The organism is Pseudomonas sp. Leaf127, from assembly GCF_001423155.1.
GTDB lineage: Bacteria > Pseudomonadota > Gammaproteobacteria > Pseudomonadales > Pseudomonadaceae > Aquipseudomonas > Aquipseudomonas ovata.
Genome location: NZ_LMOA01000007.1, coordinates 57,672 through 108,350 on the forward strand (window position 1 = coordinate 57,672; position 50,679 = coordinate 108,350).

34 protein-coding genes and 5 pseudogenes (1 of these 39 cut by a window edge) are annotated in these 50,679 nt (G+C 62.3%); 13 read left to right on the forward strand and 26 right to left on the reverse strand.

The window, feature by feature from the left end:
- On the forward strand, positions 1 to 471 hold the 3' portion of the coding sequence (locus ASF84_RS06885; protein WP_056836585.1) for an ABC transporter ATP-binding protein. The gene continues 216 nt to the left of window position 1, outside the view; the window shows 471 of its 687 coding nt (coding positions 217-687); its start codon lies beyond the left edge, outside the window; it ends in the stop codon at positions 469 to 471.
- A 186-nt stretch (positions 472 to 657) separates the two neighbouring features.
- Here the strand turns inward: ASF84_RS06885 and ASF84_RS06890 are convergent, their stop codons facing one another.
- From ASF84_RS06890 to ASF84_RS06905, 4 genes are all read right to left on the reverse strand, one after another.
- Positions 658 to 2,001, reverse strand: a complete 1,344-nt coding sequence (locus tag ASF84_RS06890) for a putative bifunctional diguanylate cyclase/phosphodiesterase (protein ID WP_056836587.1) — start codon at positions 1,999 to 2,001, stop codon at positions 658 to 660.
- Between the two features lie 152 nt (positions 2,002 to 2,153).
- Positions 2,154 to 3,101, reverse strand: coding sequence for a SphA family protein (locus tag ASF84_RS06895; RefSeq protein WP_056836589.1), 948 nt, complete (start codon positions 3,099 to 3,101; stop codon positions 2,154 to 2,156).
- Positions 3,102 to 3,224: 123 nt separating this feature from the next.
- The gene (locus tag ASF84_RS06900) at positions 3,225 to 3,992 is read right to left on the reverse strand and encodes a coniferyl-alcohol dehydrogenase (protein ID WP_056836592.1); all 768 of its coding nucleotides are present in this window, start codon (positions 3,990 to 3,992) and stop codon (positions 3,225 to 3,227) included.
- 39 nt (positions 3,993 to 4,031) lie between these two features.
- On the reverse strand, positions 4,032 to 5,507 hold the full coding sequence (locus ASF84_RS06905; protein ID WP_056836594.1) for a benzaldehyde dehydrogenase: 1,476 nt from the start codon (positions 5,505 to 5,507) through the stop codon (positions 4,032 to 4,034).
- Positions 5,508 to 5,786: 279 nt separating this feature from the next.
- On the opposite strand from ASF84_RS06905, the gene ASF84_RS06910 reads away from it, so the two are divergent.
- The 5 genes from ASF84_RS06910 to ASF84_RS06930 all read left to right on the forward strand — a co-directional run bounded on the left by ASF84_RS06910 (position 5,787) and on the right by ASF84_RS06930 (position 12,656).
- Positions 5,787 to 7,577 carry a sigma-54-dependent Fis family transcriptional regulator gene (locus ASF84_RS06910; RefSeq protein WP_056836597.1) on the forward strand — a complete coding sequence of 597 codons (1,791 nt, stop codon included), beginning with the start codon at positions 5,787 to 5,789 and terminating at the stop codon, positions 7,575 to 7,577.
- Positions 7,578 to 8,174: 597 nt separating this feature from the next.
- Entirely contained in the window at positions 8,175 to 8,507 is a 333-nt protein-coding gene (locus ASF84_RS06915; protein ID WP_056836599.1) for a hypothetical protein, read from the forward strand.
- Between the two features lie 201 nt (positions 8,508 to 8,708).
- Positions 8,709 to 9,239: a sigma-70 family RNA polymerase sigma factor gene (locus ASF84_RS06920; RefSeq protein WP_056836602.1), complete on the forward strand. Its 531-nt coding sequence runs from the start codon at positions 8,709 to 8,711 to the stop codon at positions 9,237 to 9,239.
- The gene (locus ASF84_RS06925) at positions 9,236 to 10,180 is read left to right on the forward strand and encodes a FecR family protein (protein WP_056836604.1); all 945 of its coding nucleotides are present in this window, start codon (positions 9,236 to 9,238) and stop codon (positions 10,178 to 10,180) included. Before ASF84_RS06920 ends, ASF84_RS06925 begins: the two co-directional genes overlap by 4 nt.
- Before the next feature lie 76 nt (positions 10,181 to 10,256).
- On the forward strand, positions 10,257 to 12,656 hold the full coding sequence (locus tag ASF84_RS06930) for a TonB-dependent siderophore receptor (protein WP_056836687.1): 2,400 nt from the start codon (positions 10,257 to 10,259) through the stop codon (positions 12,654 to 12,656).
- 249 nt (positions 12,657 to 12,905) lie between these two features.
- Here the strand turns inward: ASF84_RS06930 and ASF84_RS30140 are convergent, their stop codons facing one another.
- The 6 genes and pseudogenes from ASF84_RS30140 to ASF84_RS06955 all read right to left on the reverse strand — a co-directional run bounded on the left by ASF84_RS30140 (position 12,906) and on the right by ASF84_RS06955 (position 19,883).
- Positions 12,906 to 13,727: a methyl-accepting chemotaxis protein gene (locus ASF84_RS30140; protein WP_442963030.1), complete on the reverse strand. Its 822-nt coding sequence runs from the start codon at positions 13,725 to 13,727 to the stop codon at positions 12,906 to 12,908.
- Between the two features lie 36 nt (positions 13,728 to 13,763).
- A pseudogene (locus ASF84_RS30145) lies at positions 13,764 to 14,489 on the reverse strand (cache domain-containing protein); the annotation flags it as partial.
- Between the two features lie 169 nt (positions 14,490 to 14,658).
- Positions 14,659 to 15,912 carry an OprD family porin gene (locus ASF84_RS06940; RefSeq protein ID WP_056836608.1) on the reverse strand — a complete coding sequence of 418 codons (1,254 nt, stop codon included), beginning with the start codon at positions 15,910 to 15,912 and terminating at the stop codon, positions 14,659 to 14,661.
- A gap of 95 nt (positions 15,913 to 16,007) precedes the next feature.
- Entirely contained in the window at positions 16,008 to 17,312 is a 1,305-nt protein-coding gene (locus tag ASF84_RS06945) for a CitMHS family transporter (RefSeq protein WP_056836610.1), read from the reverse strand.
- A gap of 126 nt (positions 17,313 to 17,438) precedes the next feature.
- Positions 17,439 to 18,749 carry a C4-dicarboxylate transporter DctA gene (gene dctA, locus ASF84_RS06950; RefSeq protein ID WP_056836612.1) on the reverse strand — a complete coding sequence of 437 codons (1,311 nt, stop codon included), beginning with the start codon at positions 18,747 to 18,749 and terminating at the stop codon, positions 17,439 to 17,441.
- 51 nt (positions 18,750 to 18,800) lie between these two features.
- Positions 18,801 to 19,883: a 4-oxalomesaconate tautomerase gene (locus tag ASF84_RS06955; protein ID WP_056836614.1), complete on the reverse strand. Its 1,083-nt coding sequence runs from the start codon at positions 19,881 to 19,883 to the stop codon at positions 18,801 to 18,803.
- A 169-nt stretch (positions 19,884 to 20,052) separates the two neighbouring features.
- Here ASF84_RS06955 and ASF84_RS06960 point away from each other — a divergent pair, with 169 nt between their 5' ends.
- Positions 20,053 to 20,943 (forward strand): LysR family transcriptional regulator, encoded by an 891-nt coding sequence (locus ASF84_RS06960; protein ID WP_056836616.1) that lies wholly within the window; start codon positions 20,053 to 20,055, stop codon positions 20,941 to 20,943.
- 345 nt (positions 20,944 to 21,288) lie between these two features.
- A complete protein-coding gene (locus ASF84_RS06965) occupies positions 21,289 to 21,672 on the forward strand; it encodes a nuclear transport factor 2 family protein (protein WP_056836618.1) in 384 nt (127 codons plus the stop codon).
- Between the two features lie 69 nt (positions 21,673 to 21,741).
- On the opposite strand, the gene ASF84_RS06970 is transcribed toward ASF84_RS06965, so the two are convergent.
- Together ASF84_RS06970 and ASF84_RS06975 are read right to left on the reverse strand one after the other, a co-directional pair.
- Entirely contained in the window at positions 21,742 to 22,845 is a 1,104-nt protein-coding gene (locus ASF84_RS06970; RefSeq protein WP_056836620.1) for an alkene reductase, read from the reverse strand.
- 189 nt (positions 22,846 to 23,034) lie between these two features.
- On the reverse strand, positions 23,035 to 23,616 hold the full coding sequence (locus tag ASF84_RS06975; protein ID WP_056836622.1) for a TetR/AcrR family transcriptional regulator: 582 nt from the start codon (positions 23,614 to 23,616) through the stop codon (positions 23,035 to 23,037).
- 139 nt (positions 23,617 to 23,755) lie between these two features.
- Here ASF84_RS06975 and ASF84_RS06980 point away from each other — a divergent pair, with 139 nt between their 5' ends.
- Entirely contained in the window at positions 23,756 to 24,394 is a 639-nt protein-coding gene (locus tag ASF84_RS06980; protein WP_056836624.1) for a TetR/AcrR family transcriptional regulator, read from the forward strand.
- A gap of 8 nt (positions 24,395 to 24,402) precedes the next feature.
- On the opposite strand, the gene ASF84_RS06985 is transcribed toward ASF84_RS06980, so the two are convergent.
- Positions 24,403 to 25,662 (reverse strand): cation:dicarboxylate symporter family transporter, encoded by a 1,260-nt coding sequence (locus tag ASF84_RS06985; RefSeq protein WP_056836626.1) that lies wholly within the window; start codon positions 25,660 to 25,662, stop codon positions 24,403 to 24,405.
- A 102-nt stretch (positions 25,663 to 25,764) separates the two neighbouring features.
- Positions 25,765 to 26,190 carry a VOC family protein gene (locus tag ASF84_RS06990; RefSeq protein ID WP_056836628.1) on the reverse strand — a complete coding sequence of 142 codons (426 nt, stop codon included), beginning with the start codon at positions 26,188 to 26,190 and terminating at the stop codon, positions 25,765 to 25,767.
- Between the two features lie 149 nt (positions 26,191 to 26,339).
- Between ASF84_RS06990 and ASF84_RS06995 the strand changes: the two genes are divergently transcribed.
- Both ASF84_RS06995 and ASF84_RS07000 read left to right on the forward strand, forming a co-directional pair.
- Positions 26,340 to 27,212, forward strand: coding sequence for a LysR substrate-binding domain-containing protein (locus tag ASF84_RS06995; RefSeq protein WP_056836630.1), 873 nt, complete (start codon positions 26,340 to 26,342; stop codon positions 27,210 to 27,212).
- A gap of 143 nt (positions 27,213 to 27,355) precedes the next feature.
- The gene (locus ASF84_RS07000) at positions 27,356 to 27,784 is read left to right on the forward strand and encodes a nuclear transport factor 2 family protein (protein ID WP_056836633.1); all 429 of its coding nucleotides are present in this window, start codon (positions 27,356 to 27,358) and stop codon (positions 27,782 to 27,784) included.
- An 83-nt stretch (positions 27,785 to 27,867) separates the two neighbouring features.
- Here ASF84_RS07000 and ASF84_RS07005 read toward each other — a convergent pair whose 3' ends face one another.
- The 4 genes from ASF84_RS07005 to ASF84_RS07020 all read right to left on the reverse strand — a co-directional run bounded on the left by ASF84_RS07005 (position 27,868) and on the right by ASF84_RS07020 (position 32,022).
- Entirely contained in the window at positions 27,868 to 28,716 is an 849-nt protein-coding gene (locus ASF84_RS07005) for an ureidoglycolate lyase (protein WP_056836636.1), read from the reverse strand.
- A 35-nt stretch (positions 28,717 to 28,751) separates the two neighbouring features.
- Complete coding sequence (locus ASF84_RS07010) at positions 28,752 to 29,492, reverse strand: SDR family oxidoreductase (RefSeq protein ID WP_056836637.1); 741 nt, start codon at positions 29,490 to 29,492, stop codon at positions 28,752 to 28,754.
- Entirely contained in the window at positions 29,489 to 30,868 is a 1,380-nt protein-coding gene (locus ASF84_RS07015) for an MFS transporter (protein WP_056836639.1), read from the reverse strand. Before ASF84_RS07015 ends, ASF84_RS07010 begins: the two co-directional genes overlap by 4 nt.
- Positions 30,869 to 31,071: 203 nt before the next feature.
- Positions 31,072 to 32,022, reverse strand: a complete 951-nt coding sequence (locus ASF84_RS07020; protein ID WP_056836641.1) for a LysR family transcriptional regulator — start codon at positions 32,020 to 32,022, stop codon at positions 31,072 to 31,074.
- 113 nt (positions 32,023 to 32,135) lie between these two features.
- Between ASF84_RS07020 and ASF84_RS07025 the strand changes: the two genes are divergently transcribed.
- Positions 32,136 to 33,326, forward strand: coding sequence for a fumarylacetoacetate hydrolase family protein (locus ASF84_RS07025; RefSeq protein WP_056836643.1), 1,191 nt, complete (start codon positions 32,136 to 32,138; stop codon positions 33,324 to 33,326).
- 65 nt (positions 33,327 to 33,391) lie between these two features.
- Complete coding sequence (locus ASF84_RS07030; protein WP_056836644.1) at positions 33,392 to 35,176, forward strand: IlvD/Edd family dehydratase; 1,785 nt, start codon at positions 33,392 to 33,394, stop codon at positions 35,174 to 35,176.
- A gap of 517 nt (positions 35,177 to 35,693) precedes the next feature.
- Here ASF84_RS07030 and dld read toward each other — a convergent pair.
- The 8 genes and pseudogenes from dld to ASF84_RS07095 form a co-directional block, all read right to left on the reverse strand.
- The gene (gene dld, locus ASF84_RS07035) at positions 35,694 to 37,385 is read right to left on the reverse strand and encodes a D-lactate dehydrogenase (RefSeq protein WP_056836648.1); all 1,692 of its coding nucleotides are present in this window, start codon (positions 37,383 to 37,385) and stop codon (positions 35,694 to 35,696) included.
- 106 nt (positions 37,386 to 37,491) lie between these two features.
- Positions 37,492 to 38,112 (reverse strand): DMP19 family protein, encoded by a 621-nt coding sequence (locus ASF84_RS07040; protein WP_056836650.1) that lies wholly within the window; start codon positions 38,110 to 38,112, stop codon positions 37,492 to 37,494.
- Positions 38,113 to 38,133: 21 nt separating this feature from the next.
- On the reverse strand, positions 38,134 to 38,892 hold the full coding sequence (locus ASF84_RS07045; RefSeq protein WP_056836652.1) for a hypothetical protein: 759 nt from the start codon (positions 38,890 to 38,892) through the stop codon (positions 38,134 to 38,136).
- Between the two features lie 205 nt (positions 38,893 to 39,097).
- A pseudogene (locus tag ASF84_RS29620) lies at positions 39,098 to 46,081 on the reverse strand (Ig-like domain-containing protein); the annotation flags it as partial.
- 1 nt (position 46,082) lies between these two features.
- A pseudogene (locus tag ASF84_RS29625) lies at positions 46,083 to 46,762 on the reverse strand (DUF4347 domain-containing protein); the annotation flags it as partial.
- 1 nt (position 46,763) lies between these two features.
- Positions 46,764 to 47,166: pseudogene (locus ASF84_RS30150) on the reverse strand (DUF4347 domain-containing protein); the annotation flags it as partial.
- Between the two features lie 46 nt (positions 47,167 to 47,212).
- Positions 47,213 to 48,049: a sulfotransferase gene (locus ASF84_RS07085; protein WP_056836667.1), complete on the reverse strand. Its 837-nt coding sequence runs from the start codon at positions 48,047 to 48,049 to the stop codon at positions 47,213 to 47,215.
- Positions 48,050 to 48,439: 390 nt separating this feature from the next.
- Positions 48,440 to 50,679, reverse strand: a pseudogene (locus ASF84_RS07095) (Ig-like domain-containing protein); the annotation flags it as partial.

Consider the following 50,679-nt stretch of genomic DNA (forward strand, 5'->3'; position numbering starts at 1 on the left):
ATCGCCCAGGCCGGCCTGGGCCTGGTGCCGGAAGGCCGGCGCGGCTTCGGCAGCCTGAGCGTGCGCGAAAACCTGCTGGCCACCGCCACCAGGGGCAAATGGGACCTGCCGCGCATCTATCAGTTGTTTCCGCGTTTGCAGGAACGTCAGGACCAGTTGTCCAAGACCCTGTCCGGGGGCGAGCAGCAGATGATGGTGATCGCCCGCGCCCTGCTGACCAACCCGCAGCTGCTGATTCTCGACGAAGCCACCGAAGGCCTGGCGCCAATCATCCGTGAAACCATCTGGAGCTGCCTGGCGAGCCTGAAAAGCGAGGGGGAAACGATCCTGGTGATCGACAAGAACCTCAAGGAAATGGCCCGGGTCGTCGATTGCCACCACATCGTTGAAAAAGGCCGCCAGGTCTGGCACGGCACGCCTGCACAACTGGCCGAAACCCCCGAACTGTCACAACGTTACCTGGGGGTCTGACGCCAACCGCGCAGGAACGACCACCGGTCGCGAATGCTGCGGTACAGGCGCGGCAGGGTGCCGGCTTGACGGCCTCCTTCGCGACCGTTGGTCGCTCCTACGGTTTGTGTAGCGCCCGGACTCAAGGCATGACGCACATTCGGTAGGAGCGGCTTCAGCCGCGATGGCCATACTGCGGCCCATCGGCTACGTTTGTTGAGCCTGGATAAATTCACTCACCGGTACAGGGCGACCAAACAGGTAGCCCTGAAAGGCCACGCAGCCCATTTCGGCCAGGCAATCACGCTGCGCCGGGGTTTCCACACCTTCGGCAATAGTGGCCACGCCGAGCACACCCGCCATTTCAATGATCTTTCTCACCAGTTCGCGTTTGCTGGCGTCGTTTTCCAGGTTGCTCACGAACGACTGGTCAATCTTGAGCTCATCCAGCGGTAGCGCCTGCAGCAAGGACAGCGATGAGAAGCCGGTGCCGAAATCGTCCAGCGACCAGGAAATACCCTCCTGGCGCAAGGCTTTCATTTTCGAGGCGATCAATTGCAGATCACTGGCCAGGGTGGACTCGGTCATTTCCAGGCGCAGGCGGTTTGATGGGGCACCGACCCTGGTCAGAATCGCACGCACATCCTCGACAAAACCGGGAGAGGCCAGTTGCAAGGGGCTGACATTGACCGACAGCATCAGGTGATCGGCACCGGGTAACTGTGACCAGGCCTTGAGGTGCCGACAGGCCAGTTCCAGCACCATCAGGCCGATTTCATGAATCAGCCCGGTCTCTTCGGCCAGCGGGATGAACTCGGCCGGTGACTGCACGCCATGACCAGGTCGGTCCCAGCGCAGCAACACTTCGGCGCCAATAATCCGGCCTTGCGCCGAGACCTGCGGTTGCATGAAGGCACACAGTTCATGCTGGGCCAAGGCCCTGGCCAGCGCGGCGTATTGCTCGACCTTGCTGCTCAGGTCCTCGCGAAAGATCGCCAGCACACCAATCGTCAGCACCATGGCCGTGAGGCAATTCAAGGCATGACCGAGTTCATGAATCTCGGCCGGCAACAGTTCAAGCGGGGCACCGAAACTCACCGGATGGATGGCCAGCAGCACCAGCATGGCAAAACACAGGCTCGGGAACACCCAACGCAGGTAGACACCCTCGCTGCGAAACAGCAAGAACGTCGCCGCGCCAATGGGAATGAAGAACAGATGCGTCGAGCGGGAAATCGCCGCCGTCGGTGTGTCGGCGATGCTGGCAAACAACGTCATGAGCACCAGTACATGGGCAATGGTGCCCAGCGAGAAGCGCTCCAGTTTTCTGGACAGGTACAGGCAGGCCGACCCTAGCAGCATCAGCGCAAACAACAGTAACGCCAGCACATCCATGCCGTGGCTGGCGTAATAGATGCCCCAGCCCAGGCCATGCAACACACAGGCGCCACCGCCAAAGCGCAGCAGGCGCTGTATGCGCGGCCATTGGGATTTATCGGGAAATTTGCGTGCGACCCACTCCCTGCTCCACTGCGAGCGTATTTCTTTCACACCAGGCCCTTTTATGCGGTCAAGTCACGGCTGCCTGACCCTTCGCAAGGCGGCATTTGCATGAAATCCTGGCGCCCTCTGTCAAAGGGCGGCCAGGGCGCATTATGGATGCAATTCATGCAGCACGCGCTATTGAATGACCCGCGACAGACCTAGAATTTATGCAACCAATTGAGCACCATCTTGTTGCCTTGGGTGCGGTTTTCCGCTTCCTGCTCGAAGTAGGCATTGACCGACAGCACGTTCTCCTTGTTGAACGCATACACCAGCCCCGGGCCGATGGCCCAGACCTTTTCCCGGCGCCCGCTGACGGCGTGGCCGTCGACCTCGGTGTCGGTGATCTGCTTCAACCAATAGCCATTGAGCCCCAGGCTCAGCGACTGGTCGATGGCGTACTGCAACGTCAGGTTGGCGTGCAGCGCCTGACCGGCCTGGGTGTCGGAGACTTCGCCGAAAGCGACTTGAGGGTCATCGTTCTTGCCGTTCCACAGGTACATGAAGCGCCCGCTGGCCGACCACTTGGGATTGAACCAGTAGGTGGCGGCGTAGTACGGATTGAACGACCAGAAGTTGCTGCCGGGGTTGATCGAACGCCGGCGATCGTAGCGGCCCACCGGAATCGCCACGTCGACCTCGACCCGCTGGGTCAGCAAGGGACTGCCATCGGCGCGGGTCAGGGTCGGCAGTTGCAGGAAAGGGCCGACGATGACATCACCAAAACCTGCGCGGGAACTGAGCGCCGCATTGTTCAGGCCATCGTCGACATCGACATGTGCCAGCGAAGTATTGATGACGGTAATGCCCGGCATGGCGCCGTTGGCCAGCGGCTGGCCCACATAGATGATCTGCGTGGTCGGCGCCACCACTTCCAGGTCCTGCCGGGGCAATGGCAGTTTGTTGCCATTGGCGTCGTTGAAACGGCTGGCCCGGGAATACGTCAGGTACTCCTCCAGGTACCAGCCAGGGCCGGCCGGCGCCGGTGAGCCGTCATAGAAGCTGGTGCTGCCCAGATTGAGGCCGGGCAAGTCATAGGCCTGGGTGGCTGACGACAATGCACACAATGTCATGGGCGCAACGATCCGCAAGAATGGCTTGAGCATCTTGTAAGTCCTGTATTTTTGTTGTTGTTCAAGACCCCACAGTCCTGTGGGAGGCAGCTCTGCTGGCGACAGCGGTGCAACAGGCGCCGCAGAGGTGCGGGTTGTCAAACGCTGTCGACGCCCCTAGACATAGGTCGCGGCCAGCCCTCCGTCCACCGGCAGGTTGACGCCATTGACCCAGCGCGACGCGTCCGAGCACAGAAAGGCAATCACCGCCGCCACCTCGTCAGCCAGCGCCGGGCGCGTCATGCGCGTGCTGTCCTGCGCCACCCGCTCAGGCCCGAGCATGCTGACAAAATCCCCCAGGATGGGCGTGAACACCGGCCCCGGCGCCACGCAGTTCAGGCGCACGCCGTGGTCGCGAAACCAGGCCTGCGATTGCGCAAAGCTCCAGACGATCAGCGCTTCCTTGAAGTACTGATAGCAACCGTCCTGCGCCACCGGGTTGGCCGCCAGCCACTGACAGGCCTCGGCGTGGTCGCGGGTGGCCGCCAGGGCCTTGTGCCGCTCAAGCCGTTGCGGCCATTGTGCGCCCAACACCGAGGCCACATTGACGATGCTGCTGCCGGCAGGCAGACGCGGTAGCAGCTTTTGGGAGAGGTGACGCACGCCCAGGTAATTGACCGTGGCCACGGCCTCGACCGGCGCCGTGCCGGGCACCCCCGCAATGTTGCACAGCGCATCGACCCGCTCGGGCAGGCGTGCCACCAGCGCCTCGATGCTGGCTGCATCACCGAGGTCGGCCTGGAAGAAACCGTCCAGGGTCAGTTGCGGCTCATGGCGATCCACGCCGATCACGCGGGCGCCTTGAAAGCGCGCCAGCCGGGCCACCTCGGCACCAATGCCAGATGCCACGCCAGTCACCACCAGGGTTTTATTGTGCAGGTTCATGTTCAGCCCTCTTGTTTATTGTTGTAAGGCAAAGGGGAATCAGAAGGGATAGGCAGGCGGCACATTCTTGACCGTGACCCACTGCCACTGGCTGTATTCGTCCCAGTCGGCCGGCCCGCCCACGCTGCCGCCATTGCCGGAGGCGCCACGTCCGCCAAAGGGGTTGCTGCATTCGTCGGCCACGGTCTGGTCGTTGATGTGCAGCAGGCCGCAGTCAAGCTGCTCGCCGATGGCCATGGCGCGCCCCACCGAAGGCGAGATCACCGCCGCCGCCAGGCCGTATTCGGTACGGTTGGCCAGTTCGATGGCCTCTTCGTCGCTGGCAAAACTGACCACCACCGCCACCGGGCCGAAGATCTCGTGCTTGAACGCCCGCATGCCCGGACGCACCCCGCTGAGCACGGTGGGCTGGTAGAACAGCCGGTCGTAGTCGCCCCCCGTTTCCAGCCGGGCACCGGCCTGCACACTGTCATTGACGATGTCGTGCACGCGCTGCAACTGCCGCGCGTTGATCAACGGCCCCAGCGCCGCTTCGCCACGGGCGGCATTGCCCACGGTCAGCGCCCGGGCCTTGGCCACCAGCTTGCGGATGAATGCCTCGGCGATGGACTCATGCACCAGGATCAGACCGGTGGCCATGCAGATCTGCCCTTGATGCAGCCAGGCGCCCCAGGCCGCATTATTGGCGGCCTGGTCCAGGTCGGCGTCTTCGAGAATGATCAGCGGGTTCTTGCCGCCCAGTTCCAGCGCCACTTTTTTCAGGCTCTGCCCGGCCACGGCGGCCACCTTGCGCCCGGCGTCGGTCGAGCCGGTAAAGGCGATCATGCGCACATGCGGGTCACGGCACAGCGCCTCACCCACCGGGGCATCGCCTGGCAACACCTGTAACAGTCCCTTGGGCAGGCCGGCCGCCTCGAACAGCCGGGCGATGAGAAAACCGCCGCTGACCGGTGTCTGCGGGTCGGGCTTGAGCACTACCGCATTGCCGGCGGCCAGCGCCGGTGCCACCGAGCGCAACGACAGGATCAGCGGGAAATTGAACGGCGAGATCACCCCGACCACCCCGTGCGGCAGGCGCTTGGCGTATGACAACCGCCCTGCGGCGCTGGGCAGCACCAGCCCGTGCGGTTGCGACAACAACCCTGCCGCCTGGTGCAGCAGCACGATGGCCTCGCGCACTTCATGTTCGCCCTTGAACAAGGCGCCGCCGGTTTCCCGGGCCACATACAGTGCCAGCTCGGCAAAGGCCTGCTGCGCCACGGCAGCCGCCTTGCGAAAAATCTCGGCGCGTTCACGCGGGCCCAGCGCGGCCCAGGCCGGCTGGGCCTTCGCGGCCTGCTCGCAGGCTTGGGCCATGTCGTCGGGCGTGGCCATGGCGCAGCGCATCAAGGGCTCGCCGTTGGCGGGTTCGATCACCGGCAGCACGGTTCCCGAGCCGGGAATCCAGTCGCCGTTGAACAGGCATTCGCACGTAAGCGCACGGTGCAAAAAAGGGGTGGTTTCAGTCACTGACATGGCAACTCCGGTTCTTATCATTGTCATCGCTTGCACCGGTCTTGAACGGTACAAACGCCGCAACAAGCCTTGAGCAAGGGCTGTGCCGTCGGGCAGCCGGCCTTCGAAAATAAAAGGTCGATGCGTCTGCCCGGCGGCTTTGCACGGCTCGCACCCCGGCCTGCTGCTCAGGCCCGGTAAAAACCTGCAACCAGACGCTTGTTCATTTGAGAAGGTTATGTTTAATAACTATCTCGCCGGTTGTTCATATCGTTAACCCAGCGTTACAGGGGCCGAACCATGACTCACCCTCACGATGCCCAGCCTGACCCTGCCGACTACCACCCGCGCGGCGACAGCCGGCAATTGAGCGACAGCAGCTCGCCCACCCCGGCCGAGCTGACCGACTGCCTGTTCTTTTCTCCCGAAGACGGGCGTATCTGGCTCAATGACCAGCGCATGCTGCTGTTGCACAGCTCTTCGTTCGGCGCCTTGCGCCGCGAGATCATCGAACGCCTGGGGCTGGAGCAGGCGCGTGGCCTGTTCACCCGCACCGGTTACGGCTGCGGCGCCCGCGACGCACGGCTGATCCGCGAGCGCTGGCCGCATGCCGATGCCGCCGCGGTGTTTCGCGCCGGCACCCACCTGCACACCCTCGAAGGCATGGCCAAGGTGCAACCGCTGCACTTCAAGTTCGACGCTGATTCGGGCTTCTATGAAGGCGAGTTTCTCTGGCACCACTCCTGCGAGGCCGATGAGCATCTGGCCGCCTACGGCATTGGCCAGGACCCGGTGTGCTGGACCGAAATCGGCTACGCCATCGGTTTTGTCAGTGGCCTGTTCGGGCAGATGGTGATTTTTCGCGAGGTGCAGTGCCGCGGCATGGGCCACGACTGTTGCCGGGTCATCGGCAAGACTGCCGAACAGTGGGGCGATGTCGGGCAGGACCTGGGCTACCTGAATGCCTCGCAGGCCGTGCCCCGCCCCGACGTCGCGCTCCAACCCGGCACACCGCCAGCCAAAGCCGCAACGGGCAGCGCGCCACCGACCCTGATCGGCGCCAGCGCCGCCTTCAATGCCGCCAGCCAGGCGCTGCAGCGGGTCGCCCTGACCCCGGCCACCGTGCTGATCAGCGGCGAGTCCGGGGTGGGCAAGGAAATGTTTGCCCGCCAGCTGCACCAGCTTAGCCGACGGCGTGACAGCCCCTTCGTGGCCCTCAATTGTGCGGCGATTCCGGACAACCTGATCGAAGCCGAGTTGTTCGGGGTCGAGCGCGGGGCCTACACCGGCGCTACGCATTCAAGGCCCGGGCGCTTCGAGCGCGCCCAGGGCGGGACGCTGTTTCTCGACGAAATCACCTGCCTGAGCCTGCCGGGGCAAAGCAAGTTGCTGCGTGCCTTGCAGGAACGGGAAATCGAACGCATCGGCGGGGTGCGCGAGATCAAGGTGGATGTGCGTGTGGTGGCGGCCACCAATATCGACCTGCGCCAGGCGGTGGCGGATGGCTCCTTTCGCGAAGACCTGTTCTACCGCCTCAATGTCTACCCCATCGCCCTGCCACCGCTGCGCGAACGCCGCGATGACATTCCGTTGCTGATCGACGCGTTTCTCAAGCGCTTTTGCCAGGACTATGCGCGCACCCCGGCCGGTCTGACCATGCGGGCGCTCAAGGTACTGCTGCGCTACCCCTTTCCGGGCAACGTGCGCGAGCTGCAGAACCTGATCGAGCGCGGCCTGATTGCCAGCGATGACGGCCAGCCCATTGATCTGGTGCACCTGTTTCGCAATGAACCGATGCCATCGGACCCTTACGAAGTCGACGGCCACGGCAGCCTGTCGACCGCCGCCCTGCGCCAGGCCGCCTCGGCTGCCACCGCAGCGCCAGCGTTACTGGAAACATTGGGGCAGCAGGACCCGGGCTTCTCTATCGAAGGGCTGGAGGCGCGGCTGGTCACCGAGGCCTTGCAGCACAGTGCCGGCAACCTGGCCGCCGCCGCCCGCTTGCTGGGCCTCAGCCGTGCGCAATTTGCCTATCGCCTGAAGAAACACCAGCGGCGGGGCCAGAATCCATCGGTCTCATCAACTGCGTAGGAGCGACCAACGGTCGCGAAGAAGCCAGCCCAGCCAGCCCCCTGCTGCGCCTGTGCCGCAGCTTTTCTTGCTGGGCCTGAATTTGCCTATCGCCTGAAGAAGCACCAGCGGCGGGTCCAGAATCCATCGGTCTCATCAATTGCGTAGGAGCGACCAACGATCGCGAAGAAGCCAGCCCCCTGCYGCGCCTGTGSYGYAGCTTTCGCGACCGGTCGCTCCTACGGGATCGTGCCGTTCTTGCTGGGCCTGAATTTGCCTATCGCCTGAAGAARCACCAGCGGCGGGCCTAGAATCCATCGGTCTCATCAACTGCGTAGGAGCGACCAACGGTCGCGAAGAAGCCAGCCCAGCCAGCCCCCTGCTGCGCCTGTGCCGCAGCTTTCGCGACCGGTGGTCGCTCCTACGGGATCACCTGCAAAGGTCATGAAATCACCTTGGCTGATAGGCATTGGCCACTAGTACACGTGTGCTAATGACCGGGGCACGGGGCATCGTTATAGTTTTTCTCACCCATTCAACGCAGCGCACGCACGGCAAATCGCCCATGCGAGGCCTCGTTGCGCGTCGAAAAAACCGATAGCCCAAGGAAGAAGTCCGATGAAACTGCATGCCCCTGCTACCCGTCTTGCCCTGCTGAGCGCCCTGTTCATCGCTGTTGCCGGGTGCAGCAATATGAAGCCCACCGAGGATCACCTCAAGACCCTGGCCGAAACCAACACCGGCGAGTCGGTCTCACGCGTGTCCAATGTGCGCAGCGACTCCATGCAGACCTACTTCACCGCCAGGACTTCGGCCGGCGACTACAACTGCTCGGTGCCCAGCGGTACCACTGGCGGGATGATGGCGGTGTCCACCTTCGGGCTGGTCAAGCCCACCGCCGTGTGCCAGCTCAAGGGCACGCGTGGCAATGCGTTGCAGCCATTTCAGTGAGCCGCATACGCCAGCCTGCACACCTGATGCAGGCTGGCATGCGCTGAGCGATCATCACCTTTACTTGAGCCTGCACAGTCGAGCCTCCCCTCACTCACCTGTTGATCCAGACCCTGCAGTACAACGGCTGAAGACACACCTGTTGCATCGCCGGTGGCTTACCGGCATCATTTGATAACAATTTTCATTACCTTTTAAGCCATGACGCCACTCGCTTCCACTGCCACGCCTCTCAGTGCCCGCAACCGTGTGCTGCATCAGTTATTTGGCGATCATCATAACTGGCTGCTGGGGCGGTTGCGGGCGCGGCTGGGCTGCCGGGAAGAAGCCGCCGACATGGCGGCGGAAACCTTTGCCCAAGTGGTGGCTGCACCTGACCTGCAGGCCATCCGCGAGCCGCGCGCGTTGCTGACGACCATCGCCAAGCGCCTGGTGTTTGCTTCCTGGCGCCGCCGTGACCTGGAACGCGCCTACCTTGAAACCCTGGCGCAGCAGCCTTTTACCTATGCACCTTCGGCCGAAGAACAGGCCCAGGCCCTGCAAGCCTTGTGCGCGCTGGACAGTTTGCTGGAGGGCTTGTCACCCATGGGCCGCAGTGCGTTCCTGTACAGCCAGCTAGATGGCCTGACCTACGCTGAAATCGGTCAGCGCCTGGGTATTTCCGCGCCTCGTGTGCATGCCTATGTGGTCAAGGCGCTGGGCCTGTGCTACTTGGCGCTGGAACCGGCATGAGCGCAGGCCACTTGCCGCCGGCAGTGGCCGAAGCCATCGAATGGCTGGCACTGCAACGCTCAGGGCACATGAGCGCCGTCGAGCAGCAGCACTTCGAGCAGTGGTTGCACGCCAGTGACGACAACCGCCAGGCCTGGCAGCGACTGGAGCAACGCCTGGGCCAGGCGTTCAGCCAGGCGCCCGAGCAGTCACGCGAGCTGTTGCTGCGGGCCGGGGCCGGGCGTCGGCATCTGTTGCGCGGGGCGCTGGGCATCGCCGGGCTCGGACTGGGCGCGGGGTGGTTGCACGGCCAGGGACTATGGCCGCACCTGGCCGCCGATCTGCAAACCGGGGTGGCGCAGCGCCGGCCGTTCACCCTTGTCGATGGCAGCCGGGTACTGCTCAATGCCGGCAGCCGGGTCGACCTGGACTTCAAGGCGCAGCAACGCACGCTGATCCTGCATGAGGGCGCCTTGAATATCGAGGTGGCCGCCGACCCGGCGCGGCCGCTGGTGGTGCGCACCCGCTTTGGTGAAGCCCGGGCGCTGGGCACGCAGTTCAGCGTCGCCCTGGCCAAGCACGGGGCGCAGGTGTGGGTGCAGTCCTCAAGGGTGCAGGTCTCGGTGGCCCATGCAGCGCCACTTGAACTGCGCGCCGGCCAGGGGGCCTGGCTCGATGGCCACAGCGTGCGTCGGCTGGACCCAAGCCAGGCCCGCGCTGCCGCCTGGGAAGATGGCCTGCTGGAAGTGCACGACCAGCCGCTGGACACGGTCATCCAGGCCTTGCGCCCTTACCGCCACGGCTGGATGCGGATCACGCCCGAGGCCGGCGCCTTGCGCGTTTCCGGGGTGTTCCGGCTCGACGACAGCGAACAGACCCTGCGCACCTTGCAGGAGGTGCTGCCCATCAGCGTCCGGCAACCCCTGGGTTGGTGGACGCACATCGACCTGCGCGCGCAATAATTTTTGCAGCCCCGTTAATAAACACCCCGCTCGCGCCACAAGGCTGGTATCGACTGACCTCATGAAGACCGCCGCCATGCTTGTGCCCCTGCGCTTGACCCTTTCTCCCCTGGCCCTGGCCTTGAGCCTGACCGCACTCGACAGCGTGGCCGAACCGGCGCCGGCACCCGCCATGCGCCAGCAACTGCTCGATTTTGACCTGCCGCCTGCCGCGCTGGACGCGACCCTGACCGCCATTGCCCGGCAAGGCGGCCGGGGCATCGCCTTCAGTGCGGGGCTGACCCGTGGCCTGAAGGCTTCGGCATTGCGTGGTCGCTACAGCGCCGAGCAGGCCGTGCAACAAGTGCTGCAGGGTTTGCCGTTGCAGTTGAGCCTTACCCCCGGCGGCACCTTGAGCGTCGAGCCGCGACGTGAAGCCAGCGTGCAACTGGCGCCCATCGATATCCAGGGCTCAAGCCCTGCACAAGACGCCTGGGGTCCGGCCTACAGCCGCGTAGCCACCCGCAGTGCCAGCGCCACCAAAACCGATACGCCGCTGATGGAAACCCCGCAGTCGATCTCGGTGATCACCCGTGAAGCGCTGATCGAGCGCCAGCACAGCAGCCTGGCCGACGTGCTCAACTACACCCCCGGCGTAGTCGCCCAGCCCAATGGCTACAGCCGCGTGGCCGACGACTACCGCCTGCGCGGCTTCGACATCGGCCCGCGCACCGGTGGCGTGTTGCGCGACGGCATGAAAATGCAGAGCACCCAGTTCGAAGGCGGCCAGGAGCCCTATGGCCTGGAGCGGGTCGAGGTGCTCAAGGGTGCTTCCTCGGTGCTGTACGGCCAGTTGGCGCCCGGCGGCCTGGTCAATACCGTCAGCAAGCGCCCAACCCTCGGCCCGCTGCATGAAATCAACCTGGAATACGGCAATCACCAGCGCCGCCAGGTGTCCACCGACCACAGCGGCGCGCTGGACGACGAAGGCCGTTTCAGCTATCGCCTGACAGCGCTACAGCGTGACAGCGGCACCGCCTTTGATGCCATTGACGACGACAAAACCTATATTGCTCCGGCACTGGCCTGGCAAATCGCCGACGACACGCGCCTGACCCTGTTGGCCACCGCGCAACGCACCCGCACCACCCTGACCCCGCCGATGCGCTATGACCTGACGGTGTACAGTCCCGGCCCGGGCTACAAGGTGCCGTACGACCTGTTTGCCGGCGAGCCGGATTACGACGACTACGACGGCACCGTGCACACCGCCGGCTACCTGTTCGAGCACCGCTTCAATGAGCACTTGCAACTGCGCCAGGCAGTGCGTTACTTCGAGTCACGCGTCGACTACGACTACATCACCCTCAACACCAGCCGCATCAGCGGGCCGAACCTGTCGCAACTGTCGCGCAGCTATAACAGCCGCGAAGACCTGGCCACCGGCTGGACCAGCGACAACAGCCTGCAACTGGACCTGGACGCCGGCCGTTGGCAACACACCGTCCTGGCGGGCCTGGACTACTACCGCAAGACCTACGACAGCCACCGCTACAGCGGCAATGCCCCGGCGCTGGACCTTGCCAACCCGGTGTACGGCAACCTGCCGCAGGTTGATCGCAGCATTGATCGCGGTTCGGACCTGCATGCGCGGCAACTGGGCCTGTACCTGCAGGAGCAGGCAAAATTCGACCAGCACTGGGTGGGTTTGCTGGGCCTGCGCCAGGACTGGGCCGACAGCACCACGCGCACCTACCGCGACGGCGCCCGGACCACCACGGACGACAGCCAGCTCACCGGCAGAGTGGGCCTGGTGTACCTGACCGACAACGGCGTGGCGGCCTATGTGAGTTACAGCCAGTCGTTCCTGCCGGCCAGTGGCAGTGGCAGCGATGGCAAGGCCTTCAAGCCCACCGAGGGCGAGCAGTACGAGATCGGCCTGCGTTACCAGCCGGCCGACCGCGAGCTGCTGATCAGTGCGGCGCTGTACCAGTTGACGCAAAGCAATGTCACCAGTTCGATTCCAGGCTCGGACTTCGACGAGCAGACCGGCAAGGAGCGCAGCACAGGCCTTGAAATCGAGGCCAAGGGGCAACTGAGCGAAAACCTGGGGTTCAGCGCCGGCTACGCCTACACCGACGCCCATGTCATCGCCGACAACGACGCGCATCTGGAGGGCTCACGCATCGAAGGCACGCCTTACCACAGCGCGTCGTTGTGGCTGGACTACCGCCTGGCAGCGCTGGGCCTGCGCGACGTCAGCGTCGGCGCCGGCGCACGCTACAACGGCACCACCCACACCCTGCCCAGCATCAGCGACCGCAAGATTGCCGCCTACACCCTGTTCGATGCGCGCATCAGCTACGCACTGGACGCGCACTGGCAACTCAGCGCCCGCGCGCAGAACCTGACCAACGAACGCTATATGTATTGTGCCAACTCCTGTCGCTATGGCGACGAGCGCAGCCTGGTGGGCGCCGTCAGCTATAACTGGTAGCACTCACGGGCACGCTGCCAACGCGGGGCTGGCTGTAGGAGCGCGCTTGCCCGCGACCGGCTGCGTTAGCAGTCGTAAATTTGTGGCGTTTCCAAGATTTTGCGGTCATTCGCTGTAGATTTTCAGCGTTGCGAAAATTTTGCGAGCGCTTCGCACTCGGTCGCGGGCAAGCGCGCTCCTACCTGGCCCCATGTCTGCTGCACGACAGCGCGGTGTCAGCGACACAGGATACCCAATAAAGGCATTAAGTCAGATCCTGAACTGCCCCAATAGCTGCTGCAGGCGATGGCCGATGGTGTGCAGCGCCTCACTGGTCTGGACACCGGTACGGGTCTGTTCGGCGACGCTGTCGATGGCGTCGGCAATCTGATGCACGCTGTGGTTGATCTCGTGGGCCACCGCGGTCTGCTCCTGGGCCGCGCCGGCAATGTGTGCGTTCATTTCGTTGATAGTGCCGATCAGCCCGACGATGGTGCCCAACGCCTGGCCGGCCTGGGCCGCCTGGGTGCTGGCGCCCTGCCCGGCGTCGCTGGACTGCTGCATCGAGCCCACCACGCTGGCGGTGGTCCGCTCCAGGGTTTCGAGGGTGGCCTGGATTTGCTGGGTGCTGCGCTGGGTGTGGCTGGCCAGTGCACGCACTTCATCGGCCACCACGGCAAAGCCGCGCCCCGCGTCCCCGGCCCGGGCGGCCTCGATGGCGGCATTGAGCGCCAGCAGGTTGGTCTGGTCGGCAATCGAGCGGATCACATCCAGCACGGTGACGATGGCCGCCACATCGTTCTGCAAACTGTGCAGCGAGCCGCCGGCCTCGGACAGGCTGGCGGTCAGCGCCTGAATGCGGGTATGGCTGTCGTCTACCACCTGGCGGGCGTAGCGCGATTGCTGGTCGGTTTCCAGGGCCGCACCCGAGGCACTGCGCGCACTGGCCGCCACTTGCAAGGCGGCAGTCGACATCTGGTTGATCGCAGCGGCCACCTGCTCGGCTTCCTGACGCTGCACGGTCATGGCCTGGTCCATCCGCGCGCTCTGCCCGGCCACCTCGCCCACCGCCTGGTCCAGTTGCCCGGCCATGTCGACGATCTGGCTGACCAGACCGTGAATCTTGTCGACAAAGGCATTGAACGACACCGCCAGTTGCCCCAGCTCATCACGGCCGGTGACTGGCAGACGGCGGGTCAGGTCGCCTTCGCCGGCAGCGATTTCATCCAGGTGCGCACGCATGCGCATCAAGGGCCGCAAGCTGTTGTTGGTCAGCCAGAGCGCCAAGGTCGCAATGACCAGCAGCAACACCAGCGCGGCAAGCGCCACCCCGGTCACCAGGCTGCGCACCCGCTCGGCAACGTGTTCGCGGACTTCGGCGACCTGGCTTTCGATACGGTCCAGGTTCACCGCCGTGACCACCACCATGTCCCATTTGGCCAGGTAGAAACTGTAGGCGAGCTTGGGCACCACCTGATCGGTGCTGACCAGGGCCCCGGCATAATTGACGTAATGTTGCTGGTTCTTGGCCGCCGCAACCATGTCGCGGTTGAGGTACACGCCGTTGCGGTCCTTGCGCTCGCTCATGTTGACGCCAACACCCTCGCGGCTGTCGCCGCGAAACAGGCGCACCACCTGGCTGTCGTAGCCAATGAAGTAGCCGTCGTCGCCGTACTTGATCTTTGACAGCCGGGCAATGGCCTGCGCCCGGCTGGCCCGGTCACCCTCGGCGGCCGGTTCGTACAGGTCGGCCACGGCGGTGCGGGCGATGCTGGCGTAGTCCTTGAGCTGCGCCCGGCTTTGCTCAAGCAGCCGCTCACGGGTTTCAAGCACATCCTGTTCGGCGCGCTCCATCAGCGTGGAACGGATGGCGACACCGATCAGCAGGGCAAAAAACAGCACCGGCAATACGGTCAGCAGCAGTATTTTCGATTTGAATGACACCGTTTGCGCTCTCTGTCCAGGCGGATGAATACTTGCTCCCTGCCGGGCACGCACCGCGGTGCATGCCCTGGACTGCGCTCTACCAGAGGGCAATGTCGTAGGTCAGGTAAAGCCGGTTGCTGTCGCGTCCGCGCGAGAAGTCGGAGCGGTAGACGTAGTTGCGCAACTTCACGCCCAGCCCCTTGAAGCTGCCGGACGGCACGACGTAGGCCAGCTCGGCATCGCGCTCCCATTCCTTGACGGTGGTGTTGGACTTGCCGTCATTGCCGCTCAGGTAACGGGTCGAGAAGGTCAGGCCCGGCACGCCCAGTTGCTTGAAGTCGTAGGCATAGCCGAGCATCCAGGTTTTCTCGTCTTCCTCGATGAACTTGCCGATGCCGACGTTGCTGAAAGAGTACACCGTGGCGCCGCTGATATACGGCAGGCCGGCATCGCCACTCAGGGCCTGGTAACCGGCGTTGAAGGTGTGGCCGAGCAAGGCGTACGACAACTGGCCGCTGAGCATGTGGTTGTCGACCTTGCCATCGTAGGCCGCGCCGGTGTCATTGCTCTGGAAATAGCGCAGGTCGCTGGTCAGCACCCCGGCGCCCAACGGCAGGTCATGCTGGATGCCCGCAAAGTGCTGCCGGTAGAAGTTTTCCAGCTCGCCGAAGAAATAACTCAGGCGCACGGTCTTGCCCAGCTTGTACTCGGCGCCGGCATAGCTGAAGTCACCCGTATGGGCACCGCTGTAGCCATCGGGCCTCAGGCCCACACTGTCACTGGAGTCACGCAGCTTGAAGCGATCAAGATGGCCGCCCGACAGGGTCAGGTTCTCGATGTCGGTGCTGCTGACGCTGGCGCCCTGGTAGGTTTGCGGCAACAGGCGTGCGTCGTTGTAGATCAGCACCGGTGTGCGCGGCAGCAAGGTGCCGTACTTGACCGTGGTTTTGGCAAATCGGGCCTTGGCGGTCATGCCGGCACTGGAAAACTCATCGGCCGCACGGCCATCGGCGTGCACCGGCAACAGCCCGGTGCCGCTGCGGCCACGGCCGGAGTCGAGCTTGACGCCCAGCAAGCCGATTGCATCAAGGCCAAACCCCACGGTGCCCTGGGTGAAGCCGGACTGGTAGTCGAGCAGAAAGCCCTGGGCCCATTCGGTACGTTCGCTCTTGGCGGTGCGTGCCGCGTTGGCACTCAGGCCGTGTTCATCACGAAAGTTCTCGTTGAAATACACGTTGCGCAATTGCAGCTTGAGCTTGCTGTCATCGATAAAGCCTTCGGCGCCGGCGGTGGCCACCGGCAACAGCGCCAACAGGGGATACACGGCACCACGGGTGAGCAAAGTGTTCATGGCAAACGACTCATTGTTGTTATTGAGGACGCAGCCCACCGCACGCCTTCTATATAAAGAAGGCGTTTTACGGAGGGATCAAAAAGGCAGGAGACTCAGACGAACAGGCTGATGGCGCCGGTCAGCAGGGCCAGGGCGGTAATCACCAGGGAGGTGAGCACCGCCCACTTGACCGTGGCCCGCTGGAAATCACCGATGTCGCGGTCGACCATGCCGACCAGCAACAACGTCGAGGCCACCAGCGGGCTCATCAGGTGCACTGGCTGGCCGAGGATTGAGGCGCGGGCGATTTCCAGCGGCGAAATACCGTAGGCCGCGGCGGCATTGGCCAGGATCGGCACCACGCCAAAGTAGTAGGCATCGTTGGACAGCACGAAGGTCAGCGGCATGCTGGTGATCGCCACCACCAGCGGGAACAGGTGGCCCCACGACGGCGGAATCCATTCGACCAGGGTTTGCGCCATGGCATCGACCATCTTGGTGCCCGAGAAGATGCCGGCGAAGATACCGGCGGCAAACACCAGCAGCACCACGGTCATGGCATTGCCCGAATGCGCCAGGATGCGCTCTTTCTGGATGTCCAGTTGCGGGTAGTTGATCATCAGGGCGATGACGAAGCCGATCAGGAACAGGACGGCCGAGTGCATGACGCCCATCACCAGCGCGATCATGACCGCGATGACCAGCGCCAGGTTGACGTAGGCCAGCTTCGGACGCTTGTGCGGGGTGTCGCCGAGGATCTCGTTGATGTAGCAGTTGCCGCCGCCGCTTTGCAGCTCGATATTGCCAATGCGCTTGCGCTCGGCACGGCCCAGCAGGAAGGCGGTGAACACCACCCACATCGCGCCGCCGATCATGGTCGGCAACAACGGCACGAAGTATTCGCCGGCATCCAGCCCCAGCGCTGCGATGGCCCGTGTCGCCGGCCCGCCCCACGGGGTCATGCCGCTCATGATGCTCAGCGACAGCATGGCGATAGTGGCCAGGATCATCGGGTTCATGCCGATGCGCTTGTACAGCGGCAGCATGGCCGCACAGGTGATCATGTAGGTGGTAGTGCCGTCGCCGTCCAGGGCGACTACCAGCGACAGCAAGGCGGTGCCGATAGCGATTTTCATCGGGTCGCCGTTGACGCGCTTGAGGATCTTGCGGATCAGCGGGTCGAACAGGCCGGCATCAATCATCAGGCCGAAGAAAAGGATGGCAAACAGCAGCAGCGCCGCCGAGGGCGCCACCATTTTCAGGCCGTCGAGCATCATTTTTCCGGTGGTCGGGGCAAAGCCGCCGATCAGCGCGAACACGATGGGCACCAGGGTCAGGGCGACGATGGGCGAGAGGCGTTTACTCATGATCAGGTAGGTGAACACCACGACCATGGCCAGGCCGAGCAGAGCGAGCATAGGAAATTCTCTTTTTGTTATTGGCTGCTTGGCCGATGCGCAGGCGCACGGCCTCCCGAGCGCCAGGCTTCCCGATGATGGGAGCCCGGCGCCTGTGTTTTCAAGGCGTTATTGGGGGTAAGGCGGTTAGCTGTGTCGGGCGGACGCCTGGGTGTCCCAGGACTCAGCAGTGGCGTTGACCGGTTCAGTGATCTTGCCGTCGAGCGTGTCCTGCAGCACCTGGCGGTCGCAGCCCTTTTCCGACAGCGCGATGACCACGGTGGCCACGGCATTGCTGGCCAGGCTGGTCAGGGCCCGGGCTTCGGACATGAAGCGGTCGATACCGATCAGCAAGGCCAGGCCTGCCAGAGGAATGTCGTGGATCACAGTCAGGGTCGAGGCCAGTGCCACGAAGCCGCTGCCGGTCACCCCGGCGGCGCCCTTGGACGAGAGCAGCATGATTGCCAGCATGGTGATCACCTGCCCGGCGCTCAGGTCGATGTTGCAGGCCTGGGCAATGAAGATGGCCGCCAGCGACAGATAGATGGCCGTGCCGTCGAGGTTGAACGAGTAGCCGGTGGGCAACACCAGGCCGACGATGCTTTTCTTGCAGCCCAGGGCCTGAAGTTTTTCCAGCATGCGCGGCATCACCGGCTCCGTCGAAGAGGTGCCCAGGACCACCAGGAACTCTTCACGGAAATAACGCAGCAACTTCCACAGGCTGAACCCGTGGGCCCGGCAAATGCTGCCCAGCACCACAAAGACGAAGAAACCGCAGGCGACGTACAGGGTCATGATCAGCTTGGCCAGCGACCCCAGTGAGGTGATGCCGTACTGGCCCACGGTAAAGGCCAGGGCGCCGAATGCGCCGATCGGGGCGAAACGCATCAGGTAGGCGAAGATCTTGAACACCATGTGCGAGGCCGATTCAAGCACCGTCAGCACCGGCTTGCCACGCTCGCCCAGCGATGACAGGGCAAAGCCGCTGAGCACGGCAATGAACAGCACCGGCAACACTTCACCCTTGTTGAACGCACCGATGAAGGTGTCGGGGATGATGTGCATGAAGAACTCCACCACGCTCAACTTCGCCGCCGAGTCGGTGTACTGCGACAAGCCCTGAGTGCTCAGGCGGCTGGGGTCGATGTTCATGCCCGCGCCTGGCTGGAACAGGTACACCGCGCCCAGGCCGATGAACAGGCTGATCACCGTCAGCCCCAGAAACAGCAGCAGGGTCTTGCTCAGCAGGCGGCCCAGCGAACGCTTGTCGCTCATGCCGGCAATGCCGGTGACGATGGTGCAGAACACCACCGGCGCGATCATCATCTTGATCAGCTTGATGAACGCATCACCCAGCGGCTTCAGGGCCACGGCCTGCTGCGCCCAGAAGTGCCCGACCAGCACCCCCAGAATCACGGCGCAGACAATCTGGAAGTAGAGCGATTTGACAACTTTCATGGCATCACCCGTTTTTTAGAATTGTGCTGATGCAAAACCGTACTGGCAGCCTCAGCCGGCCAGGCGTTGCGAAGCAGGTGCATAGACGAAACCGGAGAACAACCGGCGTGCCGTGCGCACCACAGAGGCGCGAATGGTATCGGCGTTTTCACCCGTGTACGACAAAACAACATCGATGCCGCCACTGGGGTGTTCGATGCGCACCTGTTGCAGGCGCGGTTCATCCGCCAGGTCCAGCATGGCGGCCACGACACTGCCGGGCGTCACGCAGGCGGTGGCAAGACCGATGGAACCGGTAATGGCCAGTGCCCGATGGCAGTTGTGCGGCATGAAATAGCGCACCGACAAGGTGCCGTCAGCGAACGGCCGTGACACCAGTACCGGCTTTGGAATCACTTTCTGGCTGACATCGCCCAGGCCCATGGCCAGGCCCGCTTGCAGGCGCAGGCTTTCCAGACGCTTGAGAAATTCGCTGTCGGCGTCCAGCTGTGCCGGTGTTTCATTCCCACGCTTGCCCAGATGAGCGGCTTCGATCAGCATCATCGGCATGGCCATGTCGATGCAGGTTACCGGCACACCGTCGATGACATCCTGGGTGTTGCCGGTCGGGAACAGTTTGCCGGTCTTGCTGCCGGCGGCATCGAGAAAGGTCAGTTTTACCGGCGCTGCGGTGCCAGGCACGCCATCAATGGCGGTGTCGCCTTCATAGCTGACCAGCCCACTGGGGGTGTGAACCTCGGAATTGACGAAGGTGCCGGTGTTGAGGTTGCGGATGCGCACCAGGGTCGAATCGCCCGTGGCCTTGACCAGGCCCTGCTCGACGGCAAAAGGCCCGACAGCGCACAGCATGTTGCCGCAATTGGGCGCGGTGTCGACACGACGCTCGGCGACCATCACTTGCACGAACAGGTAATCGACATCGGCGTCGGCATGCAACGACGGGCTGACAATCGCCACCTTGCTGGTCTGCGGGCTGCCACCGCCAATGCCGTCGATCTCCAGTTCATGACCGGAGCCCATCAGGTTGAGCAGCAGCTCGTCGCGTTCTTCGACGGCAACCGGCAAGTCCCAGGCCAGGAACACAGGCCCTTTGGAGGTGCCGCCACGCATCAGTACACAAGGAATTCGTTGCATGACTACTGACTCTTGCTAATCAATCGAGGTTTTTGATGTTCTTTGAGCAAGAATGTCAGGGAAATTAGCGTCATTCAAATGCAAAGATCGGAGTGATTATTGCGATCCATGCATGATTGCTTTAGTGTGGACATTGTCTGCCTGCCCGCTTCGACCTTGAGGTCAAACCATGGAATATGAGCTTCAGGACATCCGATCTTTCGTGAAAATCGCCGAACTTGGCAGTTTCCACGAGGCGGCCGATGCCCTTCACTTGTCACAACCAGCGTTGAGCCGACGGATCAAAAAGCTTGAAGAGGGTCTCGGTACGACCCTGCTTGACCGCACGACACGCAAGGTCAGCCTGACCAGCGTCGGGCGGGATTTCCTGCCCAAGGCGCGGCGTCTGCTGGACGATTTCGACGACTCGATCCTGAATATCCGCGAGCTGGCCGAGCGTCAGGTCGGTCAGGTCACCCTCGCCTGCATTCCCACGGCGGCGTTCTATTTCCTGCCCTCGGTGATTCGCCTGTACAACGAGCGCTACCCGAAGATCCGCATTCGCCTGCTCGACCTCAGCGCCAACGAAGGCCTGGAAGCGGTGTTACGCGGCGAGGCGGATTTTGGCATCAACATGATGAGTGGCCAGCACCCGGACATCGAGTTCGTGCCACTGGTCAACGAACCTTTTGTCCTGGCCTGCCGGCGCGACCATGAACTGGCCAGCCGCACGTCCATCACCTGGTCGGAGCTCAGTGATTACCGGCTGATCGGGGTGGGTCGCCTGAGCGGCAACCGCATGCTGCTGGACCACGCGTTGTCCGCCCTGAGCTGGCGCCCGCAGTGGTTTTATGAAGTTCAGCACCTGTCGACTTCGCTGGGCATGGTCGAGGCCGGGCTTGGGGTGTCGGCCATGCCCAGCCTGGCCATGCCGGCCGCCGATCACCCGACCCTGGTGAGCATTCCGCTGAGCGACCCGGTGGTCAACCGCACACTGGGCCTGGTGTACCGGCGCGGCGCCTCGCTGTCACCGGCGGCGGAAAAGTTCGTGTCGATTCTGCTGGAACAATGGCCGCAGTGAGGTACAAGGCCGCCTTGTAGGAGCGCGCTTGCCGGAATGCCGGACCACCGCGACCGGCTGCGTAGCAGTCGTAAAATTGTGGCGTTTCCGAGATTTTGCGAGCGCTTCGCACTCGGTCGCGGGCAAGCGCGCTCCTACAAGCGTTGAGTCTAATATTCAATAAAATCAATGATTCATTTTTAAGCTGATAAGGAAGAACAGCACGGTCAAGTGCTGACTGTAACCCTTGGAAACGGCGGGAATCATGTGGGCCTGAATAAACCCCGATACTATTTGTAGTAATCACTATAGAATTCGATGGCAGCTTATCGATCACTACAGATATACCCATTCAGGAGCCCTACCATGACCCACCCCACCTACGTGCAGGAATACAACGCCATCGTTACCGTGCTCAACCAGTACAACGAAGGCGGCAAACAGGCACAGAGCAGCCTCATGAAACCGGCATTCAGTGAGCAGGCCACTCTCTTCGGTGTCGATGCCGAACAAAAACTCACAGGCGGCCCCATCCAGGGCTTGTTTGACATCATCGACAGTGCCTTTCGCCCTTCTCCCGAAGCACAGAGTGCCATCGTTAATATCGATATCGTCGGCACCGCTGCCAGCGCGCGTATCGACACCAATGACATTTCCGGCTTCTGCTTTACCGATTTCTTCAATTTGCTGAAAGTCGAAGGCCGCTGGACGGTAGTCAGCAAGATCTACCACACCCACGTCGCGCCCTGATCCCAAGCCTGCGACAGACCACTGCCCGGAGAAGCCGGGCAGTGGTTCGGGCTCAGCAAGCTGGCATCATCAATAGTTGCCCGGCGGCCAGTCGGTGTAGCCCTTGGCACCGCCGCCGTAGTAGCTCTCATGCGGGGCAATGGCCAACCCGGCACCCTGGCGCAGACGCTCGACCAGGTCCGGGTTGGAAATGAACAGGCGTCCGAAGGCGACAGCGTCGATCCGGCCTTGCGCCCGGCGCTGGATGGCCATCTCCAGGTCGTAGTTGTTATTGCCAATGAACGGCCCGTTGAACTGCCCGCTCAACGCGTCCAGGTCCACACCGGCCGGTACTTCGCGCGAGGTGGCTGTGGCGCCTTCGACAACGTGCAGATACGCCAGATCGAACGCATTGAGCTGCCGGATCAGATAGCCGTACATTGCCATGACATTGCTGTCCGGCGGCGTGTTACCGGCATCCGGTGTCACCGGCGACAGGCGAATCCCCACCCGCTCATGGCCCCAGACCTTCACGACGGCGTCGGTCACTTCCAGCGTCAGCCGGGCGCGGTTCTCGATCGAGCCACCGTATTGATCAGTACGCCGGTTGGTGGAGTCGCGCAGGAACTGGTCGAGCAGGTAGCTGTTGGCCGAGTGCACCTCGACGCCATCGAAACCTGCGCGCCTGGCGTTTTCGGCGGCATGCCGGTACTGGTCGATGATGCCGGGGATTTCATCCGTTTCCAGGGCACGGGGCGTCGACACCGGGACAAAACCCTCGGTGGTGTAGGTATTGCCTTCGGCCTTGATGGCCGATGGTGCTACCGGCGCCGCACCATCGGGTTGCAACTGCACACTGGAAAACCGGCCTACGTGCCAGAGCTGGCAGACGATTTTACCGCCGGCGGCGTGTACCGCCTCGGTCACCTTCTGCCAGCCAGCCACCTGTGCATCGTTCCAGATACCCGGTGTGGCGGCATAGCCACGGCCTTGCGCAGAAATATTGGTCGCCTCGGCGATGATCAGCCCGGCGCTGGCGCGCTGGGCGTAATACAGCGCATGCAGCTCACCCGGCACACCGTCCTCGGCATAGCGGCTACGGGTTACCGGTGCCATGACGATGCGGTTGGCCAGCGTAAGGGCACCCAGGCTGACGGGGTTGAACAGATCGGTGCGCCATGCGTTATCGGTCATGTCTGAACTCATATGAATAGACCAGTCGTCTACTTTATTGCCAAAAAAAACGGCGCAGGGCCTTGGCCACCTCGCCATTTACAGAAGACCGTCATGCTAACTATGAATAGACCAGTCGTCTACAGAAAAAACCACAGGTGCTTTCATCAAGATCCGACAACAAGGGCATAGGGCAAATGGTCTGAAACGCTATGACAGCAGCCGCTGGCTCATCTGCATCGCCGCTTCGAACGGCTGTGCCGAATGCTGCAACTTGACCATCAACGAAGCGCCCAGCCACAACTGATAAAGCGAGTCAGCCAGCAGCGCTGCCTCCAGACCAGAGTTGATCGAGCCGTCGGCCTGACCCCGCTCGACGCCTTGGCGGATACGCTGGATGATCATGGCCGTACCTTTTTCCAGAACACCCCGCATGTCTTCGGACAGGTCGCAGACTTCGGCACCTAGCTTGACCACCAGGCACTTCTGATCGGTGTGGTCGAGCACTTGGGTCTCGGCCCAGTAGCGCAGATAGCCCAGCAAGCGCTCGGCCCCTGTGCCCGTGGCGTTCAGCAGCGCGTCTACGCGACCGATGTAGTCCTGGAAATACGCTTCGAGCAAGGCCTGCCCGAAGACTTCCTTGGATGCAAAATAATGGTAGAACGAGCCCTTGGGAACGCCGGCCGCCCCGAGCAGTTCGGTCAGGCCGACAGCGGTATAGCCTTTATGGGTCATGAGCGTGCGAGCGACATCGAGGATGTGCTGACGCATATCGGGTTGGTTTTTTTTCATGGTGGCCCGGATGCTATCAAAAAACCCCCGCACCGTCAGTAACGGCTCGATAACCGACCACACAGGGCGCACCGTGCAGCCCGTTCGCAGAAGCGGTTTTGTGTATGATCAACGCCTGTGTTTCAAGGCCATCAGATCCATGACCGATACCCCCCTGCCCTCTGCGCCTCGCAGCAAGGGCCGCCCCCGTGCCTTTGACCGTGACCAGGCTTTGTTACAGGCCTTGGAGGTGTTCTGGAAGCGCGGCTATGAGCCGGCGTCGATCGCCGAGCTGTGCACCGCCATGCACATCAACCCGCCCAGCCTCTATGCCGCTTTCGGCAACAAGTCCAGGCTGTTCCTGGAGGCGGTCGAGCACTATGAAGCCACGTTCTGGGACGCGACCTGGATGCGCATGGACAGCGAACCGGACGTGGTGCGTGCCATGGGCGATTTTTTCCACTCATCAGCTTCGATCCTGACCGAGCCCCTGGCACCCTGCGGGTGCATGGTGGTGCTGGCGGCGGTCAACGTCTCGGACGATGCCGCCTCGGTCAGCGCCGCCCTCAAGGCTCTGCGCCAGGAGGGCCGCGACTGCCTGCAGCAGCGTCTGGACCGTGCCATCGCCGACGGGCAACTGCATGCGCAGACAGACACCCGCCTGCTGGCCGCCGCGCTTAACACGCTGTTGGAAGGCATGTCGCTGCAGGCCCACGACGGCGTCAGTCGTGAAGACCTGCAGAGCATCGGTGCAACGGCCGTGGCCATGCTTGCCCCCCATCGAGTGACGGCTCGCTGAAGCAATGCTCAGCCCGGCTGCCCGGTTTTTTCGGGGACATTGCGAACCAGCTCGACCTTTTCCCAGCGGGCGATCACCAACGGTGCAATGGCGTTGCCCAGCACGTTCAGGGTCGTGGTACCGCTGTCGATGATGCGGAAGATGCCGGCAATCAGGGCCACGCCCTCAAGCGGCAGGCCGGCCGAGGCCAGGGTCGCGGACAGAATGATGATCGCAAACCCCGGCACGCCGGCGGCGCCCTTGGAGGTCAGCACCATGGTCACCACCAGCAGGACCTGCTGCGACAACGACAGGTCGATGCCGTACAACTGCGCCACAAAGAGGGTTGCCACCCCTAAAAAGATCGACGCGCCATCCAGGTTGAAGGCATAACCCACCGGCACCACAAAGCTGACAATACGCCGGGGTACGCCATAGGCTTCAAGTTTGTTCATTAATTGCGGCATGACCGCCGCCGAGGCAGCACTGGAAAAGGCCAGGATCAATTCGTCGCGGAAATACCTGATCAAGGCAAAGATGTTTTCGCCCAGCCAATAGCAAATCCCGCCCAGCACCACCAGTGCAAACATGACCAGCGCCAGATACACCACTGCGATCAGTTTCAACAGGGGCAACAGCGAAGCGAAACCAAAGGTGGCCACGGTCGCACCGATCATGCCGAACACCCCGATCGGCGCATACACCATGACGAAACTCACGACCTTGAACATGGCGTCGCTCAGTCCCTGGACCACCGTAATGACCGGTGCACTTCGTTCTCGTGGCAAGGCATTGAGCGCCATGCCCAACAGCACTGAAAAGAACAAAATCGATAACAGTTTCGCCTCGGTCAAGGCAACAAAGATATTGTCCGGGACAATGTTCTGCACAATCACCAGCGCGCCCTTGGAGGGCTCGGTTTTCAAGGCCACCGTGGCCGTGGTCATTCCGGAGATGTCCGTGCCGACACCTGGCTCGAACAGGTTGGCCAGGCACAGGCCCAGTACGATCGCCAGGCTGGTAATAGCAAAGAAGTAAGCCATGGCCTTGGCGCCCATGCGGCCAAATGACGTGTTATCACCGCCGCCGGCGATCCCCAGGATCATGCAACAGAACACAATGGGCACCACGACCATCTTCATCATGCGAATAAAGATATCGCCCAGGGGCTTGAGGATCTCTGCACTGACCCATTGCTGGTAAAGAGGATGGTTGTTCAAGTACCAACCGACAAGCACGCCAAGCAACAGCCCGGCAACGATTTGCCAAACCAGGGGTATACGCTTCATGTCCAGTCTTCTTATTGGAGTGGGAGAGCGGCGTTAGCTAAAAGCCGTAGCGCGACAGATAAAGCGCCCCACGCCGTGGGGCGCTTTATCAGAAGAGGTGACTTACCTGGCAAACAATTGGCTCATGTCCTTGAATGCCTTGAACTCAAGGGCATTGCCGCACGGATCGAACAGGAACATGGTCGCCTGTTCGCCCACCTGGCCTTTGAAACGAATATAGGGCTCGATCACAAACTCGGTGCCGAACGACTTCAAGCGCTCCGCCAACGCTTCCCACTGTTCCCATTGCAGGATGATGCCGAAGTGCGGCACCGGGACATCATGGCCATCGACCGGGTTGCTGTGCACGCTTTCTTGGGAGGCGGTCTTGGGGTGTTCGTGAATCACCAGTTGGTGGCCGTAAAAGTTGAAGTCGACCCATTGCGCGCTGGAGCGACCTTCTTCCAGGCCGAAGACTTCACCGTAAAAAGCGCGGGTCGCGGCCAGGTCATAAACAGGGATTGCCAGGTGAAAAGGAGAAAGGCTCATCGGGAACTCCACGGTGTCGTTTTTATCGAGGATGTGATTCAGCCGCCTGAACGTCATGACGCTGCGGTGCTGATAGGTAAAAGAGTAAGCTTCACCACTCAATAAAAAAAACAATATGATTTTGTGATTAGCGCAAAGGAAATTTGTACATGATCCGTGAGCTCAAGACCCTGATTGCCGTTGCGCGTGAAGGCACGTTTGCCGCCGCCGCCCACCGTGTCGGTCTGACCCAGGCAGCCGTCAGTGCGCAGATGCAGCGGCTGGAAGCGGAGCTGGGGTTTGAACTGTTCGACCGCACCGGGCGGGCGGCGCATTTGAATGGTCGTGGCCAGGAAATGCTGTTGAAGGCGCAAACACTGGTGCAGATGTACAACGAACTGGGCCACAGCAGCCCGGGTGTGCCGGCCTCGACCCTGCTTACCATTGGCGCGATCGTGTCGATCCAGCGCAATGTGCTGCCCGATGCACTGGCGCGTTTTCACACGCAATTTGCCCAGTGCCGTACGCGGATTGTGCCGGGGGTGTCGATGGCGCTGGTCGACCTGGTGGATGCCGGCGAGATCGACATGGCGGCGATCATCCGTCCGCCGTTTTCACTGCACCGTGACTTGACCTGGACGGCGCTGGCCAGCGAACCCTATTGCCTGATCGTGCCCCAGGGCACGCCGGGTGATGACTGGTTGACCCTGCTGTCGACCCAGCCGTTCATCCGCTACGACCGCACCTCGTTCGGCGGTCGGCAGGTCGAGCGCTTCCTGAAACAAATGCATCTGCGGCCCCGCGAGGTGTGCGAGCTGGATGAACAGGAGGCCATCGTCAAGCTGGTGGCCAAGGGGGTGGGCGTGGCGCTGGTACCGCATATTCACGGCACGGTCTGGCCGGCCTCGGTGCGGGCACTGCCCTTGGGCGTGCACACCTTTCACCGCGACGTAGGTCTGGTGCACCGCGCCAGCGCCCGGCTCGATCCCCAGGCCGACGCGCTGGCGGCGCTGATTGTCGAGGCGGCAGGCCTGACGCGCTAACCTCCGGAACGCCTTCTTTGGTCTTACAAACGGTTGCATTTACGCTCACTAGACAGGCAGAATCCTTCGCGTTGTACGATGACGTACAAATACGATCATCTGCGACGTTTCGTTTCCGATAAATACAACAAAAGGATCTGAGCATGAAAAAGCTGAAATTGCTGGTAGGTTTCCTGTGCCTGTTCACCGGCTATGTCGCCGCCGCAACCAGTGATGAAAACGATGTTGCCACCGCTGTGGACAAGCTGACCCAAGCCATGTGGCACAAGGATATACCGCAGCTCAAGGCGCTGACCGCCGACAACCTGACGTATGGGCATTCAAGCGGCAACATTCAGGACAAGCAGGCGTTCATCGCTGATATCGAGACCGGTAAAAGCGCCTTCAACGAGCTGAAAATGCTTAACCAGAAGATCATCATGTCCGGGGATGTGGCGCTGGTGCGCAACCACTTTTCGGCTCAGGCAGTAAACAGCGGAAAAGTAGTGCCCACTGAAATCGAAAACTTTCAGATCTGGCAGAAGCAGAGCGGCCAGTGGTTGTTGATCGGTCGTCAGGCCTTTCGCTTCTGATCGCTGCGTCTAGCCGGACCTGTGTCGCCAGCACTGACTCAAGGGTGCTGGCGACACTGCCAGGCAATGCCAGCCAATACCGGTCAGTCGGCCTGCACCGTCATTTGCCGTTGCTCACCCAGCCCATCGATGCCCAGGCGGATGGTCTGCCCAGCCCGCAGGAACACCGGGGTCGGCTTGATGCCCAGGCCGACGCCCGGTGGCGTGCCGGTGGAAATCACATCCCCCGGTTGCAGGCTCATGCAGCGGCTCAGGTAGGCAATCAGGTACGGCACGTTGAAGATCAGTGTGCGGGTGTTGCCCTGCTGGTAACGATGGCCGTCCACTTCCAGCCATAGATTCAAACCATGCGGGTCGGGTATTTCGTCGCGGGTCACCAGCCACGGCCCCAGCGGACCGAAGGTGTCAAAGCCCTTGCCTTTGTCCCAGGTGCCACCACGCTCCAGTTGCCACTCGCGCTCGGAGACATCATTGATCACGCAATAACCGGCGACGTGGTCCATCGCATTGGCCTCATCGATGTAACGCCCGCCCTTGCCGATCACCACGCCCAGTTCCACCTCCCAGTCGGTCTTGAGCGAGCCTCGGGGGATTTCGATGTCGTCGTTGGGCCCACAGATGGCACTGGTCCATTTGTTGAAGATGATCGGCTCTGCCGGAATGTCCATGCCCGATTCGGCGGCATGATCCGCGTAGTTCAGGCCGATGCAGACAAATTTGCCGACCTGCCCGACACAAGCGCCCAGGCGTGGCGCCCCCGACACCAGCGGCAGGCTGGTCGGGTCGATGCTGGCCAGCATGGCCAGGCTGGCAGGACTCAAGGCCGGCCCTGCGATATCGGCCACATGGGCAGACAGGTCGCGCAGCTGGTTATCGGCATCGAGCAGTCCGGGTTTTTCAAAGCCTTTGTCGCCATAACGAAGCAGTTTCATGGGTTCTCCTGGTGTGGCTGAAGAAAAAACGGGGGTCAGATACTCATACCGCCATCGATCACATGCAGGCTGCCGGTGGTGTAGGCGCTGGCGTCGGAGCCGAGGTACAGCACCAGGCTGGCGATTTCTTCGGCGCTGCCGATGCGTCCCATGGGCTGACGGGCCAGGAACTGCTGGTACACCTGCTCCTGACTCACGCCCTGCTGCTCGGCCTGTGCGGCAATGCGGGCGCGCAACGACGGGGATTCCACGGTGCCGGGGCAAATGGCATTGCAGCGTATGCCCTGGCTGACGAAGTCGGCCGCCACCGCCTTGGTCAGGCCGACCACCGCCGCCTTGCTGGCCGCATAGGCAAAGCGGTCGGGGACGGCCTTGACGCTGGAGACCACCGACGCCATGTTGATGATCGAGCCACCGCCGCGCTTGAGCATACCGGGCAAGAACGCACGGATGGTGCGGTACATGGCGGTGACATTCAGGTCCATCGAGCGCTGCCAGGCCACCTCATCGCAGGCCATGATGCTGCCGGCATGCACGAAACCGGCACAGTTGAACAGCACATCGATCGGGCCCACCTGCTCACTCAAGGCCAGGATCGCAGGCGCCGAGGTGACATCCAGCGTCAACGCCTGCAACCCTGCTATGCCGTGCAGGCCGGTAATGTCCACATCGGTGGCAATCACCTCGGCACCGGCGGCGACGAAGGCTTTGGCGCTGGCCAGGCCGATGCCCTGCCCCGCAGCGGTAATCAATACGCGCTTGTTGTTCATGTTCATGCCTTTTCCATCGCCAGTGTGGAAGGAAGGGCCGACGTCGTGTCGGCGTGCCTGCTGAGCATGCTGCGCGGAATGCTCAGGATCAGCCCGCCGCAGATGAACAGGCTCACTGCCAGCACATAGGTGCCATTGTTGATGTTGCCGGTCAGGGTTTCGGCCGTGGCGGTGATCATCGAGCCGGCAAAGCCCGACAGGTTGCCAAAGGCATTGATCATGCCGATGCCGGCGGCGGCTGCGACGCCCGACAGCAAGGTGCCCGGCAGGGTCCAGTAGATGGGCATCAGGCTGAGAATCCCGGAGGCCGCCACGGTCAGGAACAGCACCGACAGCACCAGGTCATGCGCGAAGTACGCACTGAGCATCAGGCCTATACCCCCTATGAAGGCCGGGATGGCCGCATGCAGGCGACGCTCGCCGGTGCGGTTGGAATGGCGGGCATTGAGCAGCATCACCACCATGGCCACGCCATACGGAATAGCGGTCAGCAGGCCGATCTCCAGGCTGCTGGTGACCCCGGCGCTCTTGATGATCGAGGGCATCCAGAACGCCAGCCCGTAGAAGCCGGTATTGAAGGTCAGCAGGATCAGGATGAGCAACCACACCTTGGGGTTGAAGAACACGTCGCTCAGGCGCGAGACCTTGCCGGCATTTTCGCGAACGAGATTGGCCTTGAGCAGCGCCTTTTCCTTGTCGTCGAGCCACTTGGCCTTGTCGATGCCATCGCACAGGAAAACGATCACCACAAAGGCCATGATGATCGAGGGCACGCCTTCGATCAGCAGCATCCATTGCCAGCCGGCCAGGCCATGCACGCCTTGCATGGCGGTCATCAGCCAGCCCGAAAGCGCGCCGCCCAGGGTCAGGCTGATCGGCAGGGCAATGAGAAACCCGGACATCACCCGGCTTTGCCGATGGGTCGGAAACCAGTAGTTCAGGTAGAGGATCACGCCCGGGAAAAAGCCCGCCTCACACACCCCCAGCAAAAACCGCAAGGTGTAGAACATGGTGCTGGCCTGGACGTTGAAAACCCCGGCCAGCGGCACGGTGAAAGCCACCGCCATGGAAATGACCGCCCAGGTCAGCATGATGCGCGCAATCCAGAAACGCGCGCCAAAGCGATGCAGCAACAGGTTGCTTGGCACTTCGAACAGGAAATAGCCCCAGAAAAACATACTGGCGCCCAAGGCATAGACCGTATTGCTAAATTGCAGGTCGTTGAGCATGTCCAGCTTGGCGAAGCCGATGTTCACCCGGTCCAGGTAGGCGGCGATGTAACACAGCAACAACACCGGCAGGATTCTGAAGATGACCTTGCGGTAGGTGCGTTCCTCGAAGGCCGGATCGGGGGCGTGCGAATGCGCTGAATCTGGTTGCATGGAGTTAACCCTTGGGCATGCGTGCATGCCTGATTGTTTTTATTGAGTCGGGTTGTCGCCAGGCCCTGTACCCGGCGTTGTCACCGTTACAGGGCAGCCATGCGTGTGTGCCTGGCCGTGCGGCAATGGCCAGTAATCTATGCCATGCACTGATTCGATCCCAATGGCATTTGTGGATTAAACGATAACGCCTGGTTATTGAATCAATCCTGCTTGTCCTGCACATGCGCAGCGTTATGCAGCAGGATATCGGCGAATTCGCGCACTGGTCCGGCCAGTGGCTCGCCTTTACGGGTCAGGATGCCGTAGTACTGCGGCGTCAGGTAAAGCGGCGTATCAAGGCGCTTCAATAACCCACTCTCGACCTGCGCCTGGACCATGGCGTCAGGCAGCATGCCGATCATGGGGCCGCTCTGCAGGACTTTGAGGAAGGTCTGCATCGAGATGGTCTCGATGGTATTGCGCGGCACCTCGACATTGGCCTCGGCAAACACCCCTTCCATCTGCCCGCGAATCGGCGTGCCCTTGGGGTAGAACATCCAGGGCCAGTCCACCAGCTGCTGCAGGGTCATAGGCCCGGCCTCGCACAAGGGGTGCCGGCTGTTGACCACAATGCAGAACGGCTCGGGTGCCAGCGCCTGGAAATCGTAGCGCTGGCGCTGGCTTTGCTCGGTAAAGCGCCCGATCACCAGGTCCAGGGTGCGTTCTTCGAGCATGGCCATCAGGTGGTCGCTGGTCTGCTCTACCACCTCGATGGCCAGCAGCGGCCAGCGCGCCTTGATCTGCACAATGGCCTCGGGCAGCACCACGGCGGTGGCGGCAAAGATGCCGCCCACCTTGAGATGGCCATGGCCACCGGCACTGAGGTTATTGATGCGCTCGACAAAGGTGCGGGCATCGTTCAAGGCCAGTTGCGCATAACGCACCACCTCGGCGCCCAGCGGCGTGGGGACCATGCTGCGCGGCAGGCGTTCGAACACGGCAAAGCCCAACAGGCTTTCGATTTCCTTGAGCATCTTGCTCAGGGCCGGCTGGCTCAGGTTCATCTGCTCGGCCGCATGGTGCATGTTGCGCGTGCGCTCCAGCGTGTCGATCAGGTTCAGGTGGCGAAACTTGAACCAGTTGCAGAAATTGGAAAAGGACACGTCCGACATGAAGGGCTCCAGCAGCTCAATAACTTGAGGTTATCGAATATTGAAAATATGCCATTGGAGTTTATCCACGCCTCCCCCTAGCGTGAAGCCTTCATGAATCAGGAACACCCATCATGTCGACTCGACTGACCCTGCAAAACACCCTGCCCGAGGACGCTGAACGCGCGACCCTGATCGGTCGTGCCTGGATTCCGGGGCCGATTGCCGGCCCTTCGCCTGTCGTGCTGCGCGCGGACGGTGTTTTCGATCTGTCCGAGCGTTTTGCCACGCTCAGCGAACTACTGGAGCTCGACGCACCCCTTGAAGCGGTGCGCACCACACCGGGCCGGTTCATTACCAGCGTCGAAGCACTCCTGGCCAATACCGGCACACACGCCGACCCCGAACAGCCCTTCCTCCTGGCACCCATCGACTTGCAAGTGATCAAGGCGGCGGGCGTGACCTTCGCTGCCAGCATGATCGAGCGGGTCATCGAAGAAAAAGCCGGCGGTGACGCTGCCAGGGCTGAAAACGTGCGAGCCATTGTACGGACGGCCATCGGCGACAACCTGCGGGCCGTCAAGCCCGGTTCCGACGCCGCCCTGCGGCTCAAGACCCTGCTGATCGAACAGGGCATGTGGTCGCAATACCTCGAAGTGGGCATTGGTCCGGATGCCGAAATATTCACCAAGGCGCCCATCCTGTCCGCGGTCGGCAGCGCCAGCGAGATCGGTATTCATCCAGGCTCGCAATGGAACAACCCCGAGCCGGAAGTGGTGCTGGCCGTCAACAGTCGCGGGCAGATTCACGGCGCCACGCTGGGCAACGACGTCAACCTGCGTGACGTTGAAGGCCGCAGTGCGCTGTTGCTGGGCAAGGCCAAGGACAACAACGCCTCCTGCGCCATTGGCCCGTTCATTCGCCTGTTCGACGAACACTTCGACCTGGACGCGGTGCGCACCTGCATCGTCGACTTGCAGGTCAGCGGCCCTGAGGGCTACCAGTTGCGCGGTTCCAGTTCCATGGACCAGATCAGTCGCGACCCGCAGGACCTTGCCCACCAGACGCTCAATGCCTGCCATCAGTATCCTGACGGTTTCGTACTGTTTCTCGGCACCTTGTTTGCGCCCACCGAAGACCGCGATCACCCGGGTGCCGGCTTTACCCACAAGCCAGGTGACCAGGTATGCATCAGCAGCCCGTTGCTGGGCAGCCTGCGCAATACGGTTACCACCAGCGATGCGGCCGCGCCCTGGACCTTCGGGGTCGGCGCGCTGCTGCGTAACCTGAGTGCCCGGCAGTTGCCAGGCCCTCAACAGCGCTAGACTCCGTCGCGGTTCGGCGACCACCGGCCCGACGATTGCCCCCCAACAATAAAGAGAACACCACCATGACCCCCTCCAAGCGCCCGCTGCGCAGCCAGCTCTGGTTTGATGACCCCGACCACGCCGACATGACCGCCCTGTATGTCGAGCGCTACATGAACTACGGCCTGACCCGCAGTGAATTGCAATCGGGACGCCCGATCATCGGCATTGCCCAGACCGGCAGCGACCTGACACCGTGCAACCGGCATCACATCGAACTGGCGCAACGGGTCAAGGCCGGCATTCGCGATGCCGGTGGCATCCCCATGGAATTCCCGGTGCACCCGATTGCCGAACAGAGCCGGCGCCCCACTGCGGCGCTGGACCGTAACCTGGCGTACCTGGGGCTGGTCGAAATCCTGCATGGCTACCCGCTCGACGGGGTGGTGCTGACCACCGGCTGCGACAAGACCACGCCTGCCTGTCTGATGGCGGCCGCCACCACGGACCTGCCGGCCATCGTGCTGTCGGGCGGCCCCATGCTGGACGGGCACCACAAGGGCGAGCTGATCGGCTCGGGCACGGTGTTGTGGCATGCCCGCAAACTGATGGCCGCCGGCGAGATCGACTACGAAGGCTTCATGGAAATGACCACGGCGGCGTCGCCTTCGGTGGGTCACTGCAACACCATGGGCACCGCTCTGTCGATGAATGCGATTGCCGAAGCGCTGGGCATGTCGCTGCCGGGCTGCGCGAGCATTCCCGCCCCCTACCGCGAGCGCGGCCAGATGGCCTATGCCACCGGCAAGCGCATTTGCGAACTGGTGATGCAGGACGTGCGTCCCTCGCAGATCATGACCCGGGAGGCCTTCGAGAATGCCATTGCCGTCGCCTCGGCCCTGGGCGCCTCCAGCAACTGCCCGCCGCACCTGATCGCCATCGCCCGGCACATGGGCGTCGAATTGAACCTGGAAGACTGGCAGCGCATTGGCGTGGACATTCCGCTGCTGGTCAACTGCATGCCGGCCGGCAAATACCTGGGTGAAGGCTTCCATCGTGCAGGCGGTGTGCCGGCGGTGATGCACGAACTGCAAAAGGCCGGGCGCCTGCACGAACAGTGTGCCACGGTCAGCGGCCAATGCATCGGCGAGATCGTCGCTGCGACGGTGACCAGCAACACCGACGTGATCCTGCCTTACGACCAACCGCTCAAGCACAGTGCGGGGTTCATCGTCTTGAGCGGCAACTTCTTCGACAGCGCCATCATGAAGATGTCGGTGGTGGGCGAAGCGTTTCGCAAGACCTACTTGTCCGAGCCGGGCGCCGAGAACAGCTTCGAGGCACGCGCCATTGTCTTCGAAGGGCCTGAGGACTATCACGCCCGTATCGACGACCCGAGCCTGGACATCGACGAGCGCTGCATCCTGGTGATCCGCGGCGCCGGCACCGTGGGTTATCCGGGCAGTGCCGAAGTGGTCAACATGGACCCGCCCAAGGCGCTGATCAAGCAAGGCATCACCTCCCTGCCCTGCCTGGGGGACGGTCGTCAGAGCGGTACGTCAGCCAGCCCGTCGATTCTCAACATGTCACCTGAAGCGGCCGTTGGCGGCGGCCTGGCGTTGTTGCAGACCCACGACCTGCTGCGCGTGGACCTCAATGCCCGCTCGGTCAACCTGCTGATCGACGAACAGGAAATGGAGCGCCGCCGCGCCGCCTGGACACCGAACATTCCGGCCTCGCAAACGCCCTGGCAGGCGCTCTACCGGCAACTGGTCGGGCAACTGTCCACCGGCGGCTGTCTGGAACCGGCGACCCTGCACATGCGCATCATCGCCCGCAGCGGCGGGATTCCCAGGCATTCGCACTGACCCCGCCCCCCCAGTCGCGCAGCAAACATGGGGCGGTGGTAGGAGCGCGCTTGCCCGCGACCGAGTGCGTAGCGCTCGCAAAATTGATGAAACGCTGAAAGTGAACAGATGTGAACACATTCAAACTCTGCGAAACGCCACAAATTTACGACTGCTACGCAGCCGGTCGCGGGCAAGCGCGCTCCTACAAGGGTGAATTTAATATTCAATAAAATCAGTGAGTTATTTTTTTGAGAGAGCGGCTTCAGTCGCGAAAGATTCCCGGGCATTCGCACTGCACCCGACACGTTGTGGCGCAGCAAACATCGGGCGGTGGTAGGAGCGCGCTTGCCGGTATGCCGGACCACCGCGACCGAGTGCGTAGCGCTCGCAGAAATCTCGGAAACGCTGAAAATTTACGACTGCTACGCAGCAGGTCGCGGGCAAGCGCGCTCCTACAAGGGTGAATTTAATATTCAATAAAATCAGTAAGTTATTTTTTGAAGAGCGTGGTTTCAGCCGCGAAAAAGCCGGGCCTTCATGCCCAGTCCTTGCGCTTGCTGGTCTTGCCGATGCCCGGATTGCAGCTATTGGTCGGGTCCAGTGCATGAAAATGCTGCCGATGCGCCTCTGAGGCGTGGTACAGGTGGCCGATATTGTGTTCGGCCGGGTACCGGGCACCGCGCTGGTCCAGATGCGCCAGCACCGCCGCCTTGAACGCTACGCCGTCAACGCCGGGCTTGAGGATGTAGTCCTGGTGGTTAACCAGGCAAAAGAAGTGGCCGCAGCAGCTCTGCTCCTGAACCTGCGCAGCCAATGCCGGCGGCAACTGGATCATCCACTGGTCGTCGTTGCGCCGCAGCGCCACATCCAGCGAGATCAGCCGGCTGTCGCTGTCAATACGGTAGTAATCGCAATAGAACACCGGCGTGCCGCCCACCGCGAAGCGAACCAGGAAAGCATCGGCCTGTTCGGCCTCGCTGCAATGGAACCAGTCACCGCGGCGCTCGGCAAAAAACGACGCTAACAGGCTATCCAACTGTGGCCCGTCGGCACGGTCGACCTTGATCATCAGGTGGTGCTCGAAACGCTGGTGAAACGCCATCAGGCGCGGCGCCACCGTGGCCGGCACCAGCCGGTTGCCCCACTGGATCAAGCGGTCGACCAGATTGGCCGGCAGCACCCTCAGACGTTTCACCCGGGTGTCCCACAGCGCCTTTTTCTGCATCAGGCCCGGCAACGCAGAAGGCCCCAGGCGCTTGATCGCCAGGTACATGTGCCGCGCATACCGCAGGGTCAGGCGAAAGGCATTGTGGTCGATGTACTCGGCCTGGATCGGCAAGTGATCGAGGTGCTCGATCAGAAAGCGCCGCAGTTGCAGCAGTTCCTGTTCATCGTGGGTGCCGATATAGAAGGTGTCCTGGGCCTTTACCGCCTCGAAGGTGGCCAGCCGCACCGCAAATACAATGACCTTGCCCGCACAGCCGGCACTTTCATGCAGGTACTGCGGGTTGCCGTTGAAGCGAGCCGGCGTCGGGGCGTCGACGTCCTTGATCACTGCCGCATAATCGTCGGCCCAGACTTTACCCGTCCAGTCGCTGGCGCTCCCGGTGGTATAACGCCCTGCCTCCAGGTTATCGATCATCTGCTCGGGCGTATCGCCCAGTTCGATGCCCAGGTGGTTGACCAGCGCCAGGCTGCCGTCTTCGTTGATTCGCGCAAACAGGGACTTTTCGGTAAAGGCCGGGCCCCTTTGCAACAGCGAGCCGCCGGAGTTGTTGCAAATGCCGCCGACCACCGAAGCGCCGATGCAGGATGAGCCGATCACCGAGTGAGGCTCACGGCCGAAGGGCTTGAGGCCCTCTTCCAGCTCGGTCAGGGAGCTGCCCGGAAAGGCGATGATCTGCCGGGCCTCATCGATCACTTGCATGCCCTTGAGCCGGCGCGTGCTGATAATCACGACCGGTCGGTCATAATCATTGCCCTGCGGGGTCGAGCCGCCGGTGACGCCAGTGTTGGCCGCCTGCATCAGGATAATGACGCCCTGTTCCTGGCAGATTTTCAGTACCTGCCACAACTGCGCCAGGGTCTGCGGCAACACCACTGCAAGGGCCTCCCCACGACCGTAGCGAAATCCCTTGCAGTACCAGGCTTTGTGGTACGGGTCAGTGATCAGATGGTCGCTGCCGACCTGCTGGCTCAGGCGTTGTAGCGTTGACGACTCCTGCATGGATGACGCTCCTGATTTCTTGTCGTTATGGCTTCGAGTCTGTCCAGTTTATTGGGGCAGGCTGATAAGCACTAATGAGCAATAGCCATGACTCGATAACCGCCTGCTATCGACGATAGAAATACCTGGCCGCCAAAGCAGGCACCTCCTCCATCGCACTCCATAGCTGTTCATCCAGCTCGCCACTGATCACTTCATGCTGCTCATCGCTCAACAGCTGCATGATGTCCCACAGCGTTTCAAGTTGCGGATGGTCTTCAAGGGGTGCGATCAATTGCCGCTGCCGGCTGACCACCGCATGGCTTTCGTGCGCACCGATGGCGGCCAGCGCCTGCAAGGCCAGGGTGCAGGTCTGATCACCCCAGTTGCAGAAAAACTGCAGGAAGCCGCCGTTGTAGCCGTCAGCTTCCAGGCGCCAGAGCGCGACGATGGACTGGTCCACCGGCGTCAGGCGCTCAAGGTCCCAGTCCAGGGCGTGCAGGCGCTGCATGGCCGCATCGCACAGGTGTTCCCAGACCCAGTCAACGGCCTCAACCTTAATGCCCAGCTCTGGCCAGCTTACCGAAGTGCCCTGCTCCAGAACCTCAAAACCGGCGCGCGCCTGCGGGCTGGCATCCTGCAGCCGGCTGTAGCGTGTCAGCGGCTGGTTCAGGCTCAGGCCGTCGGCCCACTCAAGGCACAGGGTGTCGGCGTCGAAACGGACGTTGATAATGGCGTTATCTTTCATGGCGTGCAGGGGTTCCTGAAATCAACGGGAAGGCTTTCGCCACTCATGCAAACGGTCGAGCAGTGTACACAGGCCGCCTGCCACCAGACCGAGCAGCAGGAATGGCACCATCAACCACGACAGTAGAAAGCTCCACGGCCCCAGCACGTTGGCCAGTGCCTGCGGGTCAGTGGCGATCACCGGCGCCCCGAACACCAGCCAGATCAGCCCGCCGCTGATGCCGCCGCCGAGCACATAGCGCCAGCGGGTCGAGAAAAAGCGTTCGATCAGCCACAGCACCGGCCAGCCGAACAGCATGCTCAGCAAGGTGCCGATCAGAGTGAAGAACATGAACATGCCGGCACTTTGCGCCAGCACCGCTGCCGCACCGCCCAAAACCAGGCCGCCTGACAGGGGCACGGCGACAATCGTCGTCCAGCGGGAGCGCGCGCCCTTGGGGCGGACTTCAAGACGCTCGATGGCGCTGACCACGGCGGTGTACAGCACGCCCAACGCCAGGCCACCCACGGCCCACATCAGCCAGGTACTGCGCGCCAACAGCACCGCCACCAGGCTCTGGAGCAGCGCGCTGATCAGGTGCCGACTCTTGAAGCGCTCGAAACGCCGGTCACCCCAGAGCAACAGTGGAATACCCACCACAATGGCGATGACCACGCCAAACAGAAACCCGGAGAACAGATTGCTCGCGTTCCAGCCCAGGGCCAGGCCCTTGGCCGTGCCATACACCAGGCCTGCACACAACGGCACGGCGCACAGGCGCAGTTCGGCATGGGGCTTCATAGTCGCTCCGCAAAGGCATCGTTTGTCGACAGAGCTATACAAGACCGCTTGGACGCGAAGAGTTCAATTCACCAGAGACAAGAGCAGGTCGGCGCAGTGACGACCGTGACAGGCTCAAGGCTTGATACGATCTGTGTTCATGGATGCCGCCCATTGCAGAGCGGCACCCTGAATATCAAGTCGACCGATCAGGCACCGGCCTCGCTTACGCCAGGCTTCCCAACGCCAGGGCCAGGTCCAACAACTTCTTGTTTTCCACGGCCTTCATGCTGTCCAGTTGCTGGTTCAGGGTCAGGGCACCGCTGGAAAAGCTTTGCACCGAACCGGACACGGCCCGTGTTGCCGCAGGCTGCACGGTGTCGATGGCGTAGTTGTTGGACACTGTGGTGCCGCTGCCGATATTGCCGGCCGCATCACTGACGCCGGCCTTGTTGAGGCTGATCAGGTTGGTGCTGTCGCTGATCGCGGCCTTTGGCGTGAAAGTGGCGGTCCAGGTCAGGCCACCGTTGGTGCTGGTCACGGTGCTCAAGGTGCCGTTGGCCACGCTCAGGTCGGCGTTGGTGAAGCCGCTGACGGCCTCGTTGAAGGTGATGGTCACCCGCGAGGTTTCGCCGACTTTGAGCGCTGTATCAGCCACAACGATGCTCGCCGTCGGCCTTATGGTGTCGATGGCGTAGTTGCTGGATGGGGTCATGCCGCTGCCGGTATTGCCAGCCGCATCAATAACACCCGCCTTGTTAAGGCTGATGACGTTAGTGCTGTCACTGATCGCAGCATTTGGCGTGAACGTCGCGGTCCAGGTCAGCCCACCGTTGGTGCTGGTCACAGCACTCAGAGTGCCGTTGGCCACGCTCAGATCCGCATTGGTGAAACCGCTGACGGCCTCGTTGAAGGTGATGGTTACCAATGAGGTTTCGCCGGCTTTCAGGGTTTGGTGCTGGTCACAGCACTCAGAGTGCCGTTGGCCACGCTCAGATCCGCATTGGTGAAACCGCTGACGGCCTCGTTGAAGGTGATGGTTACCAATGAGGTTTCGCCGGCTTTCAGGGCCAGGTCACTCATGGCGATGGTCGCCGTTGGCCGCAGCGTGTCGATGGCGTAGTTACTGGATACCGTGGTGCCGCTGCCGGCATTGCCCGCCGCATTGYTGACMCCGGCCCGGTTGAGGCTGATCAGGTTGGTGCTGTCGCTGATCGCGGCCTTTGGCGTGAAAGTGGCGGTCCAGGTCAGGCCACCGTTGGTGCTGGTCACGGCACTCAAGGTGCCCCTGATCAGGTTGGTGCTGTCGCTGATCGCGGCCTTTGGCGTGAAAGTGGCGGTCCAGGTCAGGCCACCGTTGGTGCTGGTCACGGCACTCAAGGTGCCATTGGCCACGCTCAGGTCGGCATTGGTAAAACCGCTGACTGCCTCATTGAACGTGATAGTCACCAACGAGGTCTCGCCGGCTTTCAGGGCCGTATCCGCCATGATGATGGTGGCCGTGGGTCGTACGGTGAGAACGGCGTAGTTATTGGAGACCGTGCTGCCGCTGCCCGCGTTGCCGGCAGCATCGCTGACCCCGGCCTTGTTGAGGCTGATCAGGTTGGTGCTGTCGGTCACCGCGCTGGCGGGTGTCAGGGTCGCGGTCCAGGTGAGCCCACCGTTAGCGCTGGTCACGGCACTCAAGGTGCCATTGGCCACGCTCAGGTCAGCGTTGGTGAAACCGCTCACCGCCTCGCTGAAGGTGATGGTCACCAATGAGGTTTCGCCGGCTTTGAGGGAGGTATCGGCTACGACAATGGTCGCCGTGGGCCGCACGGTGTCGATGGCGTAGTGAGTGGACACGGCCGTGCCGCTGCCGATATTGCCGGCTGCATCGCTGACCCCGGTCTGATTGAGGGTGATCAGGTTGGTACTGTCGCTGATTGCCACTTTTGGCGTAAAGGTAGCGGTCCAGGTCAGTCCACCGTTGGCACTGGTCACGGTGCTCAAAGTGCCGTTGGCCACGCTCAAGTCAGCGTTGGTGAAACCGCTCACCGCTTCGCTGAAGGTGATGGTCACCAATGAAGAGCTGATAGAAGCCTTCGACGGACAGGGTCCAGGTCAGTCCACCGTTGGCACTGGTCACGGTGCTCAAAGTGCCGTTGGCCACGCTCAAGTCAGCGTTGGTGAAACCGCTCACCGCTTCGCTGAAGGTGATGGTCACCAATGAGGTTTCACCGGCTTTCAGCGCCGTATCGGCCAGCACGATGGTGGCCGTGGGGCGCAGGGTGTCGATGGCATAGCTATCGGAGGTGGTGCCTCCACGGCCGGCATTGCCGGCAGCATCGAGCACACCGGCGTTGTTCAGAACAATCAGGTTACTGGCATCGGTCACGTCGGCCGCCGGGGTGAAGGTCGCCGTCCAGGTCAAGCCGCCGTCAAGGCTGGTCACTGCACTCAGCGTACCGTTCTCGACACTCAGGTCATCGTTGCCAAAACCGTTGACCGCCTCGCTGAAGATGATGGTCACTGTCGTGGTGTCGCCGGCCCTCAAGGCCAGGTCACTCATCTCGATGCTTGCCATTGGCCGCAGGATGTCGATGGCGTAGTTGTTGGACACCGTGGTGCCACTGCCGGCATTGCCGGCCGCATCGCTGACGCCGGCGTTATTGAGGCTGATCAGGTTGGTGCTGTCGCTGGTCGCCGCTTTCGGCGTAAAGGTAGCGGTCCAGGTCAGTCCACCGTTGGCACTGGTCACGGTGCTCAAAGTGCCGTTGGCCACGCTCAAGTCAGCGTTGGTGAAACCGCTCCGTGCTTGCAGGTGTGAAAGTTGCAGTCCAGGTCAACCCGCCATTGGTGCTGGTCACGGTACTCAAGGTGCCATTGGCCACGCTCAGGTCGGCATTGGTAAAGCCACTGACCGCTTCACTGAAAGTGATGGTCACCAACGAGGTTTCGCCGGCTTTCAGCGCTGAATCAGCCACGACGATGGTGGCCGTCGGGCGCACGGTGTCAATGGCGTAGTTATTGGACACCGTCGTGCCACTGCCGGTATTACCGGCGGCATCGGTGACCCCGGCCTTGTTAAGGCTGATCAGGTTGGAGCTGTCGCTGGTCGCAGCCTTTGGCGTGAAAGTGGCGGTCCAAGTCAGCCCGCCGTCAGTGCTGGCCACGGCACTCAGGGTACCGTTGACCACGCTCAGGTCGGCATTGGTAAACCCACTGACCGCTTCACTGAAAGTGATGGTGACGCCCGTCAGTGCTGGCCACGGCACTCAGGGTACCGTTGACCACGCTCAGGTCGGCATTGGTAAACCCACTGACCGCTTCACTGAAAGTGATGGTGACCCGTGAGGTTTCACCGACAACCAACGCGTTGTCAGCCATCACGATGGTCGCGGTCGGGACCCGGGTGTCGATGCTGTAGCTGGGCGAACCGGTCGTGCCTGTGCCGGCATTACCGGTTGCGTTGAGCACACCGGTGTTGGCCAGGGTGATGACGTTGCCGGTGGCCTCGATGTTGGTGTTCGGGGTGAAATCAGCAGTCCAGGTGATACCGCCATCGCCGCTGGTCGCGGTACCCAGGGTGCCATTGGCCACGCTCAGGTCGGCATTGCTGAAGCCACTGACCGCCTCGCTGAAGGTGATGGTCACAGTGGCGGTGTCACCGATCTTCAAGGCCCGGTCACTCATCGTGATGCTTGCCGTTGGCCTTACCGTGTCGATGGCGTAGCGGTCAGAATCGGTCGTGCCGCTACCGGCATTGCCGGCGGCATCAAGCACGCCGGCATTGTTCAGGCTGATGACATTGCTGGCATCGAGCAGATCGGCCGTCGGGGTGAAGGTCGCCGTCCACGTCAGGCCGCCGTCGCTGCTGCTCACCGCACTCAGGGTGCCGCTCTCGACGCTCAGGTCGTCGTTGCTGAAATCGCTGACCGCTTCGCTGAAGGTGAGGGTGACCCGCGAGGTTTCACCGGCAATCAGCGCGCTGTCGCGCATCACAATGGTCGCGGTCGGGGCCAGGGTGTCGACGCTGTAGCTGGCCGAATCGGTCGTCCCTGCACCGGCATTGCCGGTTGCATTGACCACACCGCTGTTGGCCAGGGTGATGACGTTGCCGGTGGCCTCGATGTTGGTGTCCGGGGTGAAATCAGCAGTCCAGGTGCTACCGCCATCGCCGCTGGTCATGGTACCCAGGGTGCCATTGGCCACGCTCAGGTCGGCATTGCTGAAGCCACTGACCGCCTCGCTGAAGGTGATGGTCACAGTGGCGGTGTCGCCGACCTTCAAGGCCCGGTCACTCATCGTGATGCTCGCCGTTGGCCGCACAGTGTCGATGAGGTATGGCATGGACGCCGTGGTCCCGCTGCCCGCATTGCCGGCGGTATCAAGCACACCGGCAGTGTTCAGGCTGATGACATTGCTGGCATCGAGCAGATCGACCGCCGGGGTAAAGGTCGCCGTCCAGGTCAGGCCGCCGTCGCCGCTGCTCACGGCGCTGAGCGTGCCGTTCTCGACCGTCAGGTCGTCGTTGCTCAAACCGCTGACCGCCTCGCTGAAGATAATGGTCACTGTCGCGGTGTCGCCGGCTGTCAAGGCCAGATCACTCATCGCGATCGTCGCCGTGGGTCGCCGGGTATCGATGACGTAAGTGGTGGACGCCGTGCTGCCGCTGCCAGCATTGCCAACGGCATCAAGGACACCGGCGTTGTCCAGGCTGATGACATTGCTGGCATCGAGCAGGTCGACCGCCGGGGTGAAGGTCGCCGTCCAGGTCAAGCCGCCGTCACTGCTGCTCACCGCGCTGAGCGTGCCGTTCTCGACCGTCAGGTCGTCGTTGCTGAAACCGCTGACCGCCTCGCTGAAGGTAATGGTCACCGTCGCGCTGTCGCCAGCCTTCAAGGCCAGGTCGCTCATCGCGATGCTTGCCGTGGGCCGTAGGGTGTCGATGACGTAGGTATTCGATACCGTGCTGCCGCTGCCGGTATTGCCAGCCGCATCGCTGACCCCAGCGTTGGTGAGGCTGATGACATTGCTGGCGTCGAGCAGATCGACCGTCGGGGTGAAGGTCGCCGTCCACGTCAGGCCACCATTGGCGCTGCTCACCGCGCTCAGGGTGCCATTCTCGACGGTCAGGTCGTCATTGCTGAAACCGCTGACCGCCTCACTGAAGGTGATGGTAACCGTTGAGCTTTCACCGACACTCAACACACTGTCGGCCATGACAATGCTGGCGATCGGCCGCAGGCTGTCAATGCTGAAGCTGTTGGAGGTCACAGACGCGCTGCCGATATTGCCCGCCAGGTCCCTGACATGGGCAGTGTTGAGGACAAGGGTGCTGGCGACGGCGATGACGTCGTTGGTCGGGGTGTAGCTCGCCGTCCAGGTGGTGCCACCGTCGGCACTGCCGAGCCCACTCACGCTGCCGTCGGGCGCCAGCAGGTCGGTCACATCAAAGTCGGTCACCGCCTCGCTGAAGGTGATGGTCACCGTGGTGGCCTGGCCACGCTTGAGCGCCGTGTCGATCACGGCGATGGTCGCGGTCGGCGCCAGGGTGTCGATCGCGTAGCTGGCCGTGCTGCTGCCCACCCCCGTATTGCCGGCCGCATCCAGTACACCGGGTTTGTTCAGGGTGATCAGATTAGCGGCCGTCTGCACATTGGCGGCGGGGGTGAAGGTCGCGGTCCAGGTCAGGCCGCCATCGCTGCTACTCACAGCGCTGAGCGTGCCGTTCTGCACCGTCAGGTCGGCCAGGGTCAAATCGCTGACGGCCTCGTTGAAGGCAAAGGTCACCCGGGTCGTTTCGCCGGTTTTCAGGTCAGCGTCAGCAACGGTGATGGCCGCTGTCGGGCGCAGGGTGTCGACGGTGTAGTTGCCGGAACTTGCACTGCCGGTCCCCGCCGTGCCGTCGAACAGCACCTTGGCCAGGTCCAGGGTGATGACGTTGCTGGTGTCTTCGATGTTCACGCTCGGGGTGAAGGTGGCGGTCCAGGTGATTCCGCCATCCGTGCTGCTGACCGGGCCAAGCGTGCCGTTGGCCAGCACCAGGTCGCTGCTGTCGAAACCGGTCACCGCCTCGCTGAACGTCAGGGTCACCTGCGTGGTCTGGCCCGCCTGCAAGCTGCTGTCGGCCAGCGCAATGGTGGCCCTGGCGTAGTCGAGGTTCAGCGTGCCCAGGTTGTGAAGCGTGTCCACACCTGCAGGGGTGGCACCGTCAAGCGCTACATACCTCTCGGCGATGACACCTCCCTTGCCGCCGTTACCGCCAGCGCCATCGTTACCGGTCATGCTTGCGTAGCTGGTGGTATTGATATTGAGGGTGCCGGCGTTCCAGATCGCTCCGACGCCAAGCCCGCCAGCGCCGGCAGCATATCCCGGGGCGTCGGGCTCATACATGTCATAGATGTATGTGCTGCCGCCGGCAGCGCCACCCCCACCGGCGCCGGCGTTGTCGGTAATACTCGAACGACCGATGATGGTCAGCACCGCCCCGCTGCTGTTGAAGATGCCACCAGTGGCATCTCCGCCTTTGCCGCCGCCTGACCGATAGCCACCGACGGCGCCGCCGCCGCCCCCAATCCTGATGGACGCGCTGCTGGCCGAGCCACCGGTGCCACCGGATGCAAATAGGCGACTATCAGACTGCCCCCCTGCGCCGCCTGTAGTAGAACCACCGGATGCGCTCCAGGCAGAGTAGAACCTAGTTGTACCGCCCTTGCCGCCGGTTCCAGAGCCACCAAGGCTTCCGGGATCACCGTAGCTGTCACTGCCGCCAGAACCGCCCCCGATGCCAGGTCCAGTATCCCCCTTGACACCGCCACCACCACCGCCACCATTACCGTTACTATGGTAGTAGGATGGAGTGGGTTGATTCGCCCCCCCGCCCCCCGAGGCGGCATTGGCTGTCACCGTGACGTTATTGAGTGTCAGGTTGCCACTATTGGCAATCCCTGCCCCCAAAGATGAGGCAGGCAAGGTTCGAAAGTCGGCACCATTACCGGCAATCAGCCCCCTGGTGACGACCAGGCCATCGAGCGTCACCGTGCGGCCCGAGGTCACTTCCAGCACACGGCTCTTGTACTGGGCGTCGAGCGTAATGTCAGCGGTGCCGTTGTTGTCCAGGTCGCCATCGAGGGTGATGTTCTTGCTGATGGTCAACTGGCTGTCGAGCAGCACCGTCGCGCCGGGGGTGCTGAAGGTGTGGACTGGCGTAGCCTGCGCTGGTGGGNGCCGGTGCCGTTGTTGTCCAGGTCGCCATCGAGGGTGATGTTCTTGCTGATGGTCAACTGGCTGTCGAGCAGCACCGTCGCGCCGGGGGTGCTGAAGGTGATGATGTCACCGGCCTGGGCGCTGGCCAGGGTGTTGCGCAACGAGGCGCTGTTGCCGGTGTCGGCGTAGTTGCTGACCACCAGGGTCTGCAGGCCCCACTGGTAACCGTCCCTGACCTGCTGCGACAAGGCACTGGTGCTCTCCAGGCTGCCGGTGGCCACTTCCAGGCTCCAGTCGCCGCCCATGCCGGTGCGGTTGCTCGACGCGGCGATGTCACGGCCGGTGCTGATGGCCAGGGCGTTGACAAAATCGAGCCCCTCCTCGCCTTCGGCGGTGTTGCAGGCGTAGATCAGGATATCGCCACCGGCGTTCATGTCCTGGCCGATCTGCGCCAGCACACCGCTGTACTGGTTGAGGTTGTCGCTCGACAGGTGGGTGCTGCCCAGCCACAGGTCACCGGCATTGCCGTGGGCGATGATCTGCACCGAACTGACCCCCGAGTGCGCGTCCAGGTACTCGGCAATCTGTTGCAGGCCTTCGCGGCTGGCATCCAGCCTGACCACGTCGGTGCCGGCGGCCACGCCGGCGATCAGGCTTCGCTGTCCTTGACCCGTGCGTCGACGAACACCACGGTCTGGCCNGGTGCGCGTCCAGGTACTCGGCAATCTGTTGCAGGCCTTCGCGGCTGGCATCCAGCCTGACCACGTCGGTGCCGGCGGCCACGCCGGCGATCAGGCTGTCACTGTCCTTGACCCGTGCGTCGACGAACACCACGGTCTGGCCCGGCTCGGCAGGGCCGGTGGGGATGATGTCGGCGGTGGCATGCGCACTGTCCTGGCCGGCATTGCTGTCGGCGGTGGTGTTCGCTGCGGCCTCGGCCACGGCCGCTGCCGGGTGCTCGGTCGCGGTGTCGGCCACGGTCGCGGCCACCGCGCCGTCGAACAGCATGCGCGGCTCCAGGCACAGGATCATGGGCGGAACGGGAACGGTCTGAGCTGAACCGGCAGGCTTGACGGTCCGAGACGCTTTTTTATTCCACCACATGCTGCTCACCCAGGATTGATCGTTGCAACGGATATGAAAACGGCGGTCAGATGACCGCAGCGTCTGATTTCATGCGAATAACGTGGGCGGCACTGCCTGCGGCGTCATTCCAGAAGGACAACTTTGAATACTGCTCGAACAGGTCGGGCGGCAGAATCGTGCGCCGGGGTTCATGCGTGACCCTGGGCTTGACCTTGTGCAGGCCGGACACACCCAGCGCTTCGTCGAACTGCGGCGCGTCATAGACGATGTGATTGAAGTCGTGCTCGAACCAGGGCTCGCCAATGAATTGATACACCAGGCGCAGGACCTGCTCGGGCGACTGCGACAGCAGGTCGTAGTCGATCAGCAGCAACGAGTCGGCCTGTTCGCCGTAATAGGCTTCCTTGAGCGCCGCCCAGGCAAAGCCGACCATGCGGTTGCGCTGCGCCAGGGTATCGACCCGGCTATAGACGGTATTGCGCTCGTCGGCATCGCCAAACAGCTTGGTGTTCTCGAACGGATTGGCGCGGTAGACGCGCTCGATGCTGTCCATGATCCAGGCCACATTGCGCACACAGGCAATGACTTTGGCCTTCGGGAACAGGTCATTGACGGCGGACATGCGCGAGCACCAGCCGCGGTTGGTGTCGAAGATCAGCGAGGTCTCGGGCTTGTCGGCGTAATAGGAACTGAACAGGCCGCCCAGCAGGCGGCGACGCAGGTCGGTGTCGATCACCGAGGCAAATTCGCTGCCGGCGCTGCACTGCCCCAGCACGCCTGAAAACAGGCTGAACACCGGACTGCTCATGCCCGCATGAAAACGCGGGTTCTGTAAAAGAATGGCCGACAGCAGGGTCGAACCCGAGCGCGGCAAACCGGAAATGAAATGAAAGTTCGGCAAGGGCTGGGCTCGCGGGTCGACCGTGAAAGAAGGCGAGCATAACCGAATGAAAATAAGACGGATAGCATATTGCTATGAACCGTACATAAGCTTAGGAAAAAACTGACAATAAAAAGGCGGCAGTTTTATAACACGATGAAAAGCGGTTAATAAAAAACTTTTTATTAATAGTGGGATCCAAAAAACGGCCTATAAGCCCGATATGACTTAGTGCACGTTGCCACGGATGCCGACCATCAGGAACGGCACCGCAGCAACCCCGGACTTCAACTACCCCATCGCCCCCAACGCCCGCGCCAGGTCACTCAACTGTTTGTTCTGCGTGGCCTTGAGGCTGTCCAGTTGCTGGCTCAGGGTCATGGCACCGACGGTGGTGCTCCGTGCCAACGCAGGCTGCACCGTATCGATGGCGTAGTTACTGGAGACAAGAGAGCCGCTGCCGATATTGCCGGCGGCATCGCTGACGCCAGCCCTGTTGAGGGTCATCAGGTTGGTGCTGTCGCTGGTTGCGGCCTTTGGTGTGAAGGTGGCGGTCCAGGTCAGCCCGCCATTGGTGCTGGTCACCGCGCTCAGGGTGCCGTTGGCTACGCTCAGGTCGGCGTTGGTGAAGCCGCTGACCGCCTCATTGAAGGTAATGGTTACCCGCGAGGTCTCGCCGGCTTTCAGGGCCGTATCCGCCATGATCAGGGTGGCCGTTGGGCGTACCGTGTCGATGGCGTAGTTATTGGACACGGTGGTGCCGCTGCCGGTATTGCCGGCGGCATCGGTGACCCCGGCCTTGTTGAGCGTAATGAGGTTGGTGCTGTCGCTGATCGCAGCCTTTGGCGTGAACGTCGCGGTCCAGATCAGGCCGCCATTGGTGCTGGTCACAGCACTCAGAGTGCCGTTGGCCACGCTCAGATCCGCATTGGTGAAACCGCTGACGGCCTCGTTGAAGGTGATGGTTACCAATGAGGTTTCGCCGGCTTTCAGGGCCTGATCAGGTTGGTGCTGTCGCTGATCGCGGCCTTTGGCGTGAAAGTGGCGGTCCAGGTCAGGCCACCGTTGGTGCTGGTCACGGCACTCAAGGTGCCGTTGGCCACGCTCAGGTCAGCGTTGGTGAAGCCGCTGACGGCCTCACTGAAGGTGATGGTCACCAATGAGGTTTCGCCGGCTTTCAGGGCCGTGTCGGCCACGACGATGGTCGCCGTGGGTCGTACGGTGAGAACGGCGTAGTTATTGGAGACCGTGCTGCCGCTGCCCGCGTTGCCGGCAGCATCGCTGACCCCGGCTTTGTTGAGGCTGATCAGGTTGGTGCTGTCGGTCACCGCGCTGGCGGGTGTCAGGGTTGCGGTCCAGGTGAGCCCGCCGTTAGCGCTGGTTACGGCACTCAAGGTGCTGTTGGCCACGCTCAGGTCGGCATTGGTGAAACCGCTCACCGCTTCGCTGAAGGTGATGGTCACCAATGAGGTTTCGCCGGCTTTGAGGGAGGTATCGGCTACGACAATGGTCGCCGTCGGCCGCACGGTGTCGATAGCGTAGTTAGTGGACATCGTAGTGCCGCTGCCGATATTGCCGGCTGCATCGCTGACACCTGCTCTATTGAGGCTGATCAGATTGGTGCTGTCGCTGGTTGCGGTCTTTGGTGTGAAGGTGGCCGTCCAGGTCAGGCCGCCGTTGGTGCTGGTCACGGCACTCAGCGTGCCATTGGCCACGCTCAGGTCGGCGTTGGTGAAACCGCTGACGGCCTCGTTGAAGGTGATGGTCACCAAGGAGGTCTCGCCGACTTTCAGCGCCGTATCCGCCATGACGATGGTGGCCGTGGGGCGCACGGTGTCGAGGGTGTAGTTAGTGGACCCGGTGGTACCGCTGCCGGCATTGCCAGCGGCATCAAGCACACCGGCATTGTTCAGGCTGATGACATTGCTGGCATCAAGCAGATCGACTGCCGGAGTGAAAGTTGCCGTCCACGTCAGACCGCCGTCGCTGCTGCTCAAGGCACTCAGCGTGCCGTTCTCGACACTCAGGTCGTCGTTGCCAAAACCGCTGACCGCCTCGCTGAAGGCGATACTTACTGTTGCCGTGTCACCGGTTTTCAAGGCCAGGTCACTCATCTCGATGCTTGCCATTGGCCGCAGGGTATCGATGACGTAGTTGTTGGACACCGTGGTGCCACTGCCGGCAGTGCCGGCCGCATCGCTGACGCCGGCGTTATTGAGGCTGATCAGGTTGGTGCTGTCGCTGGTCGCCGCTTTCGGCGTGAAAGTGGCGGTCCAGGTCAGCCCGCCGTCGGTGCTGGCCACGGCGCTCAGGGTGCCGTTGGCGACGCTCAGGTCGGCATTGGTAAAGCCGCTCACCGCCCTGCTGAAGGTAATGGTCACCCGCGAGGTTTCGCCCGCGGCCAGGGCCGTATCGGACACCACGATGGTGGCCGTGGGCCGCACGGTGTCGAGGGTATAGTTATTGGACACCGTGGTGCCGCTGCCGGTATTGCCGGCCGCATCGCTGACGCCGGTATTGGTAAGGCTGATCAGGTTGGTACTGTCGCTGATCGTGCTTGCAGGTGTGAAAGTTGCAGTCCAGGTCAACCCGCCATTGGTGCTGGTCACGGTACTCAAGGTGCCATTGGCCACGCTCAGGTCGGCATTGGT

Bases quoted from the DNA above. Each gene is read 5' to 3' on its own strand.
- ASF84_RS06995 (WP_056836630.1), top strand. From the start codon at position 26,340: ATGATCCGTGAGCTCAAGACCCTGATTGCCGTTGCGCGTGAAGGCACG.
- dctA (WP_056836612.1), bottom strand. From the start codon at position 18,749: ATGAAAGTTGTCAAATCGCTCTACTTCCAGATTGTCTGCGCCGTGATT.
- ASF84_RS06980 (WP_056836624.1), top strand. From the start codon at position 23,756: ATGACCGATACCCCCCTGCCCTCTGCGCCTCGCAGCAAGGGCCGCCCC.
- ASF84_RS06945 (WP_056836610.1), bottom strand. From the start codon at position 17,312: ATGCTCGCTCTGCTCGGCCTGGCCATGGTCGTGGTGTTCACCTACCTG.
- ASF84_RS06900 (WP_056836592.1), bottom strand. From the start codon at position 3,992: ATGAACCTGCACAATAAAACCCTGGTGGTGACTGGCGTGGCATCTGGC.
- ASF84_RS06920 (WP_056836602.1), top strand. From the start codon at position 8,709: ATGACGCCACTCGCTTCCACTGCCACGCCTCTCAGTGCCCGCAACCGT.
- ASF84_RS30140 (WP_442963030.1), bottom strand. From the start codon at position 13,727: ATGGCCGGGCAACTGGACCAGGCGGTGGGCGAGGTGGCCGGGCAGAGC.
- ASF84_RS06915 (WP_056836599.1), top strand. From the start codon at position 8,175: ATGAAACTGCATGCCCCTGCTACCCGTCTTGCCCTGCTGAGCGCCCTG.
- ASF84_RS07005 (WP_056836636.1), bottom strand. From the start codon at position 28,716: ATGAAACTGCTTCGTTATGGCGACAAAGGCTTTGAAAAACCCGGACTG.
- ASF84_RS06925 (WP_056836604.1), top strand. From the start codon at position 9,236: ATGAGCGCAGGCCACTTGCCGCCGGCAGTGGCCGAAGCCATCGAATGG.
- ASF84_RS07015 (WP_056836639.1), bottom strand. From the start codon at position 30,868: ATGCAACCAGATTCAGCGCATTCGCACGCCCCCGATCCGGCCTTCGAG.
- ASF84_RS06970 (WP_056836620.1), bottom strand. From the start codon at position 22,845: ATGACCGATAACGCATGGCGCACCGATCTGTTCAACCCCGTCAGCCTG.
- ASF84_RS06975 (WP_056836622.1), bottom strand. From the start codon at position 23,616: ATGAAAAAAAACCAACCCGATATGCGTCAGCACATCCTCGATGTCGCT.
- ASF84_RS07045 (WP_056836652.1), bottom strand. From the start codon at position 38,892: ATGAAGCCCCATGCCGAACTGCGCCTGTGCGCCGTGCCGTTGTGTGCA.
- ASF84_RS06910 (WP_056836597.1), top strand. From the start codon at position 5,787: ATGACTCACCCTCACGATGCCCAGCCTGACCCTGCCGACTACCACCCG.
- ASF84_RS07040 (WP_056836650.1), bottom strand. From the start codon at position 38,112: ATGAAAGATAACGCCATTATCAACGTCCGTTTCGACGCCGACACCCTG.
- ASF84_RS07000 (WP_056836633.1), top strand. From the start codon at position 27,356: ATGAAAAAGCTGAAATTGCTGGTAGGTTTCCTGTGCCTGTTCACCGGC.
- ASF84_RS06895 (WP_056836589.1), bottom strand. From the start codon at position 3,101: ATGCTCAAGCCATTCTTGCGGATCGTTGCGCCCATGACATTGTGTGCA.
- ASF84_RS06990 (WP_056836628.1), bottom strand. From the start codon at position 26,190: ATGAGCCTTTCTCCTTTTCACCTGGCAATCCCTGTTTATGACCTGGCC.
- ASF84_RS06940 (WP_056836608.1), bottom strand. From the start codon at position 15,912: ATGAACACTTTGCTCACCCGTGGTGCCGTGTATCCCCTGTTGGCGCTG.
- ASF84_RS07030 (WP_056836644.1), top strand. From the start codon at position 33,392: ATGACCCCCTCCAAGCGCCCGCTGCGCAGCCAGCTCTGGTTTGATGAC.
- ASF84_RS06905 (WP_056836594.1), bottom strand. From the start codon at position 5,507: ATGTCAGTGACTGAAACCACCCCTTTTTTGCACCGTGCGCTTACGTGC.
- ASF84_RS07025 (WP_056836643.1), top strand. From the start codon at position 32,136: ATGTCGACTCGACTGACCCTGCAAAACACCCTGCCCGAGGACGCTGAA.
- ASF84_RS06960 (WP_056836616.1), top strand. From the start codon at position 20,053: ATGGAATATGAGCTTCAGGACATCCGATCTTTCGTGAAAATCGCCGAA.
- ASF84_RS07020 (WP_056836641.1), bottom strand. From the start codon at position 32,022: ATGTCGGACGTGTCCTTTTCCAATTTCTGCAACTGGTTCAAGTTTCGC.
- ASF84_RS06985 (WP_056836626.1), bottom strand. From the start codon at position 25,662: ATGAAGCGTATACCCCTGGTTTGGCAAATCGTTGCCGGGCTGTTGCTT.
- ASF84_RS06955 (WP_056836614.1), bottom strand. From the start codon at position 19,883: ATGCAACGAATTCCTTGTGTACTGATGCGTGGCGGCACCTCCAAAGGG.
- dld (WP_056836648.1), bottom strand. From the start codon at position 37,385: ATGCAGGAGTCGTCAACGCTACAACGCCTGAGCCAGCAGGTCGGCAGC.
- ASF84_RS06965 (WP_056836618.1), top strand. From the start codon at position 21,289: ATGACCCACCCCACCTACGTGCAGGAATACAACGCCATCGTTACCGTG.
- ASF84_RS06930 (WP_056836687.1), top strand. From the start codon at position 10,257: ATGCTTGTGCCCCTGCGCTTGACCCTTTCTCCCCTGGCCCTGGCCTTG.
- ASF84_RS07010 (WP_056836637.1), bottom strand. From the start codon at position 29,492: ATGAACATGAACAACAAGCGCGTATTGATTACCGCTGCGGGGCAGGGC.